Raw genomic sequence first — 57,671 nt, forward strand, 5'->3', positions numbered from 1 at the left:
AATTAGTGATTTCTAGCACAGGTAATCGATTTGAAGGTGAGGCTAATTTAGAGGCTATTTTTGAATTTGTGCAAACACCAGACAAGACTGGTAAATCGCCATTTTCACCAGGGATCACCGGCTGCTCAGGTATCAGTCTCAGCGGTAGCGGGAAAACAGACAGTTATGATTCATCATTGGGCGATTACAACGCAAGTCTTAGTGATGGTAGCCAAAATATCAGCGAACGCGCTTTTGTACAAACATTGGATGGGGATAGCACCATTATTTTATCAGGCAATGGGAAAATTTTTGGTGATGTGATCGCCTCCAATAGTATTCAACTTACTGGCTCTGCCGATATCAGCGGTAACGTACATTCAAATGGCTTTTTAAGTTTACCAAACAATAGCAAAATTGGTGGTAATGTTACGACATACCTGTATTACAGCCAACAAAGTGGCAGCGTCGCTGGCAATATTCAGGCAAATGGGGATATTACTCTAAAACAAACTTATGCCGGTGGTAATGTGACATCGGGAGCTAATATTAATGTCACAGGTAACACAATTGATGGCAAAGTACTTAGCCAAGGTGATACAACGGTTAACCAACCAACTATTTTGGGCGGCGTACAAAGCCATGGCAATTATAGTCAAACAGGTGGCACCGTCAGCGGTGGTGTCAGGGTATTAGGCGATGTTGCACTTACCCAATGGGGCAGCACAATTAGCAATGATGATTTACGTTATTTAGGTAAAGGCCGCTTTACTGGTGAAACCCCTGAGTATAACCGCGCACCTTATAAAACGTCCCCACCTCTGGTTATTGACACTATTACTCCCGTAGAGAAAATAGATTTTACTGAAGGTGACGCCACAAGCGGCACTAGCAGCTGCGACCCTTTAAACATCAACAACGCTATAAATGATTTAGATGATCCATAAAATAACTATCAAGATTTATACATCAGTGGCTCAGGCAAAGGCGATCATCTGCAACTACACACTAGCAAAGCAGTTTTTTTAGTTGGTAATGCAAGCACACCCGATGGCGATATAACCGCGCAATCAACGCGCTTTTTAGAAAAACCGACTGACATTATATATTTTGATAATATCAACATAAAAGGCCATTTATCGGTTAAAGAAAACCACCATGCCACCCTATTTGTACAAGGTGACTTTACAATGGATGGGGCAAGCTCATTGACTATTCCAGAGCAAAGCAGCTTAACTATCATAATTCAGGGTAAGTTTAACGTTGGTGGCGGTGCGCAAGTTTATACCCCCGCAAATGGTATTACAGCGCAAGGCAAACCAGTGTTTAGCATTTATAGCAATTATGCCGGTGCTGGTACTGGCGTGAGCTTTTCTGGTGGCACTGAGCAAGTTTACGCCGTTATTTACGCACCCAATAGTCATGTTGAAATAAATTCGGCAGTTGGCTTTAAAGGTTCCGTGTTAGGTAATACAGTGAATGTATCAGGGGCTGGTGGTATTCACTACGATACTGCACTAGGTAATGTAAGCACAGGTGGTAATAACGGCTCATCAGGTGCTGCGAGTCGCCTAGTTTTTAAAGGTTGGCGTTATGCAGTGCAAGAGGATCAAAGTTAGCAAAGAAATTATATTCCTCGCTAACTTTCACAATGAGTATTGCCGATCATTTATAGTCTGACAAACCAACTATTATTTCACCCGTTTGAGTTAATGTGAGCTGCTCGGATTTTTTAGACTTAAGTAATAAACCGCATCGTCTGCTTGCGGGGTCAACCGCATACACTATCTGTTTTGATGGGCTAAACTTAACCACTTGATTTGCACACCTAAGCTCAACTTGCTCCAGATTTTGAGCATTTTCTAACACAATATTAGCGCGTGATAAGGAAATATAGTCAACTTGCTGATCATGAAGTGTAATTTCTGTATTTATCACCGTTGTTTGAGCTAATAGCTCATCAACTTGCTTTGTCGTAGCGTGCTTATTTTCACTAGTAAATACTTTACCTTCAATTTTCCCAAGGGAGTTTATTGCGTTGTACGCTAGGTAAAAATCTTGCTTATAAATAAACCACTGCAACGCACTTTTTACCACAGTATAATGAAGCTCTGTTGGTAATTGCGCACGCAATAAATAGGCGACTTTTACTTGTTCATCAAAACCTTGCCACTGCTGCTGAAAATAGTAAAACTGGCTTTTTAGCCATGCAAACAAAGCTTGCTCTGCGGTATTTTTAGTATGATCAGTAAAAAGCTGTGCGAGTTCAAGTTCAGCCTCTTTAAAATTTTTCTCTTTAATTAAAGTGTTAACGTCATCATAGCCACTGATAAAGCCTCGACTCGCTTTATCATTAGCATAACCAGTAAAATATTTACCCGCTTGATAAGTAAATAAATAACCACTCTCAACAGCTTGTTCACCCTTGATTGCTGGGCTAAAAACTAAGTTATTTAAATAGCGCTGCGCTTCAGCTTGAGTATCTACAACAGCCGAGTGACTGATCACTTCAATATCATTAACTGATCCGTCTTTAGCAACCACGTAAGAGAGTAAAGCCCAACCTTCTAGCCGTGACCCACTATAACTTTTTGGAAAGCTTTCATTTTTATTCTCAATAACTTGCGCTGGTGTATACGTTTTTTCAACAACACCTTTTTCAAAAGCGCTATTCGCAGAGACTGTACTAACTGAGGCGAGAAAAGCGAAACTAATAAACGTTTTAATATAAGTGTACATAACAACTAATTATTCTATTTATAATTCCTTTAAAGGGAACTCTAGCACTTTAAAATAACGATTAAAAGCACAAGCTAACAATGCCGTTAACATGTGCTTTTATAAAGTAGCTTTAATTGTAGCGACTTAAAATTGACAAAATTTCGCGAGTATCATGCACCATATGGATAATAGTATCGTCTACTTCAATGGTAATACGACCATCACGGTCTATCGGTTTGATAACTCGACCATGACGATAGATATCGTCGTCTAATCGGTCACCTTTGTGGTATTTTTTTTGCCAACCAGGAGGCAATTGACCACCATTATCAACTTTCTTTTGCAACCCTGGTGGTAAGCTTCCTTTGCCTTTATTTTTGTCTTTGTCATGGTTATCATTTTTTGCAACAGCAGCGCCGCTGCAAAGTACTAAACCAAGCAAAGCCATCGATATCAGTGCTTTCATAATTTTACTCCCTATTTAATTCATTTAAAGAATAGCAATAGTGACTGAACATGTTATGAAAAAAAGAAAATAATCCAGCACTCAATTGTGGCTTTGTAAAAATTTAGTGACGAGTAACAATCGACAGGATCTCTCGGGTGTCATGCACTAAATGGATTAGCTGATCATCAACTTCCAATAAAATTAGACCCTTACGGTCATGGCGCTCAATCACTCGGCCACGGCGATAAATATCTCTATCAAGGCGATCGCCTCGATGATATTTTTTATACCAACCCGGCGGCAAACCATGCCCATACCCTATTTTTTTGTATAAGCCCGGCGGCAACTGTTTATAGTATGCAGACTTACGGTGTTTTTTAGAATATTTTTTATGATGCTTTTTACTGTGTTTTTTATGCTCATGATGGTGTTCATGGTAATGTTCATAACGGTCATGTTCGCGCTCGTGCTTAGCGCTTGCTGCAAACGGTAATAGGCCCAAACCAAGTACAGCCAAAGACAAGGGGATTAATTTATTCATAACGACTTCCTAGCATAATCTGTGTGAATAGCTAAAGCCTAACAAGTCTGCCTGAATGAAAGATGAAAGAAATTGTAAACTTTGTAAAGATAGTGAGCACTTACAGTTTCGTGTTTTAACAAACAATTAGTTAGCTATAGCCAATAGAAAAAATAACATGCTGTAAAACAAAAAATAATAAAAACTGGCTGACAACCCACAGCATATTCGTATATTATTAACTCACTTTCCTAATTGGAGTTTGCGCATTAATGAATAACTAACACCTGTTGAAATTCGTTTTTATTTTTTGAATTTACAGGGTTAGTGGGCGCAAAATTCGTCATATCTCTCGTTATCGATTTATCGATTCCTAGTTAATTTAATAGCTTTGCGCGCCATGCCCTGCTGACTCCAGAGGCATTATGCATACATTACACATTCACAATTTAAGCTATCAACACCCTAATGGTTATGTACAATTTAACCAGCTAAACTTTTCAATCCCCGAGAAACTCACCGCGATTATCGGTGCTAATGGCAGCGGAAAATCAATATTGGTGAGTATATTGGCAAACCAACAGCAAGCCAGTTCCGGACATGTTGAGTTTAGCGGCACTCGGTTAGTCGTATCGCAACAGCAATTAAGTGATCACTCTTTACAAGACTCAGCCAGCACTATCGCCCAATTATTGGGGATAGATAAAAAGCTGGCAGCGCTTGCACGTATTACGCACGGGAGCATTGCTGAGGCAGATTTTGCGCTAATCGGCGACGATTGGTTATGTGAGCAAAACTATCAACAACAGTTGTTGAGCCTAGCTATTGAAGCACCACTAACTACCCCAATAAGCCACTTGAGCCCTGGGCAACAGCGGTGTTTAACACTTTATTGTGCCCTGCAAGCACAGCCTGATTTACTGATTTTAGATGAACCAAGTAATCATTTAGACCAAACAGCAAAGCAATGGTTAATAACGCAATTGCATGCGTTTAAAGGGCAAGTCGTTATTGTGAGTCATGATCGTCAATTACTTGATCACTGCGACGCTATCATTGAGTTAAACAGTCTCGGTAGCCATTACGAAACCGGTAACTACCAGCATTTTTGCAAACAAAAAGCACTGCAACAAACAGCGTTAACTAAACAAATTGCTCATCTCGCAAAAGAGCAAAAAAAACACCAACAACAAACCCAACTAAACCATGAAAAAGCGCAGCAAAGAGCGGCGCAAGGCAATAAACATCGCAGCAGCGCCAGCCAACCTAAAGTGATGTTAGATTTTAAGAAAAACAGTGCCCAAGCAAGTAAAGGTGCTAGCGAGCGTTTAGCATCAGCTAAGCTAAACACCTTAGCCGAAAAACGGCAAACACTGCAACAGCAACTACCAGACAGTATTGAACGAAAGTTAAAGTTCAAGCAACCCACCAGCAATAAACGCTTACTGTTTATTGATAAACTTTGCCTGCCTTATGGTTGTAGTAAAAACCCTGTAACCTTACAAATTAACATTGGCGATAAATTACATATAGCAGGGTCTAATGGCTCAGGAAAATCAACGCTACTGAGAATGATCAGCGAATCGACAAAATCATCCACGGCAACGGCAATTCAACTAAACAGCAAGGTACTTTATATTGACCAACACTGCTCATTTTTAACCGCCACTGACAGCTTAGTTAAAGCACTAGAGGTACATTGCGAACTTGAGCTACAAACAATCCGCCACCTACTGGCAAATATTGGTTTCAAAGGCGATGATGTATACAGGCCAATAAACCAACTTAGCGGCGGCGAGAAAATGCAATTAGCCATGTTAATTGCAGCGCAAAATGCTGCGGATTATTTATTGCTACTCGATGAACCCGATAACCATTTGGACCTTGATAACAAACAACATCTTACACAAAATCTGGCTGATTTTACTGGCAGCTTTATATTAGTAAGTCACGATGAGGTGTTTGTAAAGCAATGCCAACTTACCCAACAACTCAACCTGTATTAATTGCTTCCAAGTATTAAAATTGCTACTTTATACTTGTTAAATAATTAAATTCATTAGGAAAATAATGCGTTCACTCGTTGCAATCCCATTGTTACTTATCAGTACTCATGCATTAAGTCAGCAAAAAAGTACAGCTATTGAACGTATTACTACTACCGCCTCTCGCGTTGACGTCAGCGCCGATCCGCTACCTTTAGTGATCAGCAGTATCACTAAAGCACAGTTAGATTTAATCGCACCGACCCATATCGAGCAAGTATTAAAGCAAGTCGCAGGTGCCAATGTACAACATGGTAACGGTCAAGAATATTTGCCCGCACTGCGCTCTCCGGTTCTTTCTGGCGCAGGTGCCTGTGGCGGCATATTAACAGCCGAAGATGGCATCCCCCTGCGCGCAGCAGGCTTTTGTAATATTAACGAGTTATTTGAAGCGCACACTGAAATGGCCGAACGGGTTGAAGTATTAAAAGGCCCAGGCTCTGCCCTTTACGGCTCAAATGCTGTGCACGGGGTTATTAATGTGATCACCCCAGATACCACTTATGATGAACATTTGCTCGGCGTTGATTTAGGTTCGTACGGTTACAGTCGTTTAAAACTAAGAAGCGGTAAAGACTTGGGTGATCAAGGCATTGGTATTAACGCCAGTGTCACTCGCGATAGCGGCTACCGTGATGATGAAAGCGTCGACCAAGAAAAACTCAATTTACGCCATCGCTATACAAGTGATGAGCTATCCGTCACTACAGGATTGAGCTACACCCATTTAGATCAACAAACAGCAGGTTTTATCGAAGGCTTTGAAAGCTATAAAGACGATGAAATAGCTCAGCAAAATTTTGACCCTAACGCCTTTAGAAACGCCCGCTCATTGCGGCTTTGGTCAAAGGCGCAGTGGCAAACAGCACAAGATACACTCACCATTACCCCGTATGTGCGCAATCAAAGTATGACCTTTTTTAAGCACTTTTTACCGGGCACACCACTTGAAGAAAATAGCCAAACTGGCGTTGGTATTCAATCACTTTGGCAACATGTCTACTCAAATGAACTGACTATAAACTTAGGGCTAGACGGCGAATACACTCGTGCTGACTTTCTCCAATATCAAGACGAGCCAACTCAAGGCTCGCCATTTTTAGTAGCAACTGTGCCGCAAGGTAAGCATTACGATTACGATGTAACCAGCACCCTACTCGCGCCTTTTATTAGCCTTGATTGGCAATGGCAGCAACACGCTATTAGCTTAGGCGCGCGCTTTGAGCAACTCAATTACGATTACAACAATAATATGCTCGCTGGGCGCACAAAAGAAGATGGCAGCGAATGCGCAATGGGCGGTTGTCGTTACTCTCGCCCGCCAAGTGGCGAAAATAAATTTACCAATACATCCCCTAAACTTGGCCTGAGTTATCAATTAAGTGCTGATAATTATTTATATGCAAACCTATCTCGCGGTTACCGTGCGCCGCAAGCGGCTGAGCTTTATCAGTTACAACGCGAGCAACAGGTTGCCGAGCTAGAGTCAGAAACAGCAGATAACCTTGAAATAGGCCTAAAAGGGCAATATCAACAATTGCACTACGTGTTCTCAGCGTATGCGATGAACAAACAAAACGTAATTTTTCGCGACAGCGACTTTTTTACCATTAATGACGGGCAAACTCAGCACCGTGGTATTGAACTTGAGCTTGATTATCAACTTACTCAGTCAATAAACCTTGCCCTTGCTGCAAGCCATGCGGTGCACACCTACGACTATGACCAAGTGTTATCTGGGGTAAACATTAACGGCAACGACATAGACACAGCGCCACGTAACATCGCCAATCTACAAGCGAACTGGCAAGTAAGTCATAACACCCTAGTTGCGATTGAATGGCATCATGTCAGCGACTATTTTACTGATCCTGAAAACTTACACAGCTACGCAGGTCATGATTTAATTAATTTACGCGCAGCTTGGCAGCTCACTGAGCAATTAAAACTAACCGCACGAATTAACAACCTTCTTGATGCCGCCTATGCCGAGCGTGCCGATTACACCAGTTTTACTGGCGACCGTTATTTCCCTGGGCGACCACGTAATGTGATGTTCTCAGCAAGTTATTCTTGGTAAATATTGAGTTAAGTGATTTATGCTCTTACTCAAACTTTTTCTTTTTATCATGGCGATATGATTTTGAGTTATAAGTTGTAGTCATCACTTTATCAACGCCAGCTAAAATCGACTCTTTTAAACCACTTAAGAGCAAGACTTCTTGTGAGCTTGAAACATATTCGATAATCCCTTGCGCTAATGATTCAACAATCTCTTGCGCATTCCTAATTACGATATGACCTTGATTAGCCAGCTTAATTAAGTGCTCATAGTCTGGGAACTCTTTACTCTTACAAATATTAAGTGCCATTTTATTATTGATGGTTGAATAAATTAATGTATGAGTAATATCAAAAGGTGGAGAAACAAAAATATTGCTCATATCTGGCGTGTACTGCAGCGCAAAATTTTTAAGGTGGGCGTCACCATTACCAATTAAACAACTGAAAACAATGTACTTATACATTTTTTCAACTTCGAGCATATTATTCGTGTATAAATAAGTCGCTTTCAATAAGGTTTCGTAACTTCCTCGGTACTTTTCATCAGGATCTGAAGAGCGTTTCATCAAAGTTGTAAAGTCTTCATAACCTAGCAACTGGGTGCCATTTTCACCACGGTCAAAGCGTTCAATCACAAATGTTTCAAGGTTATCAGATAAATACGTATTTGGCGGTGCGAGACCACAATATTTAGCGGCTTGCATGCACACATATTCATTAACCGTAAGCAGTTCAAACTCTTCATCAAATGATTTTACGATCAGATCTTTTTGATGAACTGTTCGCTCAACACTTGGAATACTTACTTTGGGTTGCATCCCTGACAAGGTATTTCTGAGGTAGTATTTTTCTAATAACTGGGGAAATAAAGGCTGTGTGTCAGAATACGTAAGAATATCGTTAAGTGGCACGCTATCAACTTGCGGTAATTTAAAGTCACCTTGGTAAGATAACATGCCTATGCCATCACTTCCTTGCAAAGCTAATAAGTACATGTCGTTAACTTTGGCGTAACGAGCAAGCCTTTGTGCAATGTATCTACGGTTATGCCCTTCAGGCAAATTTTGCGCAAAAATAGGATGCAATGCACCAGAGCGATAACTATCATCCATGCCTTTTTCAGTCATAGTTAATGATAGATTAAACTCATTTTGCGTTTGCTTATAATCGTGTATTGCATCATGAGTTAACACACCTAGTTCTTTGTCATCTATACACACAGTCAACTTTTGTACTTTTTCAGGTAGGTTAAAAGCCATAACTAACTATCCTCACTAAAAAGCTCACTTAGCTCATCCCAACGAGGTAACCGTGATTTAGACAAAGCTCTTGGTACTACAGCTAGCTCAAAATCTAAATAATGCGTATAACGCTCAAGGATATCCAATGACCCTGTAAATTTACCGTTCTCAATTTCAGATAGTGTGCTTTTATTAATGTTCGTCAATTTTTGCACTTCACGTTGTGTTAGTTGTTTTTCTTTGCGCGCCTGAGCAAGCACTTTTCCTATTTCTATTCTATTCATCGCAGCCACCAAAAACTCGCCATATAGCGAACATAGTAGTATAAAACTAAAAAGATAGCCATATAGCGAACCTAAGTGGATTATCTTTTATTGTAATAGCTGTTTATATTGCGCATTTAAGTGCACCTTGAGTTCGGGGTGCGCTGCTAATAATTCAGTCAGCTGTGCTTTAGCGGCTGTGATATTACCATCTGCAATAAATGTATCTATACGCCTAAATTTATTTGCTACCTCTGCGGTGATAATTTCAAGCTCTAATAACAACACACTTTTCGCTGTCATGCTTGGTGCGGCAAATTGTCTGCCAGCCATTTTTTCACTTTGTTGGCGCTGCTGGGTTTGTTTTAATTGCATCATTTGAGCTTGTTCTTGCGCTTGCTCTTGTGTTGCGCTTTGCATCATTTCAGGCGAGGCCGCAGGTGCTAAAGCAGTCTGTTCATCAGCTAAAATTTGCAGCTCATTCAATTGTGACGATTGTTGATACTGTTCGCTATTTTGCACATATAAAACAGCGACTAACACCAGTGATGCCGCAGTCGATAATTGCCCATACCAAGTTTGATAAAAGCGCTTAGGTTTATGAATTGGGGTGACTTTATTATCTGCAACCTCATCTGCTGCGTGTTTTAGTATTTGCTCATCAAGTTGTGAGCTTGGCTGCTCCGTAGCACCGCGTTTATAAAGTGAAGCAATATCATGACTGGTTAACTTATCGCTCATTGCTAGTCTCCATTTTATATCTGATACATTGCTTTAACTTGGCTTGCGCGTAACGAATGCGGCTTTTTATATTTTCAGTAGTCTCTGCCACTAATTCGGCAATTTCTTTAAGGGTAAAACCAGCTTCGTGTTTAAGTAAAAATGCTTCTTTTTGCTCTCGGGGCAATTGCGCTAAACACACTTTTAGCTGCGCGGCTTGCTGGTCTTGATCAAGTTTTTCAGCAGCTGATTGACTGTTATGATCGGCAAAATCGGCAGTTTCAAGATCTTGATTATCGTCGTCTAACCACTTACTTTGCGTACCAGTTCGGCGGTAATGATCAATTAATTCATTATGGGCAATACGATACAACCAAGTAGTAAATTTGGCGCTCGCTTGATACTGCGAACGGGCTTTTATTAGCTTGTTCCATACTTCTTGATAAAGCTCTTCAGCCACTTGCGGGCTTGCACACTGGCGTAAAAAATACCGATATAAGCTATTTTTATGGCGGGTGTACAACTGCGAAAAAGCCTGTACATCCCCTTGTCCATAACTCAACATTAATTGCTCATCAGCTAATTCTGTCATAACGTCCTTTACTTATATCACTGTGCCGCTACTTAAATCATAATGCCGCAGCATTATTTACGAGTTGCACAAACTCACTACGATAGCCAAATGTGTCACTGCCTTTGTTAGCGGTTGCCAATTTAGCACAATCTTCATACTGCCAGTCTCCGGTATATTTTGCACCTTTTAGTAACTGGGCAAACCCAGCAACTGCCGCGGCAAATTTAAAATCGGAACTTGCCTGCGATAACGGCTGTATTTTATCACTACTGATAGCTTGCGTAAGCAATTCGCTTTGCTCGCCGTCAGGCTGTTTGAAACGCACTTTTACAAAAGCGAGTTCATTGCTGGCAACCGGTTTCTCATTAGTTTTAGACTGATAACGCAGCTCATCAATTTGTTTATGCTCGGAGTTGGCTAAGGTTATTTCATATAACGCCGTTACTGTATGCCCTGCCCCTAACTCTGCGGCATCGACCTTATCGTTATTAAAATCTTCATTAGCGAGTACGCGATTTTGATAACCAATTAAACGATATTCAGCCACCTGCTGTGGATTGAATTCCACTTGAATTTTTACGTCTTTGGCAATAATTTGCATGGTACTGCTGAGTTCATCAACCAGTACTTTGCGTGCTTCGTTAATGTTATCAATATACGCATGTTGGCCGTTGCCAATATTAGCTAATTGCTCCATTAAGCCATCGTTATAATTACCTTGGCCAAAACCAAGCGTGGTTAGTGCAACGCCCGTTTTGCGCTTTGCTGCCACCAGCTCTTTGAGCTTATCAACCGATTGCATGCCTACATTAAAGTCGCCATCGGTGGCCAAAATCACCCGATTAATACCGTCTTTTTTAAAGTTCTGCTGTGCTATTTGATACGCAAGCTCAATGCCTTGCTCGCCATTTGTTGAACCGCCTGCGGCCAGCTTATCTAACGCTGCGCTGATAGCTTGTTGATCATTGCCTTTAGTTGCTGGCAATACCACGCCTGCGGCTCCGGCATACACCACAATGGCAACAGAATCATTTTCATCTAATTGTTTAGTTAACATGGTTAAACTGGTTTTTAATAAGGGTAATTTGTTGGGTGCATTCATAGAGCCAGATACATCCAGTAAAAACACTAAATTCGCCGCTTTTAAATCAGCTTTTTCAATTTCAAAACCCTTAATGCCAATTTTAAGTAATTGCCGATGCTCATTCCAAGGCGCCGTTGCAACCTCAGTATGCACCTTAAACGGTGTGCTGATAGTTTCAGGCGCACTGTAGTCATAATCAAAATAGTTAATAAAAGCTTCTTCGCGTACCGCATCACTTGGCGGCAGCTGCCCCATATTTAACATTCTACGAGTATTACTGTAACTGCCCGTGTCTACATCAATTGAGAAAGTAGATACCGGCTCAGTGACTGTTTGTTTAACTGGATTCTGCTGGGATTTTAAATAGTTTTCACGATCTTGCTCTGACACCAATACCACGTCATCAACTGGATCTGGCGGCAATATCGGGCGCTGCATAGCAACACTTGCATGCATCATCCCTTGCGGCATGGCTTCATAACTTACAGCATGTTGTCTCTGCCTTGTTTGCACTTGTAGCTCTAATTGCTGTTCATCGTTTTGTTTGCTCTTCGCCGCATTGTTTGTTTGGTTTTGTTGTTCATCAACCTCACTTTGTGAACTTTGCTCACAACCGGTTAAGCCAACTATAACCGCAAGGCTCAACACCGTTAAACGTAAATTAATTGCTTGGATGTTACTCATCTTGTTATTCATAAAGTCACCTTAGCTTTTATTAAATATGAATTACTAAACCTATAAACGGATGACTTTAAAAAGTGGGGTTAATTATTTTTGAAATGAAAATCTATTCATCCCATTTAATATCAACGCAGTGTCTCCTTAGACTATAATTGCGCTCCCTCTTTCTTATTGATGATTTTAGTTTTGAACTCGACTGCCATTAAAAGAACTGCTTTTTCTTCTGCTATTTTAATTTTAGGCATTATCTTTATTGCCGCTAACTTACGCGCACCGGTTACAGGGCTTGCTCCTGTGCTTGAGCAAATTATCTTAAGCTTTGCTTTAACCCCTTCTCAAGCCGGTATGCTCACTACTTTACCATTAATTGCCTTTGCACTGGCAAGCCCAATGGCGGCAAGCCTAGCTAAAAAACAAGGCTTGGAAATATCGTTATTTATCGCACTAATCCTAATTGGCCTAGGACTGGCGTCACGATTAATAAACTCTTCAGCTATGTTGTATTTAGGCACCGCTATCATAGGTATTGGCATCGCAATAGGTAACGTGCTGTTGCCGAGTTTAATTAAACGCGACTTCCCACATAAAGTGGCGGTAATGACCTCTACTTACGTACTAGCGATGGGTATTTTTGGTGGCAGTTATGCCGCGCTTATTATTCCGCTGGCTGAATATAAAAGTATGGGCTGGCAATTAGCCCTTGCTTGTTATGGCTTACTTACCCTAGTGAGTATTATTGTTTGGCTACCGCAGTTAAAATTGCATACTAAGCCCACCAAAGATCTGCTGGCGAGTGTTAACAGCAACAAAGTATGGCACGAAGCACTTGCGTGGCAGATTACCTTACTGCTGGGGTTAAATTCATTTTTTACCTATATTATGATTAGTTGGTTGCCGAGTATTTTGATTGAAGGTGGCCATACAGCTCAGCATGCGGGTGCGCTACAAGGTGCCTTTCAAGTAGCGTCTGCAGTGCCTGGCATTATCTTAATACCATTGTTGGCAAAGCTTAAAGATCAACGTATTTTAACCAGCTTGTTAGCACTAATAGCCGCAACAGGCTCACTTGGGCTGCTTTATTTACCTGAGTTTGCCTCACTGTGGGCGGTCACCTTAGGGTTTTGCTCAGGCGCTTGTTTTATTTTAGGTTTGTCGTTTATTAGCTTACGTACTCATGATACCCAACAAGCCACCTCCCTGTCAGGTATGGCGCAATGCTTGGGTTACTTACTTGCCGCCTCTGGGCCGATTATCGCAGGAGCATTACATAGTTACTCTGGTAATTGGACAACTACCTTGTGGTTATGCGCTTTTGCGAGTGCATTGTGCGCCGTATTTGGCTATTTAGGGGGCCGCAATATTACGCTTAAACATTCTAATTAAGCTAAATAACCTGATGTGAGCTCAGGTTAAATAATATAAATGAAGCTAGCCAAGCTAGCTTCATTTTATGTATTTTATCTAAGTATTAAACTGTTATAGTTTGACAGCTTGTCCGTACTTAGGTGAGCGAGGACCATGCAACAAACCATTATAGGCCTCAGCCGATAATAATCTTCCCGCAGCTACCTTTGATACATCATACCCTGCATCTGTCGCAGTTTCTAAAATCTGGGTTAACGCTGCCGAAACAAGCGCCCCAACTAAACCACCACCAGAGCTTGAACGTTGCTCGCTACTAGCAGCGCTGGCAGTACCTTGCCACAGCAACTCACCGGTTTTCAGATCAACGAGCTTTGCATTTAACTTCACCACAGTATCACTAGAAATGACCACATAAGACGTACCATACTCAGTAATATCTAGGTATAGGGCTGTATCAGCAGCGAATATCTCATGCAATTTTTGAGGGGCAACTGCATGAATATCTTGTGCTACTGTGAGGCCATTATTCATAAACGTGTCATACACTAAAGAAACAGGAAATACATAATAACCTGATTCAGCTAATGGCTTTGTAATTGTCGCTAACACACTATAAGGCGCGATCACCTCATTACTATTATTTAACGGAGGCAGTACTAAAACAGAGCGAGGATCACTATTTTTATAAGCCGTGTAATCATAAGGTGCAGGCTTAGCAGCACAGCCCGATAAAATGACCAACGCAATCATTAAAATAGCTAATTTTAATGCCTTCATTGCTTACCACCTTTTGCATTTTCGATTAAAAAGTTAATATACTGCTCAGACTCTGGGTACAAAGCTTTTTCTTTTTCAAGATAAGCAAAGCCAGAATCAAGTTCGCCCTGTTTTAAGTGCAGGTAACCCAAATGGGCTAAAATCCCTGGCGCAATCAACAAGCTTTTATTATCAGCCATTTGCACTGTTTCTTCGAGCTGTGAAATTTGCTCTGCCACTGAGATATCATCGGCTTTAAAATGTTGATAAAGATTAACATCATAACTACCATAATAATAAAGGGGTTGGACCGTCTTACAGCCAGTCAACACCGTCAGTAGTAGCACAGCTGTTGTTATTATTTTATTCATATTCGTTCCTAATTAAGGTTTCCAATAACCGGCTTCAATGCCTTTGACCAAATTATTTACGGCTTCCCTCATTGCCAAATCCAGTACTTTGCCATTAAGTGTTGAGTCATAGCCTGCCGTACCACCAAAACCAATAACTTCACGGTTTGATAAGCTATATTCACCAGCACCTTGAACTGAGTAGACAACTTCAGAACTTGTCACATCAATAATATTTAAATTAACTTTGGCATACGCTATTTGCGATTTGCCTTTTCCTAAAATACCAAACAGCTGACGATCGCCTTGTTCTTTTCGTCCAAACTCAGACACATCACCCGTTACCACAAAGCTTGCCCCTTTAATATTTTGCTGGGCACCAGAAAAACCTGACTCTTGCTCAATTTCAGCCATATTAGTGCGATCTAAAACGACAAAACGATTGCTTTGCTGTAAATGAGTTACCAGTATTGTTTTTGCTTGTGAGCCAAGTAAATCAGTGCCGGTATTAAAAATACCATTTTGGAAATTGGAACGGTTTTGCATTTTGCCTACCGACAACTTACTTTTCTCACCGCTGTAAGCCACTTGATAAGACGCCACTTTTGGGGCCTCAATAGTGCGTGATGACTCTGTTGCAGTACATCCCGACAATATCATCAGCACACTGCCAACAACGACAGATACTTTTATTTTTATTAACATTTAATTTACTCCATATAATTAGGTAAGTTATACCCATAATATTTAATCGCCAAGACGCAAACGCGACGATACAACAATTGCACAGCGAAATTTATAACGCAGTTACTCAATAAGTTAACCTGCTAAAACGATCAGTATTTTAGGTAAGATTGGTATTAGCTCTAAGGTAGGTAAATCTTGTTTAGATTTTAAATACATTTTTAGAAAATGAATACTTTTTTTTACAAAAATAATCAACTTAAATAACTATTTACTAAGCGCCAATGCTTTAAGCTCTGTGGGGGTTAATCCTGTCCAGCGTTTACAGGCTCGACGAAAGTTTGGCGCATCATGAAAAGCAAGCTTTTCAGCCACTACCTCGTTACTCAACCCTTGCACGGTCAGTAAATGAAATGCCTGCTGCATATTGACCCGATCTTGTAGTTGCGAAAAGCTTAAATTATGCTCTTTTAAGCGCCGTTTCAGTGTTGCCGTACTCATATTTAAATGCTCACTGACTTGTTGCAAGTTAGCTTGGCGATGGCGGTGCAGGTAGTTGCTGATCAGCTCAATAAAGGTCTGTTTAAGCATTTTTTTACTGACTTGTTGCATCGCCAATTTACGACGTAATTGACTCGCTTGCAGCAAAGGGTGTGTAAGCCATTGCTGCGCAAATTTAACCGTCAGAGAGGGTCGGTCAAAGGCAAGTCTAAGCCCTAAATGTTCTTCATATTCGTAAATATGACGCGGGCGTGGAAAGGGAAATTCAAAACAAAAAGGGATACGCTCACCCAGCAAATGTCGACTCGCCGAGACCAATAAGCAACAGTAAAGCTCAACCACAAATTGATATTGTTGCTCATCCATACCCACCGCATCATTAAGCTGTAAATAACTATAACCATTATGCTGATAATGATAGGCAAATAATAACGGCGCTAACTGTAGCCTAAAACAACTCAATAAGCGCAGCACCTGAGTGAGGTTTTGACTATATAAAATAGCGCTTGTTTCAGCGTTAGGAGAAGGAAATAGTCGATGCCCTAGTTGAAAAGCGGCATCTCGCCCTGGCATTAAACGGTGAAACTGTTTTAGCAATCGTAATAGTTGCGATAAGCTCAGGTAAAACTCAGGACGAAGCAAATCTTCAGCAAAAATGCCCGTTCCACGTAATAATTTAACCTGAGCTTCGGATAAGAAATTACTAATTTAAAGGAACTAAATGCTCGTTCCATGATCCGATCATTCGACCAAGAGTGATTAGAACAAAAAGGAACGAGCATGAACAAGTTAGTTGAAACGTACTGTGATGTCGATGATTTTTCAAAGTTATTTTTCCCAACCTGGCAGCGTATATTGCTCGAAAATGGTGAAATTAAGCGTCGAAGAGCATGCCGCTTATCTCCGTCAGAGGTGATGACTATTATCATCCATTTTCACCAGTCACATTACAGAGATTTCAAAAACTACTATCTTCACTATGTTTGCCGTCAACTTAAAGCTTATTTTCCAGAGTTGCTGGGTTACACAAGGTTTCTCGCGCTTATGCCTAGTGTGGTGGTTCCGATGTGCAGTTACCTCACATCAAAACTTGGCAAGCCCACAGGTATACAATTTGTTGACTCCACTAAAATAGAAGTGTGTCACATCATCAGAGCTAAAAGAAATAAAGTGTTTGAAGGCGTTGCTCATCATGGAAAAGGCACTATGGGTTGGTCATATGGATTCAAACTACACTTAATAATTAATCATTTAGGTGAGATTGTGGCGCTAAAGCTCACAACGGGCAATGTGGATGATCGAGAGCCTGTTTCTGATATGGCGGACTCTATCTTCGGAAAACTCTATGGCGACAAAGGTTATATCAGCAAAGCGCTCTCTGGTGAGTTACTAGAAAAAGGTGTCGAGTTAATCACGACGGTTCGAAAGAATATGAAGAAAAAATTTATTTCATTGTGGGACAGGGCTTTATTGAAAAAACGATTTATAATCGAAACGGTGAATGATCAATTGAAAAACATTTCTTACATTGAACACTCTAGACACCGCAGTATGCATGGCTTTATGCTAAATTTACTTGGTGGATTAATTGCCTATTGCCTAAAAGAGGAAAAGCCGTCATTAGATTTAACATCGCAAGAACTTGAAATTTTAGAGAGTAATAATCTAATGTTGGCTTAACCAGATCTCAGGTTAAATATTGAGTTAGATAACGACGTTAAAACCTTAACTTAGCTTGAGGTCAATTAGTAATTTGTACCTTGATATTAAGAAGCTTGATAGCGATTTGCTTGTTTGATGCTCGCAAAATCATTAAAGCGCACACCGTGTTTTTTCATCACGGCAAGGATCTTTTTACTGATCATTTGCCGTAAATAAAATGGCTGATTCGGCACAAAGTGGTGAATAGTGTGAGTTCGACCAAAATCAAAGCAAAACAAATGAAACGGCATAAATAATCGGCTAGTTAATACGTGAGTTTGCTCCAGCATATTGTTAACGCCGCCGTAGTAATGCATTGATGAAGTAACAAAATTTAATGAACTTGACCGCACAATATTAGGCACAATCAACACCACCATTAAAAACTCAAACAGCGCCATAATGTCCAGCAGCAACGCCGGCGAATTAGCCGCAAGTGGAGTAAATAAATTAACTAAATGAAACACAATTACACTGTATAAAATAGCAAAGTACACTGTGGTAACCGGAAACCCGGCGTTAAATACCTTAAAAAAGCTAAAGCCTTTGATTTCTTTACTAAAACGTTTAGCGTTAATCAATAAGCCCAGTAAGCCATCAACAATTACTAACGCCCGTAACCATGGTTTTTTAATGCCATTACCCACTAAGCGCTCTTCTAAGTCTTGCTCAGTGCCCGACACTTTATGATGGTGCAAGTGCATTTTACGACGATACCACGGACTAATCGTGTTGGGTCGCATCAGCCACACCGTGAGCATCATAAAATTATGCAGAAAAGGTTGATTACTAAAGTACTGTTTATGAATAAGATCGTGTTCAAGCTCGTGGGAAATTGACGCTGCAATGGCCGCTAAAATAATACACAACCACGCGGGGATAATAGCAAAGTAATAAAGTACACCAACCCCAATTAACGCACTGAATGATAATAATAAAATAGCCATCCCGAGTGTATTTTGATGAGCTAATAACGGATGCTTTTGACGAAGCTTGGCTTCTTCCGCTTTAATCGCCTTAACAATGGCTTGAATATTTTCCTTAGCACTTAACGTAGTCATAAATAGCAACTGATAATCAAAGTTGCCGCAAATGATACCCGAATAAATAAAAAGCTGCTAGAGCGAGAACAACGAGCAACGAGCAACGAGCAACGAGCAACGAGCAACGAGCAACGAGCAACGAGCAACGAGCAACGAGCAACGAGCAACGAGCAACGAAAAAATAAAAGTGCGGTTAGTTTAAGTCAAGCATGTTTTTTTAATATAACTACAGTTGGGTAAGTTAGTCGTAGCTAAATCGACTTAAATTAAAATAGCAGTCTTTTGACCTGTAAGAATTATTACTGGAAACAAAGGGGTTAGACAAGACCTGTCCCTAGCGGTTTTCACATACCAATTTTAGCCTTCAAGTTCATCCTCATTTACTTCTCATTCTCTTCTCTTTGTGCAAAAGATCTTTAATTGAATTATTCACAAAGGGTTAAGAGCCGCTGCGCTTTAGAGTAATACAGATGCTAGCTCCATGAAGTGTTTACGCGGTTGGGTATACTATTACCTTATAGCCAATGCTTATAAGCTAGCGGTGGCTTTAGATCTCTGGATCAGTCGTAGGATAAGTATGTGCTACTGGCGGCAATGGCGCTATTTATAAGAAATAACACGCACTAAAATACGCGGTTTATGAAACTGGGTGTTAGCGAACGACTCGCCATAGCCTGTGGTATCACCAGTACCCAAAGTAGATGCTTGGAAGCGAAGGCCCTTGTCGAAGCTCAAAAACAAAAGGAATTAACATTCCGCTAGGCAATGACTATCTAGCGTCACAAGGTTTAGCGTCATTGAGAGATATTTGGATCAATATTCATTACGGGAGATGAACCGCCCATGCTTTGCATTATCTTTTTGTTTAACTCTTGGAACGAGCGAACCAAATCATCACACACCTTCTTTGAAGCTCCGCAACGCACCGACATATCAATATAAATAGCGCCGTTACGCTCAATCACATCCCTTTTTACATAGGCGGGATAAGCTGGATGACTGGAAGGCGTAAAGCTATACATTACTCCCTCATTCGAACTAGCAATAGTCCAACCATCGTGATCGTAAACACTGAATGATTTGTCTTTTATCAGACGAGCTAATGTTTCCTCTACGGTTTCGCCTTCTTTGTTAAAGCCAGAGTATCCCAAGTCCTCGCCAAATGAACTAGAGCAGAAAAAACACAAAATAAAATATAAAAATACGTACTTCATGAAAGTTACTCGTCTATTACAACGCCCCAAGCAAGGGATTTTGTGAGCGTTTTTCAGCGAGTAAAATTCCCGCTGGCTTGGCTTGTTATATTGCAATTTCACTAACTAACAATTGTAAAAAAAATACCAAAAACCCCGGCGAACACAAATGCACCTCCAAGTTTGTTATAAAACCTACGCGCATTTTTTAAGCCATCGTCTTCATTTTTTTCTACTTTGTAAAACATTTTTCCTGCGCCATAATCATTTCGCAAAAGTGTCTTAGTGGGCGTGAATATCACAACCAGACCACCAACTAAAAATCCAATTGCCACAATCAAATTCACGGCTCACCTCCAACGCCGAAGCTCAGTTGCCGCTGTAGAGCGAAGCGGAACAGCGGTCAATTGCAGCGACTTGTTAGCTTTGTTTGCCAAGGTATTCTTTAGCGTACAGGCCAACTAAACTACGCCCAGGATTTTGACCGTTAATCCATTCATCAACGGAGAATAGCTCAAACAATCCAACTTTAATCAAGGTCGGTACTGCGATCTTCAGCTGCTCTTCTACCTCGCCACGCTCACCTGCGTTGTATAAAGCGACGTTGCGGAGCATCGTGGCAACCGTACCTGTTTGTACCTTACTTCCATCTTTAAGGGTGACTGCGGGAAGCTCTTCTCCTTCGGCCACGATCTTTTTATTGATCGAACCAAGTTGCTCGATATTTTCTGGTGAACCTTCGGACATCTCGATCTCCTTCAATAATTTTCGTAATCGCTAACGCCTCAATAAAAGGCGAGCGTTAGCGAGTCCAGCCCACGTTTTTTGTGGGCGTTTTTCATTGCCTTGTTAGGTGCTTTAATACTTTTTATACCCATCAAGTGGCAGCCCTTTCTCGCCAGATATTTTAAGAATATTGCATACAATTTCAAAGTATTGCGGCTGTATGCCTTCTATTTCCTTATGTTCACCATGATCATTTAAAGAGCGAATAGTTTTAAAGTTATCCCACCTTCCACTTTGAGCTATGATTTCGTTAACCTCATGATGCTTTGTGCAATTATACTCACGGAATATCTTTATGTATTCATTAATTTCCTTGGACTCATTTTCAGAAAGAGGCTTACCTCTAATAACTGACTCTGAAACTTGCTGCTTACTAGAATACTCTCGGTAGATAAATACCATTTTACTGAATCTATCCGAACCAGCGGATACTAGTAATTGAAGGTCTTGCCATGAGAGCTTTGTAATATTAGTGATATGGATAGTGCTTCTTCTTCCCTTTCTATTCGATACCTGCACTACTTCATTTACACTAAAGTTTGCAATTTTTTTATATAGATTCACGTCATAGTCAATTTTCAAAACAACCTCTATCTTTCACGTGACTGACACCTAACAATTTTATAGTGCGCGAAGGGCGGATCTTTCTGCTCCGACCACACTCATTTTTTACTTTATATAGTTTTAACAAATTAGCTAATATATTACTATCACTAAGTTTTCTATTATCTTTAAGCAAAGCTAAATAGAACAATATACGCGCGTCGCTTATATCCTTGAATATGTGCGCAATCAACGTTTGGCCGCTCAATTAGCTGTTATACTTTGTCAATATCAAAATTTACCCTACAGCTACCGAAAAGCATCATTAGCATGACACGAGCAGGTTAACAGGCATTAAAAAAACACATAACTAAATATGCCAATAATTGCAGCATAAATCAGCATCGGCAGCACTGTTTTTTTGATCACCACGCCTTCTTGGTTATTTAAACCAACAATACTTGCCACCGCGATAATATTACTTATACAGACCATATTACCCATTGCTGCACCAACGGACTGTAGTGCAAGTATTAATGTAGTCGGTAAGCCAACCTGCTGCGCTATGCTGTATTGAATACCAGCAAAAGTTAGATTAGAGACCGTTGCTGAGCCGGAAAAAAATGTTCCTAAAGCACCGAGGAAAGCCGCAAACAAGGTCCAATTCTCGCCACTCAGTTGCGCAAACGATTGTGCCATATAAAAAATTGGTGCGTTGTGTTCACCTAGCATCATAAAGTTAACCATGATCAATGCGCCCAGTAACGAAACACAAGGTAAAGCGATTCGTTGCGCTGTTTCGTTGCACATTTGTTTAACTTGTTTAGCATTCATTTTTAATAACGGCAAACACACCGCCACCACGAGTACAAACGGAATAATGGCAGGTACATATAGCGTTTTATACGACCAGCTAACCCCGGTGGCAAAAATATCTTGCAGTGAGATTATTAAGGCTGCACTAAGTTGAACTTGCGCAAAACTCAAATCGGCCGCTAACCAGGCACTGTCGTTATTTAACCAGTCTTTAATGCCTAACTGCTGAATTCGCGTAAGCAACAAAACAATCATCAGTAACAATAATGGCGATAACGCAATAAGCAGTGTTTTGCACGAAATGTTCACGCTGTGCGTTATCTGTTTGTCTGCGGTGCTTAAACCAATATTAAATTTAGCAAACACAACGCTCAGCACTAGGCCGATAGCGCCACCAAGTAAAGAGGGAAATTCGTAATTCCATTGCGCTATCCACCAATAAGGTAACACGCAGGAAAAAATGCTTAAGTAAATATAGATCCCATTGCGACGGATCACCTCTGCAGATAACACAAACCGCAAGGCAATGGGCACAATGACCATTGCCGCAACAACATGACATAACGCAGTCCATTGTGATATAGCCAGTATTTGCTCTGGTACTAAATTTAAACTCGAAAAACCAAACCATGTGGGAGTACCCACAGCACCAAACGACACAGGCACAGAGTTTAATATCAACGTAAACACCACGACTTTAAGCGGCGCAAAACCTAGACCAACTAATAAAGGAGCAGCAATTGCAGCTGGTGTGCCAAATCCAGAGGCACCTTCAATCATAAAGGCAAACGCCCAACCGATGATCATTAGTTGCGCAACAGGATTACTGCTTATTGATTCTAACCAGCTTTTAATCGTTGCTTCAGCACCAGAAATAGCTAACAGCCTATTGAGCAAAATAGCGCCGGCAATAATAGAAATAGGCGTAGCAACCGATAAACCACCAGCAAGCGAATTGGCGGCGACTAATTGCCAATCAGCACGAAAATAAACTAGCTGTAAAAACCCAGTTAATAACGCCATGGCTGGCAGCGCAATATATGAAGGAAGCGGATCACGCTTAGTCATTAACCAAATTAAAATAATAATCGGCAAAGCGGCTATCACGGTACTCATCAACACATCCTTAGTGATATCGAGCTATTTACTGTCAGCAATTAATCAGCTCTAAGCAAAAATTAAACAGTTTAAAGCGCAGTTCATGAATAGCGAATAAGACCAGCGTACACCAATTTCAGAACCAGAGCCGTTTTTTACTGGCATCTTAATAAAAATATGCCATTAAGGCTAAGTTGGCACTGCCAATTAAAAATAATTTTATTATTTAGATTATCCCTCATTTACTTCTCATTCATTGCTCTTTGCGCAAAAAGTTTAAGTGCATTATTCACCAAGAGGTTCTGAGACGCTGCGCTTAAGAGAAATACATTAAGACCAGCTAACAACAAAGTATTTTTTGCTTATCCCTTTACGCCACTTGCATAGACTGTGCGTGCCAGAGGTGTGTGTAATGCCCACCAAGCGATAGCAAGCAACGGTGACTGCCCGACTCCACTACTTTACCTTGCTCAAGTACAATGATGTTGTCAGCGTCCACAATACTCGAAAGGCGATGGGCAATAGTGATCACAGTACGGTTTTGTAAAAGGTTATTCATTGCGCTCACAACCTCAGCTTGGGTGATTGGATCAAGAGATGCTGTAGCTTCATCGAGCAACACGATGGGCGCATCTTTTAACAACGCTCTGGCAATAGCAATACGCTGTCTTTGGCCACCGGATAGCAGTAGGCCACTGTCACCCACTCGGGTATTTATCCCCTCTGGCAGCTTGTCGATAAATTCTAAACAGCTAGATAATCGGCACGCTTGCATCACTTCTTCATCGCTGGCGCCAGCTCGACCAATGCGAATGTTTTCAACAATGCTGGCATCTATCAACTGAATATCTTGAAACACCATACTGATCACTTGATGTATACCTTTGGAGCCAATCTCTTTAAGGTCAAGGCCCCCTATTTTCACGCAGCCTGAGTTTGGGTCAAAAAATCGCGCACACAAATTTAATAACGTTGATTTGCCACTTCCAGACGCACCCACGATTGCCGTTGAAGTGCCTTGTTTCACACAAAAACTCACGCTATCTATCACCCTTTTATCCTCGTGATTAAACGCTACGCACTCCAGCTCTATGTCAAAGCTTGTTGGTATTTTCGGCTTAACAGGCTCTGCCAGCACTGGCTCGTTTAAAATAGACTCTAGCTTGTGCTCAGACTGCACAGCAATGCGCAAAACGGTGAGATACTCACCCACTTCGTAAAGTGGTTCGAGCAATTTTACCAACAACAACGCGAACAATATGGTCGTAAAATCTATACCTATAAAACGATGCTCGGGCAAGTTCATTGCCAACATAATTACAAATACAGTGAGCGCCATATTAAGCACAACTCGATAAGTTAAAACCGGACCGGCCCCCCACATCTCAACTTGCAGACTATGCTGTTTTGTTTGCTCTAATTGCGTGGCTACGCGGGCTAACCATGTCTGTGTTTGACCATATAGTTTGAGGGTTTTTAACGCTTCAACATAATCAGTGATCATACTGCCAGTTTGGCGATATGAATGCTGCTTGGCTCTGGCGACTTGAACAAACTTTTGTTTGGAGACTTGCATCACCCAAAATGCTAAAGGCAATAGTAGCAAAGTACCAAGCGCATATAAGGGGTTAATAAAAAGCAACACCAGCATACCAATTACAGGTGCTACCAAAGTCGAAATCAAATCAGGCGTAATATGCGAGAATATGCTCTCAATCTTTTTGATATCCTCGGTGAGCATTTCTAAAAACTCGCCACTGTGGGTACGTTGCATGCGGCCAAGGGGCAGCTGCCTAACATGGTTAATCAATTTAATCCGATAACCATGAACTATACGATAACTTCCTACAAAACTCTGATATTGACCAATATAAGCGCACCCTAATTGCACTAAAAAACAGCCACCTAAAACTAATAAATAATCCATTGGGGTTGATAGCCAAGACAAGAATGATAAAGACGTTAGAAACTGCTGCTGTAGCCAGTAAAAACATAACAGCAACGGCACAATCGCCACGCAGCGCTCCAACACACGAAAAGCAACGCCCGTATAAAAGCTCCATTTGCCGGCGCTGGCATGGCCTATCACACGGCCAATACTTGATAATGCTTGTCTGTTCATTTAAATCTCGTAGTTAATCGGTTGGAGAGCTGGCGGATCTTTCACGGTGCTTCGCTGCTCACCATCATTTTGTTGTAATCGCCAACTGTGAAGGTAATATTCACAACGCGCCAGCAGTACGTCATGAGTTCCTTGTGAGGCAATTTGACCATCTTTTAAGACAAAGATCTGACCGGTATTTTCGAGGCCTAAATACTTATGAGTAATCACTAAGAAAGTGGTATTTGGATAGTGATCTTGTATAGCCTGATAGAACTTAGCCTGAGTCACATTGTCCATTGCCGCTGCGGCTTCATCCAAAATTACTAAGCGGGTTCCGCTCACCAGCGCACGAGCGATGGCTATACGCTGTTTTTCTCCCCCTGATAAGTTTTGTCCACGCGCTTGCAGCTGTGTTTCAAGTCCATCGGGCAATTGCGTGATCCAAAGTTTAAGCTGAGCAGCGGCAATAGCATCGTCAAGGGCTGCGGAGCTAATACCACAACGGCCAAACAAGATGTTGTCACGCAATGTGCCTTCAAACAAATAACACTCTTGTGTAACCACACTCATAAACTGAGTACGCGCACTATCAGTTAATAAAGACACATCTTGTCCGTATAACTGCACTCTACCCGACGATGGCGACAACAAACCACACGCCAGCATTGCCAGTGTGGATTTGCCATTGCCAGACGCTCCCACTACCACATTCAATGAATTGGGTACCAATTTAAAGTGTACGCCCTTAAGAACTTTATGGCTTTGATAAGCAAAATTCACACTACAGAACTGCATCAGTGGATGCTTTGTATCAACTTGTATCTGGCTGTTATTTAATTTGGGCTGTTGCGCTAAATAGATAGGTGTAATGCGCTTTACACCGGCTAACAGCTCATTGGCTTCCATAAAAAAGCGACTGACTTTTATGATTGGACTAAGCATGCCCACCGCCAGCAAAATGCTCAAAATCACCTGCTCAGTGCTAACGGCCTGAGCACTGTGCAAACCAATCGCTGCAGGTAACAAGCATACGAAAGAAGCGCCAAGCAATGCAGTGTAGAGCGTCCAACCTGGCACGGTTTGACTGGTAAGCTCCAGCACCAGTTGGTGGTATCGATCCAATTTTCGATTTAAAACAGCAAAGCGTTTGCTATCTAGATTATAAAGCTTCATCAACGGCATGTTTTTAACGTAGTCGCTCAATGTGGAGGTTAAATCCTCAGATACTTGGCTAAAACGTTCGTACTGACCCGCCGTTTTATGCATAAATAAACCACTGGCTAAAAATGCTAAAGGCACTACTGCCACGGCGCAAAGTGCAAGCCGCCAGTCAATAAAGGCAAGCACCGTAAATACCACCAAAGGTGTAAGTACTGCATTGAACAGCTCTACACTTTGATGCGCTATAAAGTTCTCGATGTGCTCCACATCTTGCAAAATATTTTGTTTTAACACGGCAGGGTTTTGCGCGCTGAGCCAAGTCAACGGAAGGTTTGCCAGCTGAGTCACGAGCTTCATTCTTACTTCGGTCAGCGCTTTAAAAGCTACTTGATGGCTGAAGTAATAAGCACCTATAGAAAGCCCAGATTTTAATACAATCGCGCCACCTATGCCCGCAGCTATCCACAGTAATTGCTCGGCGGAGGCTGATAAAGGGTTCAATAACTCTTGTATCGAAAGAAATAATAAATACACCGGCACTAGCTCAAAGATGGTGACAAACACCATTAAGCTCAAAGCCATAAACATCTTGCCCTTATAAGGTCTACAGATCGCAAAGATGATAGACCAAGGACTATGATTCTCCTTGGTTTCATGCGACTCAACACGCATATGCCTACTCCTTTAAATGCGCTTAAAAATCGGCCTAATAAAGCAATCCAAATAGTGATTAATATCGCCCTGCCAAGTAAATATGACCTTACCGATAACCTCGCTTTTTAAATATCATGGTTTTATACCAAATAAACGTGCCAACTTTACCACACTGTGATTTATCTAATCCCAGTTAAAAATAGTGCTAAGCCTACTGTAGCAAACCTAATAGATCTCCCCGTATCCGTTAACTAACCCCCAAATCGGAAATAAGTGTGGAAACCCCAAAAATACACAAAAATTTATACGAAAAATTACCGATAGGGGCATACAACTCCTTTTAAGGGTGGGAACAAATTGCGCAAACACATATACATTAGAGCCGTGAAAACGTCATAAAAAATAACACTCGCAATTGTCGCAACTCAGAAAACAAACGCGATCGTGCCTCATAATCGGAGAACTATTGTGAAAACAACACCAGATACCCCCGTCCGGCCAAGGGCAGAGCAAGAACTTTATATCGAAAATAACTATTGGCAACAACAGTCTCTCGGCTCCCTCGTTTCAGTTTGGCGTACTCAATTTTCAAATAATGTCGCTTTGATAGAGGCAGGCACTGCACTTACTTATGCCCAATTTGAACAGCGCGTGCTAGCACACAGTGCAGGATTTCAGCAACTTGGTTTAAAAACCGGTGATCACGTCATGATACAACTGCCAAATAATCTCGATTTTGTGATCAGTTGTTTCGCAATGTTTCATTTGGGTGTCATTCCGATTTTAGCAATGCCCGCACAGCGTGAGTCTGATATTGCCGCTCTGTGTGACCTAAGTAACCCAGTGGCATACATCGTGCCCAACAACTATTTAGGCCACGATTATATTGCCATGGCAGAGCGTATCGTGTCAGCGTGTCCAAGTATTGAGCATGTATTGGTATCAGGTAATGCACCAGCAACAGCTCCGTTTACACCCCTGTCTCAATTAGCCAGTACAACCCCCGTGGTAGCACCAAGCATTGACCCTTCCTCTACAGCGTTAATGTTGCTTTCTGGTGGCACCACTGGCACACCCAAACTGATCCCACGCAGTCACAACGACTACCACTACAATGCCAAAGCCTCAGCTGAGCTGTGTCAACTTAACCAACACACGACCTACTTAGCTGTATTGCCGGTTGCACACAACTTCCCGCTTGCTTGTCCTGGGATCATCGGTACTTTATCTCAAGGCGGTAAAGTCGTGCTTTGCCCAGCGCCCGGACCAGACGAAGCATTTCCACTAATTGAACAACATAAAGTCACCCACACAGCACTAGTACCAGCCCTCGCAAAACTGTGGCTTGAGGCAAAACAGTGGGATGACACCGACATCAGTAGCTTACAACTGTTACAAGTAGGCGGCGCAAAATTTGCCACCGAGCAAGCTCTGCAAGTGCCCGAAGTGCTTGGCTGCAAGCTACAACAAGTGTTTGGTATGGCTGAGGGTCTGCTGTGCTTCACCCGGCTAGATGACCCACAAAGTGAAGTGGCACATACCCAAGGTCGTCCACTGTGCGACCTTGACCAAATTCGCATTGTTGACGAACAAGATAATCCCGTAGCCCAAGGTGAAGTTGGAGAACTTCAAACCAAAGGGCCATACACCATTGCGGGCTATTACAAAGCACCAGCGCAAAATCAAACTGCCTTTACCTCGGATGGCTTTTACCGCACAGGTGACTTAGTGCGTATGAACCAGTCAGGTAACCTGATTGTTGAAGGGCGAATAAAAGAACAAATTAACCGCGCTGGCGAAAAAATCTCCGTCGCCGAAATTGAGCAGCGCCTACTTACACACCCATACATTGACGAAGCTACATTAGTACCGGTACCAGACGCGCACTTAGGCGAGCGCAGTTGTGCATGTATTATTTCCAGCCAGCCTGTTTCGCTAAACGATGTGCATCAACTATTAAAAGAACAACAAATTGCACGTTTTAAGTACCCAGACCAAATTATTTCACTGAGCTTTTGGCCGCTCACCGCTGTAGGGAAAATCAATAAAACAGCACTGGCAAAACGTGCTGAGGAAGAATATATAGAGACCTCTATAAATCAGTCACAATCAACAACCTATTTTGAAAAAATTATCTCAGTTCAATCTGCAGCCGCGCAGTTAGCGCCCTGGATTTCTGAGCTAAGTACTAATCCATTTAAAGCGGTTTACGAAAGCAAATCTGCTTGGTCTATCGGCATTGGCAAAGTGGTTGAGCTTTACTCAAATGGCTGCGAAATCACACTGCAGCAAGGTGAGAAAATAGCACAGTTTAGCGGTGAGTCATTTGCCGAACTGATGGCACAAGCGCTGCAGAGTCTTGAATTCGACAATTGGCGTTTGTACGGCGTGGCTAAATTTGAACTGGCCAGTGTCTTTCACGGTATTCAAACACATACTGAACATAACAAGTCTCTACAATTGTTTTTGCCTGAACAAGAAGTGCGCCTTGCAGAAAGCCAAGCCACGCTGCGTGCATTGAATGAAGCAGAACTAGATGCACTTGAAGCCTTGGTTCAAAAAGCAGATAAAACGTGCGCACAAGCAGCAAGCATTGCCGCGCTAACGCCTCTACAAACGCCGCAAATCAACACCCAATATAAAGACGAGTACAAAGCATCGGTAGCCAAAGCCGTTGTAGAGATCTGTAACAAACAATATCAAAAGGTGATCTTATCTCGCCGCATTCAAGTGCCAAATAGTGTCTGCTTGAATAAGAGCTTTCGCTTTGGCCGCTTAAACAACTCGCCAGCGCGCTCATTTTTGTATCAACTAAACGACTTTTCAGTTGCAGGATTCAGCCCAGAAACATTGCTTGAGGCCAGCCGTGAAGGTTACATCAGCACTCAGCCACTGGCAGGCACCCGTGCCCTTGGGAACTCGCCTCAAGAAGAACAGCAATTGCGTGAAGAGCTACTTAATGATACCAAAGAAATCGCCGAACACGCCGTATCTGTAAAACTTGCACAAGAAGAACTGGCACAGATCTGTGAACCTAGTTCGATTTCTATCAGTGAGTTTATGACCATCCGTCGCCGTGGCAGTGTACAACATCTTGCCTCACGTGTTTGTGGTCAACTCAGTGACAACAAAAACCCGTGGCATGCATTTCAAGCCCTGTTCCCAGCTGTAACGGCTTCTGGGATCCCAAAACGCGAAGCCATTGAGGCCATACTGCGACTTGAGCCAAACCGCAGAGAGTGCTACAGCGGCTGTGTAATGATTGTAGACAGTGATGGATTTATGGATTCAGCCTTGGTGCTACGTTCAATTTACCGCGCCGATAACTGCACTTGGTTACAAGCAGGTGCTGGCGTGATTGACCAGTCAAAACCCGAGCGCGAGCTGACCGAAACCATCGAAAAACTGACCTGTATCGCCAATTACCTAATTGATGAAAAAACGCTTGCAGAGGCGGAGAGCTAACACATGACACAATTAATGAACGCACCGCTAAATAAGGAACAACTGTTAGAACATGTACAAGCATTTGTACAAACGCCAGTTGATGACAAGTTAGATGCAAACCTCATTGAGCTTGGCTTAGACTCAATGCACATGATGCGCTTAGTGAACCAATGGCGTAAACAAGGTGCCAAAGTGACTTTTTCCAAACTGATTGAGCGGCCTGTACTCAATCACTGGATCACACTTTTATGCGCACAAACTGAACCCGACTCTGAAATACCTCAAGCACCTGAGCTACCAAATATAGATCCCTATGCGGAGTTTGCATTAACTGATGTGCAATATGCCTACTGGATTGGTCGTCAGGACGAGCAAGAACTTGGCGGCGTTGGTTGTCACGCATATCTAGAAGTGGACAATCAAGACATCGATCCACTCAAGCTAGAGCAAGCTTGGCATGCACTTTACCAATACCACCCGATGCTACGCGCACAGTTTACAGAATCTGGCAGTCAGCAAGTTTATTCACCATTGCCGACTCCTGGACTCGCAATCAATGACTTTAGCTCACTTTCACAAGCAGAGGCGACACAAGCGGTAGAGCAAGTGCGCAGCCGCCTGTCACACCGTAAGCTTGGTATTGAGCATGGTCAAACCATAGGTCTGGAACTGAGTCTACTGCCTGAAAGTAAATGCCGTATCCATTTTGATGTAGACCTGCTGATCGCCGATGTACAAAGCTTAAATATCTTATTAAAAGACTTAGCGGTGCTATACCATGGTGGCACGCTAGGCACAGATCCAAACTGGAGCTTTGCAAAATACTTAGCCTATGAACAGACGCAAAACCAAGACAAGCTTAAAGCCGATAAAGCCTACTGGCAAACGCGTTTAGCTACACTGCCGCCTGGTCCGCAACTACCACTGAATTGCGACCCACAAACAGTGACAAAGCCAGAGTTTTCTCGCCGCTTGCACACACTGACAGCAACTCAATGGCAAACACTTAAAAATACGGCGCAGCAACACCAAGTAACACCGGCAATGTTACTCGTCACAAGTTATGCTTATGTACTTGCCAAATACAGTGCCGAGCAAAAATTCACGCTCAACTTGCCCCTGTTTGACCGAAAAACTCAGCACCCGGGCATTGAGAATGTGGTTGCCGACTTCACTAATTTATTGCTTTTGGATTGCGATTTTAGTGACGCTAAAGAATTTATTGAACATGCTAAGGCGGTACAAAGCCAATTTCACCAAAACGTTGCGCACAGTGATTATTCCGCAGTCCAGATCCAACGCGACTTAGTAAAACACGGTTATGCTCAGGGCGTCAGTGCGCCGGTAGTATTTGCCTGTAATTTAGGCACCCCACTGTTATCGCAAAAAGATACCGTACTTGGACAATTTAACTACATGATCTCGCAAACCCCGCAAGTTTGGTTAGATCACCAAGTGTACGAAGTTGACAGAGGCTTGATGCTGGCGTGGGATGCGGTCGATGAGATCTTCCCTGAAGCGTTGCTCGATACCATGTTCGCAAGCTATGTAGAACTGCTAGAAAAACTGGCAGCAAACAATGATGCATGGCAAGCACTACACTTACTTGAATTGCCACCATACCAGCAGCAGCAAAGAGAAAGGGTGAATAATACCACCGCCCCTTACACACCGCATACATTGCATGAAGCATTTTTTAACTGTGCTAAAACGCATCCAAATAAAACGGCCTTGGTATTCAACGGCGAACAACTGAGCTACCGCACTGTCGCTGAACAAGCGCTGCGCGTAGCTGCACACTTAAAACAGCAAGGGCTAGGTGATTCAGAACCGGTGGCCGTGACTTTACCTCGAGGATATCAGCAGATCATCGCAGTGCTGGGGGTGCTGGCAGCTGGCGGCTGTTATGTACCAATTGGCACCCATCAACCTCAATCTCGACGAACTAAGATCCACAACACCGCAAAAATCAAGTTGGTACTAGCCCATCAAGACGATCCTGAACATGATCCAGCAGTCCAGCTCATTAATATTCAAGCAGCACTGCAAAGTGCACCGCTCGGATCAGCAATAATTGCAAGCCCAGCGAGCCCGGCCTATATCATTTTCACCTCTGGCTCCACAGGTGAGCCGAAAGGGGTTGAAATGAGCCATCAGGCCACTGCCAATACTATTTATCAGCTTAACAAAGACTATCAAATCGGCCATAACAGCTGTGCTCTTGCGGTGTCGGCATTGGACTTTGATTTATCTGTGTATGATATTTTTGGTCTGCTGAGCGTAGGTGGCCAGCTTGTCCTAGTTGATGAGCAACAGCGCCGTGATGCACAAACATGGTTGGAACTAGTGCATCAACATAAGGTCACTATTTGGAATACCGTGCCGGTGTTACTAGACATGCTTTTAACCGCGGCCGAGCAAGACAGCCGCCAATTAAAATTTGAGCAAGTGATGCTGTCTGGCGACTGGATCGGCTTAGATTTACCACCCCGGCTACAGCACATTAGCGCAACTAACCCACCGATCATTGCGATGGGTGGCGCAACCGAAGCGGCGATTTGGTCAAATCGCTGTGAAGTACGTGCCCCACTACCTCTGGACTGGCATTCAATCCCTTACGGTAAACCATTACCAAACCAGAAGTACCGTGTTGTTGACCAGCATGGTCTTGATTGCCCTGATTGGGTCCCTGGTGAATTGTGGATTGGCGGTATTGGCCTTGCGACTTGTTATCGCGGCGACAGTGCGCAAACAGCTGCGCGCTTTGTAGAGCAAAATGGTGAACGCTGGTATCGCACAGGCGACCAAGGTCGCTATTGGCCTGATGGTAACCTTGAGTTTTTAGGGCGAATTGACCACCAAGTAAAAGTGCGCGGACACCGTATTGAACTAGGTGAAATTGATACCGCCCTTACTAACATCGACGGTATTCAACGCGCCGTGACGGTCACCATTGGCGAGCCAAAAAGCCTTGCTAGCGTAGTTGTATTGACTGCCCATAGTGAACTTAATAGCACAGCTATTCAACGTCAACTGCACAAGCTTCTGCCGGATTATATGGTGCCAAGTCATATTAAGTTTGCTATACAAATACCACTTAGTGCCAACGGCAAGGTAGATCGAAAAGCGCTGATCAAGCAACTAACAGCCACACAGCAGTATTCAACGGCTAGCCTCACTAAGCCACAAACAGACAACGAAAAACGCCTAGCCAAAATTTGGCAGTCTTTACTGGGTATTGAACAAATAGGCCAGCAGAGCCATTTCTTCGAACTAGGTGGAGACAGCTTAATTGCCACACAACTTATCGCAAAGCTTAAGCAACTGGGTTTGGCATCACCAAAACCACTATCCGATTTATTCTCAGCACCGCAGCTAAGTGCCTATGCAGCACGTTTAGAAAGCGTTGTGTCTGTGCCAAAACTTGCAGTCGTGCCCGACCTAAACAACCGCTTTGCCCCATTCCCGCTCACAGAAGTTCAGCGCGCCTACTGGATGGGTCAAACACCGGGTTTACCACTTAACTGCAGCACTTTGTATTTGCTTGAATTAGAAGGTGAAAACGTTGACCTACAGCGTATGGCGAAGGCTTGGGATAGACTCGTTGAGCATCATGAAATGCTACGCGCTGTGATCACACCAGATGGCCAGCAACAGCTGCTATCGCACTTGCCAACTATGTCCATAGCCGAGGTTAGCCTAAAATCGGAGACAGAAAATCACGCAAGTGCAGCGCGCGACCACCTGCACCAGTTCTGGAGTAAGATCTGTAAAAAAGCACTGCAGAGTCATAATCAGAGCGACTCTGTAACCCTGTCTAATCACCGTATTTGCGCCGTGCATTATGGTGATAACAAAACCCGCTTGGGGATCATTTTTGATTACTTAACCTTGGATGGGTTCAGCATTAAGTTATTGTTGGATCAACTTGCCAGCCTGTACAACGATCCGACTTATCACTTAGCCAAAATCGACATTTCATTCCGGGACTATGTGATCCAAGTGCAACACCATGATGCAGAACGCGCAGCCGCAGAAGCATACTGGCGCGAGCAGATAGACACATTGCCACCAGCGCCACAACTACCGCTAAGACAAGACCCACAAAGTATTACCAAGCCTGAGTTTGTACGCCGTGAGGCACAGCTAAACGCAGATACATGGCAAGCACTTAAAAACCAAGCGAGATCACACGGGATCACGCCATCGGTGTTACTACTAACGGTATACAGTAATGTATTAAGACGTTGGAGCGAAGGCGACCACACCTTAAACTTAACCTTGTTCGATCGCCAAGACGTACATCAAGACATTAACAAAGTACTTGGTGACTTTACTACCTTGGCACCCATTGCATTTCGTGCAAACACTGAAAACTCTCTACTAGAGCAAGCTAAAAAAGCACAACTGCAAATTGCTCAGGCCATTGAACACAAAGCAATTTCATCTATATGGATGCAACGTGAACAGGCACGTCATGGCACATTGACCTCTGCTGCACTGCCAGTGGTATTTACCAGTACCTTGGGCCTTGGTGGTGGTTTGTTTGAAAATTCCAGCGGTAACTTTCCGCAGATTGTACCGGGTGGTTTATCTCAAACACCGCAGGTTTGGCTTGACCATCAATTGTATGAATTTGATGGGGCGCTTATCTTATCTTGGGATGCGGTAGATGCACTTTTCCCGCAAGGTATGATTGACGACATGTTTACCAGCTATATTGACGCACTCGAAGAGCTGTGCCACAGCAGTTGGGAACAAACTATGTCGCTACCTTTACCAGATGCGCAAGCGCATACACGCATAGCGGTTAATCACACCGAAAGCCCACAAACGCCGCGTACTTTGCACAATGCTATTTTTGAGTATGCAGAACAAAATCCAGACGACACTGCCCTTGTATTTGAAAACAGGGTTGTCAGTTATGCAGAGCTAAGCAAGCAAGCGCTGAGCATTGCAGCACTGTTACAACAACACCAGCTTGAGCCGACAGAACCTGTCGCGGTCACTCTACCGCGCGGTATTGAACAAATAGCTGCCGTATTGGGTATTATGGCTGCGGGTGGCTGCTATGTGCCAATTGGTGTGCATCAGCCAGCTAGTCGTCAAGCAAAAATCCATCGCACAGCGGGGATCCGATTAGTCCTCACAGACAGTGCTCACCTTGACACCGAATCAATCGACTCAGTCACGAGGTTAGATGTGGCTACTGTAAGAAATCCGCTTGCAGCAATCGTGAATAGTTCGCCAGCACAGCCTGCCTATATTATTTTCACCTCAGGATCTACAGGTGAACCAAAAGGTGTCGAAATGTGCCATCAAGCCACAGCAAACACCATAGATCAACTTAATAAAGCCTACAACATAGATAAGAACAGCAGTGTGTTGGCCGTTTCCGCCTTGGACTTCGACTTGTCTGTATATGACATCTTTGGCTTGCTAGGCGTGGGCGGTAAGGTTGTCTTGTTAAGCGATGAAAATCGCCGCGATGCTCACCAGTGGCTGCAACTTGTGCACCAACATGATGTTAATATCTGGAACTCAGTACCAGTTCTACTCGATATGTTGCTGGTTGTTGCAGAGCAAGACGACAGACAACTGCCATTCAATCAAGTAATGCTATCTGGGGATTGGATTGGCCTTGATATCCCACCGCGTTTGCAGGCAAAAAGCAAAGCCGATATACCACTTATTGCTATGGGTGGTGCAACAGAAGCGGCGATTTGGTCAAACGTCTGCGAAGTGAGAGGTGATATCCCTGTTCAGTGGCATTCAATTCCTTACGGCAAACCATTACCAAACCAAACTTATCGCGTCGTCGATGCGCAAGGTCGTGACTGCCCAGATTGGGTGGCTGGAGAGCTATGGATAGGTGGTGCAGGCCTAGCAACCACATACCGAGGCGATAAAAAACTCACAGCTGATCGTTTCGTCAACCATGAAGGCAAACGCTGGTATCGCACCGGCGATAGAGGTCGTTATTGGCCTGATGGTAATCTAGAATTTTTAGGTCGTATAGACCAGCAGGTAAAAGTACGCGGTCATCGTATAGAGCTGGGTGAGATTGATACTGCTCTGAGTCGTATTGCAGGCATTACCCGTGGTGTCGCGCTCACTATCGGCGAGCCAAAAATGTTAGTGGCCGCGCTGGTAATGGACGAAAACATCACACTTAATAGCAAAGCTGTTAACGCTGAACTTGCACTTCTACTGCCTGATTACATGGTGCCCAATTATTTATTAGCTGTAGATGTACTGCCACTCAGTGCCAACGGTAAGGTTGATAGAAAACAACTTGCTGCACAATTTGACGGTCAATTTACTGCGCTTGAAGTGGAGCTGACGCCGCCACAAACAGACAACGAAATTCAATTAGCTAAACTTTGGAAAAGCTTATTGGGTGTTGCCGATATAGGCCTTCAAAGCAGCTTTTTTGCGCTAGGTGGTGATTCACTTTTAGCTACCCAGTTGCTTACTCAACTTGCCCAACAAGGGCTATCGACCAAGCAGCCGCTACGCACTTTATTTGCGAATCCAACCCTTGGTGCGTTTGCTGCAACGCTAGTGACACAGCAAGCCACACAAAGCCAACAAATCGTTGCTAAACCTGAGCTGCAATTTGAACCATTTGCACTGACTGAGGTACAAAGTGCTTATTGGTTAGGTCAAACAGCGGGTTTTCCTCTCAATTGTGGTACCCACTACTTGCTAGAGCTAGATAGCTTAACACTAAATATTGAGCGTATGACTCAAGCTTGGCAAACCTTATACGCACGTCATAATATGCTGCGTGCCAAGGTTAGCAATGATAATCAGCAGATTGTATTGCAAGACACTTGTGCACCAATGCTGGACATCGAGCAACAGGTTTACGCGAATTTAGACCTAGCTAGGTGTCAAATCAACACTTGGTGGCAAGCACAAAACAGTGCGCATCTACATGACGCTGTGGCGATTAAAATCGTGCGCTATCAAGCGGATGGAGATGAACGTACCCGCCTTGCCTTGATGTTTAATTACATGACCCTTGATGGTTATAGCATCATGCTGCTATTGCGCGAGTTTGCCACCTTGTATCAAGCACCACAAACCAAACTTACGCCACTGACATTAACTTTTAGAGACTATGTCACGCAGCTACAAAACAGTCAGCAGGCGATAGATGAAGCGCAAGCCTACTGGCGTAAGCGTTTAGCAACTCTGCCAGAGGCTGCAACACTGCCGCTGGCGCAAAACCCACTGCAAATTGAACACAGCGAATTCTCACGCCGTAGCGCAAGGCTGCCCGCATCTAAATGGCAAGCCATTAAACAAGCGGCCAAAGAGCAAGGTGTTACTCCAAGTATTTTAGTACTTACCGCCTATGCAGAAGTGCTCAGTCAATACAGTGGTGGTCATGCTCATACTTTGAACTTAACGCTCTTTGACCGTCAAAACGTGCACCCAGAAGTGGGCAGTATCGTTGGTGACTTTACCTCACTGGCACCACTTGATTACCATCCTGACGAGCAAGTCTCCATTGCCCATCATGCGCAGCAACTGCAAAACCAACTTGCCGATGTGCTGGAGCATCGCGCCGTTTCATCCGTTTGGGTGCAAAGGGAGCGTAGCCGAACGATGGGGCATACTGCGGCCGCATTGCCAATCGTCTTTACCAGTACTTTAGGAATGGCTGATGATTTATTGGCAGACTCCTTCAATGAAGGTTTACCACAGTTTACCGATGGCGGATTGTCGGCAACACCGCAAGTTTGGCTAGATCATCAAATGTATGAATTCAGAGGCGAGCTGATTTTATCCTGGGACGCTGTCGACGCTCTGTTCCCTGCAAATTTGTTAGACAACATGTTTGCACGCTTCTTGACGCTTCTTGATGAATTGGCTGATTCAGCAGACTCGCCATTTAGTTATGTGCTACCTGAAACCCAACAAGCGGTACGTCACAGCGTGAACAATACTTTCGCCGAGCAACCCCCCCGAACCCTACATCAAGCTATGTTTGACTATGCCCGCCAGCACCCAGATACAACCGCACTGATCGCTGATGCGCAAACGGTGACCTATGGCGAGTTGGCAGACAAAGCACTGCGTATCGCCAACTTACTCGATACCCAAGGTTTGGCTGCGGGCGAACCTGTAGCCGTGAGCTTGCCAAGAGGTATAGCACAGGTGGCCGCCGTATTTGGCATTATGGCGGCAGGTGGCTGCTATGTGCCAATCGGAGTGCATCAACCAACAAGTCGCCAAGCGAAGATTCACCGTACCGCGGGAATTCGCTGGGTACTGACAGACGAACAGCATATAAAACAAGAGGTAGAAGTAGGCGTAACGCGCCTCAATGTGGCGGATGCAACTCGCTTCGCACCACTGGCAACGCCCTTGCCAGTGGCAACAGATGCTCCAGCGTATGTGATCTTTACCTCGGGCTCTACAGGCGAGCCAAAAGGGGTAGAAATGTGTCATCAAGCGACAGCAAATACTATTGACCAGCTCAATCAGCATTATGCTATCGATAGTAACAGCCGCGTGCTCGCGGTCTCTGCATTAGATTTTGACCTCAGTGTTTACGACCTATTTAGTCTACTAAGTGTCGGTGGCAGCGTGGTATTGCTAAATGAAAATAATCGCCGTGATGCTGCAACTTGGCTTGAACTTGTACATCAACATCAAGTCAATGTCTGGAACTCAGTGCCAATACTGCTAGACATGTTACTCGTGGTTGCTGAAAACGACGCCCGCTCACTGCCATTTGCTCAAGTAATGTTATCTGGCGATTGGATTGGCCTAGATTTACCTCCACGCTTGCAGGCTAAAACCCATCACACTATGCCACTAATTGCTATGGGTGGTGCTACCGAAGCGGCTATTTGGTCAAACAGTTGTGAAATCAAAGGAGAGCTGCCAGCCCATTGGACATCTATCCCCTATGGCAAGCCACTACCTAACCAAACCTACCGTGTGGTGGATCCATTTGGTCGCGACTGCCCTGATTGGGTTGCCGGTGAACTTTGGATTGGCGGTGTCGGTCTTGCCACTGCATACCGTGGTGATGAAAAACTCACTGCTGAGCGATTTGTCATAGCAAATGATAATCGCTGGTACCGCACAGGCGATCGTGGTCGCTATTGGCCTGATGGTAATCTCGAATTCTTGGGCCGAATAGACCACCAAGTTAAAGTGCGCGGTCACCGTATAGAGCTCGGTGAAATTGACGCTGCTTTTGCACGTATTGAGGGCCTCAGCCGCGGTGTGACATTGACCATTGGGGAGCCGAAGAAGCTCGTTGCTGCCTAGTTAAAGAAGCAAAAGCCACGCTGGATGCACATGCTATCACCGCACAACTTCAGCAACAGCTACCTGAATACATGGTGCCAAGCCACTTATTGGAGCTAGAGACATTACCGCTAAGTGCCAACGGTAAAATTGACCGCAAGCAACTGAGCAATGAATTCATGGCACTGGATTTAGAGCAAACAGAGTTTGAAGCGCCAGAAAGTGAGCTTGAACAGCAACTTGCCGACATTTGGCAACAGCTACTTAAACGCGCACAGATCTCGCGTCATGATGATTTTTTTGCCATTGGCGGTGATAGCTTAAGCGCCACTCAGCTGATCCAAACACTTCAACAACAACACATTATTCCTGCATCGTTGTCACTGACAACGCTATTTAGTGCGCCAAGTATTGCCAGCTTGGCCACTGCCATTAATCAAGCGTGGCGCGATTTAAGCGGTAACACCAGTGACACAGCTGAACTATTTGAAGAGGGGACAATATGACCATCGCCAGTATAATCGCTGATTTTGAAAGCCGTGGAGTTTACCTTTGGGCCGATCAGGGTAACTTAAAATTTAAAGCGCCTGCTGGCGTGATGACAGCAGCACTTAAAACCCAATTAAAAGACAACAAAGCAGCATTTATCGATTATTTAAGTGACCCTGTGATGGCGGCTATTGAACCAAATCACGCCGACCGCTATCAGCCCTTTGCGTTAACGGATCTGCAGGTTGCCTATTTGGTTGGTCGTAACAACGCCGTGGAATATGGTGGTGTGGGGTGTCACAGTTATATCGAATTGAACCTTCCCAATATTGATGCCAAACACCTGCAAACGGCTTGGCATAAGCTGATCGAACGCCATGACATGCTGCGTGCTATCGTCAATCTTGATGGCACACAGCAAATTATTGCCGATGTCACAGCAAAGGCCATTCGCGTTCACGAGTTTGCAGATTTTGATGAGCAAACTCGTCAAGATAAGCTGCTAGAGCTGCGTGAACAGCTAGCTCATCGCCACTATCAACCAGACAAGTGGCCACAGTATGACGTGCATTTAAGCCAAACAGGCAAAGGCTCCATACTGCATTTTTCTATCGATTTGCTCATCGCTGACTTTGCCAGCATTCAAATTCTGCTTGCAGAGCTTGGCGAGTTATACAATCACCCAGAGCGCGAACTTGCGCCTCTGAAGGTATCTTACCGTGACATTGTTATTGCACGAAAAGCCCTGTTAGACCACCCAAAAACGGCGCAACGTTATGAACAACACAAAGCCTATTGGTTAGACCGCATTAAAACGCTACCTGCACCGCCTGAGCTGCCACGTGCAAAAAGCACAGGCAATGATGAAAATGTTGAGTTTTCTCGCTTACACTTTAACTTAGAGCCAGCCCTTTGGCAGCGCCTCAGTGAGCGAGCGAAAGGCCACCAACTAACGCCTTCCAGCTTAGTGTTGGCAGCATTTACGGAAGTCATTGGACGTTGGTCACGTCGCCCTGAATTTTGTTTGAACTTAACCATGCTCAATCGCGCCAATGTACACCCTGATGTACGTGGTGTGGTTGGCGACTTTATCGCGGTAAACGTATTAGCCGTGTCGCCCAACCCTCAAGCGGGCTTTGCTGAGCGTGCTAGCCAGTTGCAACAACAGCTATGGCGCGACTTAGAGCACAGCGACTTTACGGGGGTTGAAGTGCTACGTGCCATGAATCAAGACCAACAAAGCAACACCATAGTACCGATTGTTTTCACCAGTACCCTTGGCTTGTCTGCAGATGAGCTAGACAGCAACCAATTTATGCACGACGCACAGCTACGCTACGGCATCACTCAAACGCCACAGGTGTGGCTGGACTGTCAAGCAACTGAACGCGGCGGTGAGCTGATTGTAGATTGGGATATCCGCCAAGGGATTTTCCAAGCGGGTGTAATTGAACAAGCCCATCAGGCATTTTGTACCCTGCTGCGCTCACTAGCTGAAAATGATGCACTATGGCAATCCATCAGTCCTGTGAGCTTACCTGAACAAACGCAAGCGCACATCGCAAAACTGAACAACACCAAAACAGAACCAGTTAAAGGGTATTTGCACTCAGGCTTTGCACAGCATGCATTAACAACGCCCAATCAAGTCGCGGTGCTCGACCAACACGGTGAAATGAGCTATCAACAACTCGCCGAGCTTGCTCTGCAAATCAGGCAAACCTTTGTGGGCTCTGTCAAACCGGGGGACCATATCGCCATTGTGTCTGACAAAAGCGCGCAGCAAATTGCGGCAGTCTTGGCGGTATTATTTGCCGATTGCGTGTATGTGCCCATTGAGGCGCAACACCCACTTGCACGCCAGCGATCCATTATTGCCAACTCAGGTGCCAAAATTGTACTGACAGAGTCACTGTATGCGGGCGAAGATTATGGTTCAGATATGACTGTTATCTCATTTGATCAAGTGCTACCTGTCATTCTAAAGCAAGACTATCAACATCTACTCGATGCATTCAACCAACGTCGACAACAGCAAACTTTTGTCGACTCAGCGGCTTATGTGATCTATACCTCAGGCACCACAGGTCAGCCAAAAGGTGTACAGCTCTCACATGGTGCCGCACTTAACACCGTGCTTGAGATCAATCGCTTGTACGATGTCTCCCCACAAGACAAAACCTTAGGGCTGGTAAGTTATGGCTTTGACTTGTCAATTTGGGACATCTTTGGCACGCTTTCGGCGGGTGCTACATTGGTGTTGCCGGATCAAGCTTTACGAGCTGATCCAAACCATTGGCATCAAGTGATTGCCAAGCACAAGGTGAGTCTCTGGAACTCGGTGCCAGCACAAATGCAAATGTTGATGACCAGCCGACCGTGGGCAGAAGATCTAAACCTCAGTACGCTCAGACTAGCTATGCTTTCTGGTGATTGGATCCCAGTTCAACTTGCCCAGGAAATGCTCCAACAACTACCACACATCAGTTTAATTAGCCAAGGAGGCCCCACTGAAACAGCAATTTGGTGTGTGCATCACCAAGTGACAGATATTGCCTCGGATGCCATATCAGTCCCCTATGGAAGACCGTTAGCAAACCATCAAATCCATATTTTAAATGACCGACTAGAGCCCTGCCCAACCTGGGTAACTGGTGAAATGTATATTGCTGGCGATGGCTTAGCACTGGGTTACTTAAACGATGCGCAAAAAACCGCTGAGCTGTTTATTGAACACCCACTCACGGGTGAAAGGCTTTATCGTTCCGGCGATCTCGGCTGTATTATGGATGATGGTATAATTGCCATTCAAGGGCGCGAAGATGGCCAAATCAAAATCAATGGCCATCGCATAGAGCTTGGCGAAATTGAGTCAACCATTGCTAAACATCCAGCGATTAAACATGTTGCGGTGAGCAATCTATCCAGTGATGGTAATTTGGCTGCTGCCCTTGTGCTGCAAGCAGGTGTCGACACTGAAATGGCAATCAGTGAGTTGGCTAACTTACTGGCTGATAAACTACCTAAATACATGCTACCAGCGCACTATTTTGCCTTAGACACACTCCCCCTTAGTCAAAATAGTAAGCTAGATAGAAAACAACTTAAAGTGCAACTCACGCACATGCAGCAACAACTTACAACGCAATTTGAAGCGCCGCTCGACAATCATGTTGAACAGACGGTTGCGCAAATCTGGCGTGACTTATTGGGGGTTACTGAAATATCTCGTCACGATGACTTTTTCCAGCTAGGCGGTACCAGCTTAAATGCGATCAACCTTTTAAGTGCATTTTTAGCTGCGGACTTTGATGCTGACATTGACCTAATTTTCAACAATGCGGTGTTCAGTGATATGTGCGACACGCTAGAGCAAGCAAATCAAGCGAAACAAGCGTGGCTGGATAGCATCGACTTGGGCGATATGGCAGCTAAGGCACTAACCGGGCTTGCTGACGCCCTGCCATACGACCCAAGCTCACCAGCAAACACTGTGCTATTGACTGGTAGCACCGGGTATTTGGGCAGTTATGTACTGAGGGAGATGCTAGATAACACCGACTATCAGATTGTCTGTTTGATGCGCTGTGATGACATTCAACATGGATTCTCACGCTTGGAGCAAGCCGCTGCAGAAAAAGGATTGCCCGCGAAAATTTCGCACGAGCGCATTCAGGTAGTCAGCGGCAGTATGTCTGAAAGCAACTTTGGGCTAAGTGACGCAGACTATCAAGCACTCAATGCGCAAGTTGATGTGATCATCCACAATGCATCGATCATTAATCTGATGGATCCGCTTTCATCGCTATATCCTAGCAACGTGGAAGGTGCCCGAGAAATCATCCGATTGGCAAGCTCGCATCACGTGAAACCGATACATTATATTTCCACCATTGGCGTACACCATGCGCTGCCTGTAGATACACCGCAGCCAGTGCTTGAGCAGACCCAGGTGGTGCCATGGCGTGAGGTGGATTTAACTTATGAGCAGTCAAAGATCATGGCTGAAACCTTATTCACAGAAGCAAGGCGTCACGGTGTACCGGTAAATATTCTGCGTCCAGGTACCATCACATGGGCTACCACAAAGACACCGTTTATTAACAACGATGCGTTCTTAAAGTTTTATCGTGCCTGTTTGCATATTCATGCTTACCCTGCGTCAGAACTGGCGGTAAATATAGTCCCCGTGGACTACGTGGCAAGGTGTATCACCGCCATCTTAAAAGGTGCAACGGGTCAAAATAGTAACTTCCACTTAGTGTCGGATCAAAGTACTGAAGTGGCTCAGGTCTACACGTGGTTTAACGAACTTGGCTGTGATATTCAGCCACTTGATTTTATTACATGGAAAGACACCCTTAATGACAATTTTGTGCGCAGCTTTGTTGAGCTTTATTTTAAACAAGGAATGGACGCAGGGGGTCACCACCAGTATGCCACCGACAACCTTAAAGCCATTTTAGCCAAGTTCGACCTAGCCAACTTTGCCGTCGACCGCGATTACCTGAAACCACTTACACAGAAGTACAACAATGCTTAATGCCACACAAACCAACAATGACGCGTGTTACCGTATTTTCAAAGCACGCCCAAATGCTTCTAAGCGCTTGATAATATTGCCTCATGCGGGCGGATCTGCAAGCTACTTTCGCCAGTGGGCCGATATCAGCGAGCCAGACTTAGAAATTGTGGTAGTGCAGTATCCTGGCCGTGAAAGCCGTATGGCGGAGCCTTTAGTGTCGGATATGAATCGCTTGGTTAGCACTTTGGCCACAGGCCTTAAGTCTCTGTTGAATAAACCTTATATTTTGTTTGGTCATAGCATGGGCGGCGGCATCGCCTACGAACTTGCCATGCGCATTCAAGCCTATCGCTATCCGCCTCCCATTCAATTGATAGTCTCAGCGGTTGAAGGGCCAAGTTGCCATCATGCAACTAAAGTGCACAAAGCCAGTGACGAGGCCATGCTTAATGAGCTAAAGCGCTTAAATGGCACAGGTGTTGATCTCAACGCCTACCCAGAGCTTCTAGATATGATGATGCCCTTACTGCGTAATGACTATAAGTTGATTGAAACTTATCAGCCAGACCTCAACGCAGCTAAATTACAGCACCCACTTACAGTGATGCTCGGTTCAACCGATACCGAGCTCAGCTATGAGGAAGCAGAGGCTTGGCAGCAAGTTTGCACTCAGCCTATCAATATTGAGACCTACGAGGGCGGCCATTTTTACTTAGCCGATCATATTGATGCCATTCTCTCGCACTTGAGTTTGCTGTTCCCCGCGCAAAAAACTTGGTTATGCACCCCCTAACCAGCTAGGGAGCTGCAGTGGCAGCTCCTGCTTTAGCAAACGCCCATAAAATTATCGCTTTTGGGGATAAGCAACCCGATATGGGTAGTACTCAATTATTAACCTCTGCAAAATGAAGCAATTTAATTAAGTCAATTTTTCGCAAGGAAACGCTAATGCGCCGCTATAACTTGTTGTTTTGTGTATTTCTATCCGCATTACTGTCTCACAACGCTTACGCCCAGTTCCCCGTTACGGTGAAAGATGACCGTAATAAGCTGGTCACCATTAATTCAGCGCCAAATAAGGTCGCTGCGGTCTCTGTATTTGGGGCAGACTTACTCTATGCTCTTGGCATGCAGGCTGCGGGGATCTCAACATTAAACCACCAGTTGTCACCTTATCTTGGTGAGCAAACCAAACAGATGGTGGACCTTGGAGAAATTCACGAAACTAATTTAGAGGAATTAACAGCTTTAAAACCTGATCTCACCATCGGGTTGCGTACCTATACCGAGCCTTTTGCGACCAAATTTGAAGAGATAGGCCACTTTTTGGCCTACGATTTAGTCACCAAAGCCGACTCAGATCGGGCGATCACATCCGCCGCTAAAGCGCTGGGTAAATCAACGCAAGGCGTTGAACTAAACCGCGTATTTAACACCCAACTAGAACGCTTTGCATCGCAACCACTCAAACCGCAATCAGTGGTGTTTTTGTGGCATTGGTCGGATGTACCTTATGCATTTTTTGATCATCATTTTACCGTTGCAATGATGACGGCCCTAAAAGCGAAAAATAGTGTGGGCACCTCGCCACAGCCAAACTTAAAGAAGTTTGATTCAGCACCAATTTCGATGGAGTCTTTATTACAGCTCAACCCTGATGTGATCATCTCCTTTAAGGGTGAACCTGGGCCTTTTAACTATCATCCAGTTTGGAAACAACTCAAAGCGGTTAAAAATGGCCGTGCCTATCGCGTTGCAGATCATTACGTCATGCCGCATGGGCCCATAGCAAGAAGTTTAATTTTGCAGGAATTGGCATATTTACTTCATCCAGATAAGTTTTCTCCGCCGAGCAGCTTAGCCAAAGAAGCACAGGCCACCCAGATGCAGTTTGTTAATTTATAACCCTTAATTTAGACACACTATGATGAATTCAGTTGTACTTCGCTTTACTGTATCACCGGTTGGCTTATGTCTAGTAGGCTTGTGCATGTTAATACTCAGCCTACTGCTGTCTATATCTATCGGCGACTATCAAATCTCGCTAAAAGAGCTTTGCTCGGTGCTTGTCTCACCGTCAGAATCACTGGCTAGCTTCGTCGTTTGGGAGCTGAGAATGCCCCGCCTCGTTTTAGCTATGATTGCCGGCGCTGCGCTTGGGATGGCAGGTGCGATTACCCAAGCGGTCACGCAAAATGAACTCGCATCTCCGAGTCTAGTCGGTGTATCAGCGGGAGCCGCATTGGCTATTGTCTTGCTCCTCGTATTCACCAGTTTGACTACTCACTATCACTTCATTGCTGGTATTTTTGGAGGCACTATAGCGATGTCTGTCACGCTATGGCTATCTTGGCAACAAAAGCTAGAGCCTGTGAATCTCATTTTGTCTGGTTTGTGTATCTCTTTATTTTGTGCAGCCGCAACGACTTTGTTATTGATCTCAGTAAGCACAGACACACGGGGCTTGTTTTATTGGCTGCTAGGCAGTGTGGCAAACCGTACTTGGCAACATGTATCATTATTAGCTCCCATCACATTGCTTGGCCTAGTTGTATGCGTGTTTTTAGCCCGTCCCCTCACTGTGTTACAGCTTGATAGCGAAATAGCAAAAAGTATCGGCGGACAGGTAAAGCGATGGCGTATTCAAGCGCTAGCACTTGCCGTTGTACTCACCTCTGCCACGGTGTCTGTCACAGGCCCAATCGCTTTTGTGGGCTTGGTTGCCCCGCACCTTTGCCGAACTTTGCTACCCAAGCACTTAGCATATGAGTATCGCTATGTTTTATTTGGTAGCGCACTAAGTGGTGCTGTGTTAGTCAGTGTTTCCGACTTACTGGCAAATTATCAGGAGATCCCTGTGGGCATTTTATGTGTGCTGTTTGGCGGGCCAAGTCTAGTTTGGTTAATACATACCCGATATAAGCAGGCCTCCATATGAACCCAACTATTGCGACACATTCTGCCATCGCCACGCCAACTTGGCCTTTTTATGGGCTGTTAATCTCGCTCATTGCACTGCTTGTTGGTTTATTTTTTGCCGCGCTGTGTATGGGGTCAGTACCGCTTTCTTTGCAATCTGTTTGGCATGCACTTATTGCCTCGACACCGCTAGAGAGCGAGTCGAATATACTCTGGCAGCTGCGTTTACCACGCTCACTGTTGGCTATGCTGGTTGGCATCCACTTTGCTTTGGCGGGGCTGATTTTGCAGGCTGTGATCCGCAACCCGCTGGCAGATCCAAGTATTTTAGGGGTAAACGGTGGCGCAAGCTTAGCCATCGTACTTTGTTTACTTGTGGTTGATTACATTCAACTGCAAGTGCTCAATTTAAGTGACGCAACCTTTGACTTTGTCTGGTTGCCGGCGGTGGCGTTACTTGGCGGAGTTTTGGCCACTGGGTTGGTTTTGAAACTGAGCTGGCGACAGCAACTACAACCCAATCAACTAGCACTCAATGGCGTGGCGATAGGTGCGGTACTGAATGCGTTGGTGATGTGGGCTATTTTGGCATGGGGTGGAAACCGTACTGAGACCAGTTTGATATGGTTAGCTGGCAGCCTGTATGGCAGGGACTTTAGTCAATTGTATTTACTTCTCCCTTGGACATTTGTCGGTGTAGTTGGTTGCTTTTTACTCTTAAAGCACCTCTCTATACTGCAACTAGACAGCGAAGTTGCCCAAACGTTGGGACTCAATGTAAAACGCTGGCGCTTAATCAGTTTGTTTATTGCAGTGGCTCTTGCGGCCAGCGCAACTGCAGTCACAGGTCCACTGGGATTTGTTGGTTTGATCGTGCCTCATTTTGCAAAAGTGCTACTAAACCGTTTTGGTTTAGGGGCTAGCCTGTTACATCTCATGGTTGTCTGTATTTTATCTGGAGCCACGTTAACACTGGCAGCAGATATTGCTAGTCGCACACTTATCTCGCCTTTAGAGATCCCAACAGGCACGCTAACTACTTTGCTGGGTATTCCCATCTTGCTCCTGTTGATCCGCCGTCAAAGTTAGGATATGTCATGTTAAACGCAAACCAAATCGCCTTACATTATCAACATAAGCCCGTGATACAAAACTTATCAGTCTCAATTGCACGCCATCAGATCACCGCGATTGTCGGTCCAAATGGCTGTGGTAAATCCACCCTACTTAAATTGCTTGGAGGACTTACCAAACCTAGTGAGGGCACTATCTCTTTGGAGCAAAAGCCACTGCATAAATGGCGCCCTAAAGCGTTAGCAAAAAAGCTAGCATTACTCGGGCAAAACCCGCAAGCACCGGGTGGAATGCTCGTAAAGCAACTCGTAGGACATGGCCGGTTTCCCTACTTAGGATTGTTTAACACATTATCGCAACACGATCAGCATGCAATCACGTGGGCATTGAAAAAGACCCAATTAGAAGAATTACAACATAAACCACTGGAACATTTATCGGGTGGAGAACGCCAGAGAGCGTGGCTGGCCATGGCTTTAGCCCAACAGTCTGAGATTTTACTCTTAGACGAACCCACCACTTATCTCGACTTAGGTCACCAGTTTCAGCTTTTAGACCTGCTCAAGCAGTTGCAAATTCATGAGCGCAAAACCATTGTGATGGTACTGCACGATATCAATCAAGCTAGTCAATTCAGTGACCGAATTATCGCCCTTAAAAAAGGCGCAATAGTGGCAGATGGTACACCGCAACAAGTAGTCACCAAGCAAATCATTAACCAACTGTTCAATATTGATGTTTCAGTCGTGCCTCAGCGCTATGGCAAAGTCATAAAACCGCTGTGCTTACCACTTGAAACTCAAAACCAGTTGACCTCAAACTCAGCGGTGCCATTGCGCAGCGCGGCAACCTAAAATCAACAATAGAAGCTAATGAGATGGAATTAGAAATTCGCGATGTATCAAAAACATATGCAAATGGTGTACATGCACTTAAAGCTATCAACTTAACCATAGGAAAAGGCATGTTTGGCCTACTTGGTCCCAATGGTGCTGGAAAAAGCAGTATTATGCGCACCATTGCCACACTGCAAACGCCCGATAGCGGCGAAATACACTTTGATGGACAAAGCATCTTTGCAAACCCCACTGAGTTTCGTCGTCAGTTAGGCTACTTGCCACAGGACTTTGGTGTCTACGCCAATGCATCCGCCACTGATATGTTAGATTATTTCGCCCGTTTAAAAGGCATTCAAAACGCCAAGCAGCGGAAAAGCAAAATTGACCAATTATTGCAGCTCGTTAATCTCACTGAGCATTGTCACAAAGCGGTAGATACTTACTCAGGAGGCATGCGTCAGCGCTTTGGTATCGCCCAAGTTTTATTGAACAACCCAAAAGTCATCATTGTCGATGAACCAACAGCGGGGCTAGATCCTGCCGAGCGTAACCGCTTTTACAGTATTTTGCATCAGCTTACTGACAGCGCCATTGTGATCCTTTCCACACATATTGTGGGAGATGTGACAAACCTATGTGGCGATATGGGTATCCTCAACCGGGGCACAATACTTGCGCGTGGCAAGCCAGATGAACTCGTCGCATCCATTGCTCAGCAGATTTGGCATAAGTCGGTATCTCGAGAAGAATTAAAGCAACTGCGAAGCAACCACAAAGTGATTTCAACACGCATTGTTAAAGGCGAGATACAAGCCACAATTCAAAGCGACACTGCACCTGCTCACTTTACGCAAAGCGCTGCGGACCTTGAAGACTTCTACTTCAGCTACGTCCCAGAACTTGCAGTTTAAGGAGCTCGCATGTTTGTAACCAGTTTTTTATTTGAGCTTAAATATCGATTGCGCTCCACAGCCACTTGGGGTTGCTTGATTGCCATGATCATTATGGGCTATCGAGAAATGCTAGGCGGTGAATGGGATATGCTGATGCAAAGTGGCAGGGTCGCTCGCAATTCTCCATACGCTATTTATTACCTGTTTATGTACTACACGTTTTGGGCGGCCACCGTAGGCAGCGCACTAGTGATCCCCACATTACTTAGGGATCTTAATTCGAAAACGGCAGATTATTTGTATAGTTTTGATATTAATAGTAAACACTATTTTATAGGTAAATACTTAGCTTGTTTAGTTATTGTAATGTTGGTGATGAGCTCGGTTATCATCGCCATGGTTACTCTGCCTATGGTATCAAATCTGTTTGGGCTCTACCCTGCCAGTGATTTTATGGCCACCTCATGGCCACATATTTTACATGCGATGCTAATTTGGGTGCTGCCTGCTTGTATTGTTTATACTGCCATTCCTTTTGCGCTCACCGCACTCACGGGCCGCGCTACACCAGCTTATGCCGCCATGATGATAGCAGTAGGATCGTTTGTCTTGATCACCGCCTTATTTGGTGATGGAGCACCACAAGCGCCTTGGTTGCGAATTGTCGATCCACTGGGCAAAGTCACGGTTGAAGGGCAAATTTTTTACTGGACGGCAGAACAAAGAATGAGCCAGTTTTTAAGCTTAGACAGCACCTTACTGTATAACCGCCTCCTCTATTTGAGCTCGGCACTTACTCTGCTCGCATTTGCTTGGTGGCGCTTTGATTTAACAACATTCAGAACCAGCAACAGTCAAAAGTCGGCCGCCAAGCAGGTAACTAAAGGCCAACAACAACACCGCTCAGGTAAGTTAAACATGGCTCCATTGGCACTCGTAACCAATGATGCGATAGCCTATTGGCTCAAATTCAGCGCCCATGCTGGGTATTTACAAGCACGGCAAATCATTACTAATCGAGCATTTTACCTTTCAATGTTGACCTTGGCGTTAATGTTACTTATCGCCGGATTGAGTTACCGCTTACCGGGAATTGAGGGCAGTGCAGCCATCTTGCCAAAAACCCACACGCTCCTGCCCGTTTTAATTTACCCAAGCTTAATTTTCACTATGCTCGCTGCCGCATTCTTCGTCGTTGATCAATGCCACAAAGACCACCAACTCAATACTGCGCAGCTTGTTGCTGTGTGCCCTGCACCCGACTGGCAAGCGCCGCTTAGCCACATCATCGGTGCGGTCATTGTTGCAGTTGTTTTGATGCTGGTTCCGGTTACAGGTTTATTGGCCACTCAATTAGTACAAGGCTACATCGACCCTGATTGGCAGAGTTTGTTGCATTTAAGTTTTATCGTATTACTGCCATTAATGCTGGCTTATGTGTTCATTGCAATCATCAGTTATGGACTTTTACAGTCCAAAATTGCAGCGCAAGTGCTCGCTGTGATGCTGTGTATTTCCCCAGCGATATTCAATGAAACAAACGCTGTAGAAAATTTTATGTTTTTGTGGGCATGGCCATCCATCGCGCAGCTGTCTGAGCTTGCATCTATGGAGCAGTTTATCGTCAGAGATATCAATATTATGCTCTACTGGCTCAGCTTTTATTGCGTATTGCTGATGCTGGTCAGCTGGTTCTGGCCAAGGGGCATAATTGCACCATTTAAAGAAAGGTTAATGGTATTGCCACGCAAAGTCGCACCACGTTCACTTGCCTTTATGCTGTTAGCGGTTACGATTTTTGTCTATCAAGCGCATTCAATCCATCAAGATATGATTATCAATGGTCAGTTTCAAACTCAAGCTGATGGCTATGCAAAGCAAGTTGATTATGAACAGCAATATCGTCAATTTGATACCCAGCCGCATCCTAAAATTAACCATGCTGAAATTGCCATATCGCTTCACCCAAATAAGCGTTCGCTTGGTTATACGGCCAATTTTACACTTCTTAACCCACATCACACGAGCATAGAACAACTGCTAATTAACACTGACGATTTTACTTCTATCGATGAAGTCAGTATGAAGGGACAAGCACTTTCGCCTGTTATTAGCGACGATACGCATCAAGTCTCGGGATGGGCTTTTAATACTCCACTGTCTTTTCAACAACAAAGTCAGCTTAGTATGACTGCCTCAGTGCAATACCAAGGCTATAGCAATCGTGCAACCGACTACCTCGGCAATGTGACAAAAAGTGCGAGCTATATCAATGCGGATTTTTGGCCCACAATCGGGTTTGAAAGAGACAAGATAATCAAAGACAATGCTCTGCGAGAGCAACATAAACTCGACCCGTTAGCGTCAGACTTTTTTAGTCAATCTACCACATCCGATGTTTATCAACACAATGATGCAGACTTAATAACCTATAAGTTGAAAATAGACGTGCCCAGCAACCAAGTTGTTGTCGCACCAGGAGAACTGATTAATCACCAAGTTCTTGGCCATCGCCATAGCTATGAATATAGCACAACCACGCCCAGTCACTGGAAGCCAGCCATTGTGAGCGCAAAGTATCAGACACGCCAAGCGAAGTGGATAAGCCCTAAGACGGCGCAAGAAGTATCTATCGATCTGTTTTATGTCAATGCTGATGAAATCATCATTAATACGATGTTGCAGCGCGCAATGCATGCCCTTGAACAAGGTGAAGCGGTGTTCGTCGCCTACCCTTATAACAGCTTAAAAATTGCCGCACTGCCACAGGGGATGGGGGAACAAACGGTGAGTGCAAATCTAGTGCTGATCCCTGAAATGTCGGCTTGGCAGCATAATTACCAACAGCCGCCCAGTATTGATTGGCTAGGATATACATTGCATCGCGCTATAGCACAAGTGTGGTGGCAGAACATTGCAGTCGCTAACACCGCGGGTTATCCCTTGCTGTCTGAGGGGATCCCTACCTGGTTTGCGCTGACCAAGTCAGGGCTTAGCAGCGAAGCAAGACAACAATTACTGACAACCCTCACCGATGAATATCTACTAACACGGACCAAAGAGTCAGGTGTGGAGAAAAATGCGCTAGCATTGACACTGCAACCTTATGCCAATAACAAGTCACAACTTGCAGTCTATGCTGCATCGCAACTTATTGGCGATAAACAATTTAGCAGCGTGGTTAAGGACACGGTAGTTAACTACCGTGCACAACAAGGGCGACATTTTGTGTCTGCACAACATTTATATCAACAGCTTACGCAGATCGTACACGCTCAGTACAAAAAGCAGCTACACACTTTATTTCAACAGGTAGTGTTACATGACTTTACAGTACAAAACCTACAGCTGGAAAAACTCAATAACAATCACTACAGCCTTGTTGCGAACTTAAAAGCCGTTAGTATTGAACAACAAAACGACAACGCCTTGCGAGCGCCCTATTCAGGCACATCCTCTGTTACTATTTACTTTGAACAAGCTGGGATCTCCAAAAGCCACGACCAAGAAGTATATTTTAACGAAGGCAAAGCGGAGTTAAGAATGTACTTACCTCAACCTCCCAGTAAGCTCTTCATTAATGAAAATGGCGCTTTTATTGATATCGCATACAGTGACAATGTCCGACAGTTATAAACATCTAATTAAGGCGCGATATGCACGCGCCTTAATCATTTTAATCCTTCGCTATATCCCGCTTTAAAAAAACCCGCAGAGAGGGGTAATTACCGTTTTCGGGTAGTACCTAAATCCCCCTACTCACACAATAACGAACAATAAAAAATAGGGCCGACCACATGGCCGCTGCTGAACAGAAATCAGCCTAAAAGCGAGTTTCTTACACAGCAATACTTTAGTACCCAACTACTCTACTCGTTGTTATTAGGAGCTTACTTAATATGTATCGTTACAAGCTGACACCTGCAGCCAATTCTAGTCACTCGCTTTCAAAACTTAGCCGTCACGTTACGCGCGCATTATTTGCCCTTAGCTTAGGCGCTGTTTCTTCAGCTGTTTATGCTGACGAACAAGCTAAAAAAATAGATTTAGAGCGTATTGAGGTCACCTCCGAAAAACGGGCCGCCAATATCATGGAAGTGGCGTCCAGCGTAACCGCAATTTTTGGACAAGAACTGATCGACTCAGAAACCTATTCCATCACCGAACTTGGGCACGCAATCCCGAGTTTACACGTTTATAGCTGGGGCGGTCGAAGAGACAGCAACGTCTTTATTCGTGGTATAGGTCCTGGTTTATTTACCGAGCCAACCATTGGTTTTTACGTCGATGGCGTTAATTACAGCAATAATAGTATTTTCGATTTGGACCTTGTCGATATCGAACGTGTTGAAGTACTTCGTGGCCCTCAAGGTACGCTGTACGGTGGTAACTCTCTTGCGGGTGTTATCAATATCACCACCAAGCAACCAGATGAAGTACAAGAGTTTAAGGGAACGTTTTCGGCTGACAACTTTGGCTCAAAAAGAGCTCGATTAGGCGTCAATACGCCTATTAATAACGATGACCTGTTCCTTGGCTTGTCTGTATCAGTACACAATTCCGATGGCTATCTTGAAAACACTTACCTCAATAAAGACTTTGGCGCACGGGATGATATCAGTGCGAGAACAAAACTAAGATGGGTTGCCTCGGACAATCTCGAAGCCAATTTCATTGTCGATTATGAACATTTTCGTGGCGATTCATATGCAATAGGTCCACTTGAGAACATCAAAGCAAACCCAGATCAAGTAGAGCATGACTTTGAAGGGGTCGATGATCGTGATGCGCTCGGTGCCTCGATAACACTCGATTATACCGGTGACAATGTAGATTTTATCTCAATCACAAGCTGGCGTGATTGGGACAACTTTAACACCGCCGATCAAGACACCGGCCATGATCCGAGTTACCAATACCACAGTCACTCGACTGAAAAATTTGACCAGCTTTCTCATGAAATGCGTTGGAGCTCAAAAAATACCGATAATTACCACTGGCTAGCTGGCGTCTATGCCTATAAAGCCAATGCTCATTACACGGCAAGACATGACTTAAATTTTTCTGCGCTGTATCCAGGTAGCGGGCCTATGGTTGATCGCTCTGTCATCAGCAAAGACGACCAAGCTTGGGCTGCATTTGGACAAATTGACTATGCAATCAACGAAAACATTACTGTGATTGCTGGGCTACGTTATCACCAAGAGCAACGAGCAGCTGACATCAATATTAACTCCCAGTCTACCGCCGTTACTTCGCAATATGATGGAGAGAAAAAATTCAGCGAAGTGCTGCCCAAATTGGCCCTCTCGTATCAAACAAGTAATGACGACCTAATTTATGCTTCTTGGAGTAAGGGCTATCGAGCTGGTGGATTTGATACTGTGTATCCTAACTTAAGCAAGCCCAGCTTTGAGCCAGAGTACAGTAATAACTATGAAATAGCATATAAGGCATTAGCTTTAGATAACCAGCTGAGCTTCTCAATCACTGCTTTTTATGTATCTTTAGACGACCAACAAGTTCAGCAAATGTTAGAAAATACCACCATTATTACTGACAATGCTGGTAACAGTACCAGCAGAGGTATCGAATTTGAATCGCGTTATCACCCCCACCCAGACTGGACTGTTGGATTCTCTAGTAGCTATGTGGATGCGACCTATAGCGAGTACGAGAGTGTAAATTTAGCAACTGGCGTAGTAGAGGATTACTCAGATAATCGCCTGCCGAATACGCCAAAGCTCAGCGCAAACTTATCCATTAGCAATCGCACTGAGTTAAACAGCGACTACATATTATTCACACAGCTAGAAAACATTTACACGGGTGAACATTACTTTGATGCGGGTAACAAAATGAGACAGTCAGCATATCATCTCTTGAATGCCAAAGTGGGCCTTGAAACCGAAAACTGGTATGCGCACTTATGGGTGAAAAATACGCTCGATGAATATTATTCAAAAGTTGCATTTAACTTTGGTTTTGGTGTAACAGCAGAAGCAGGTAACCCAAGGACTATTGGCCTCACGGTCGGCACCAATTTCTAAACCGATAAATAGGGAAAGGTGGCACTAACTTACTTTGCGCCACTTTTACTTTATACAACACAATATCAATGCGTTGAAACGCTTAATAAGGGAGTTATCATGCAAGCTCAATCCGTATTATTGCTCGGTAGCACAGGTCAAGTAGGCTTAAAAGTAGCGCAGTACTTGCTCCAACATACCGACGCAACGCTCACATTTGCCTCGCGCAGAACAGCCTCATTGCCCAGTGCAATATTGCAATTCCAAGACCGTATAAGCACGGTTCAACTGGATGCCCAAAATCCTGACGACTTGCAAGCTCATTTAAAGGAGATCGAGCTAGTCGTCGCATGTGTTGGTCCTTCAGGCATTATCGGTGACCAAATAGTCTTAGCATGTAAAAAATTAAACGTGCCCATTATAGATGCCGGTGGTTACGACCCCGTTTACGCATCACTCCATGAGCATGAAAAGCACAACAAGAGCAAAGTGCCACTTATCATTAACGTAGGTTTGTTACCCGGCCTCTCAGGTGTGTTCCCTAACTATCTTATGCAACAACGCAGCAATGGCAAAACTGTAAAGTCCATAAAAGTGCAATATGTTGGCCGAGACGCTTGGAGCTATAACTCGGCGTGGGACATTATTCATGGACTCGGTGATTTTGGGCACGAGCGTGGGTTTTGCTATTTAGAAAACAAACAAATTAAGTCAGAAAAGTTCTCCAAAGCAGGCACAAAGGCACATTTTCCAGCTCCCATTGGTACGACATCAACCATGCTGATTTATGCAGAAGAAATTGTACAGCTTGCCAACAAGCAAGGCATAAAAACAGCTAAGGTTTATGGTGCCAACTTGGGCCCTCGCGCTATGTTTGTTTGCATGATCGCAAAGATATTTAAGATGTATAAAAATCATAAAAATATCGCTCGTGCTGCTCGCTGGTTATGTAAGGCTTCGGCTAAAGATATGCGTAAGCTCCCACCCGTTTATGGTATTGATGCCGAAATCGAGTGTGCTGATGGCAGCATACAGCGCGGCCAGATCATTCTTGAAGACACCTATCAGGCGACGGGCTTTATTATAGG

At 44.1% G+C, this 57,671-nt stretch carries 40 protein-coding genes (2 of these 40 running past the window's edge); 20 read left to right on the forward strand and 20 right to left on the reverse strand.

Annotated features, from left to right (window positions below; translation table 11 throughout):
* Positions 1-926 carry the 3' portion of a PilX N-terminal domain-containing pilus assembly protein gene (locus tag NDQ71_RS07865; RefSeq protein WP_301562538.1) on the forward strand. Its footprint begins 313 nt before the window's first position, so only the last 926 of its 1,239 coding nucleotides appear in the window; the start codon falls outside the window, past its left edge; the stop codon is at positions 924-926.
* Between the two features lie 243 nt (positions 927-1,169).
* Positions 1,170-1,598 (forward strand): hypothetical protein, encoded by a 429-nt coding sequence (locus NDQ71_RS07870; RefSeq protein WP_301562539.1) that lies wholly within the window; start codon positions 1,170-1,172, stop codon positions 1,596-1,598.
* Between the two features lie 46 nt (positions 1,599-1,644).
* On the opposite strand, the gene NDQ71_RS07875 is transcribed toward NDQ71_RS07870, so the two are convergent.
* The 3 genes from NDQ71_RS07875 to NDQ71_RS07885 all read right to left on the reverse strand — a co-directional run bounded on the left by NDQ71_RS07875 (position 1,645) and on the right by NDQ71_RS07885 (position 3,689).
* Positions 1,645-2,718, reverse strand: a complete 1,074-nt coding sequence (locus NDQ71_RS07875; protein ID WP_301562540.1) for an energy transducer TonB — start codon at positions 2,716-2,718, stop codon at positions 1,645-1,647.
* A gap of 112 nt (positions 2,719-2,830) precedes the next feature.
* A complete protein-coding gene (locus NDQ71_RS07880) occupies positions 2,831-3,166 on the reverse strand; it encodes a hypothetical protein (RefSeq protein WP_064667236.1) in 336 nt (111 codons plus the stop codon).
* A gap of 103 nt (positions 3,167-3,269) precedes the next feature.
* Positions 3,270-3,689, reverse strand: coding sequence for a hypothetical protein (locus NDQ71_RS07885; RefSeq protein ID WP_192542021.1), 420 nt, complete (start codon positions 3,687-3,689; stop codon positions 3,270-3,272).
* Positions 3,690-4,093: 404 nt separating this feature from the next.
* Between NDQ71_RS07885 and NDQ71_RS07890 the strand changes: the two genes are divergently transcribed.
* On the forward strand, positions 4,094-5,674 hold the full coding sequence (locus tag NDQ71_RS07890) for an ATP-binding cassette domain-containing protein (protein WP_192542020.1): 1,581 nt from the start codon (positions 4,094-4,096) through the stop codon (positions 5,672-5,674).
* Between the two features lie 64 nt (positions 5,675-5,738).
* Positions 5,739-7,793, forward strand: coding sequence for a TonB-dependent receptor (locus NDQ71_RS07895; RefSeq protein WP_192542019.1), 2,055 nt, complete (start codon positions 5,739-5,741; stop codon positions 7,791-7,793).
* A 25-nt stretch (positions 7,794-7,818) separates the two neighbouring features.
* Here NDQ71_RS07895 and NDQ71_RS07900 read toward each other — a convergent pair whose 3' ends face one another.
* From NDQ71_RS07900 to NDQ71_RS07920, 5 genes are all read right to left on the reverse strand, one after another.
* Positions 7,819-9,036 (reverse strand): type II toxin-antitoxin system HipA family toxin, encoded by a 1,218-nt coding sequence (locus tag NDQ71_RS07900; protein ID WP_192542018.1) that lies wholly within the window; start codon positions 9,034-9,036, stop codon positions 7,819-7,821.
* 2 nt (positions 9,037-9,038) lie between these two features.
* Positions 9,039-9,302 (reverse strand): helix-turn-helix domain-containing protein, encoded by a 264-nt coding sequence (locus tag NDQ71_RS07905; protein WP_192542017.1) that lies wholly within the window; start codon positions 9,300-9,302, stop codon positions 9,039-9,041.
* A gap of 87 nt (positions 9,303-9,389) precedes the next feature.
* The gene (locus tag NDQ71_RS07910; RefSeq protein ID WP_192542016.1) at positions 9,390-10,022 is read right to left on the reverse strand and encodes a hypothetical protein; all 633 of its coding nucleotides are present in this window, start codon (positions 10,020-10,022) and stop codon (positions 9,390-9,392) included.
* On the reverse strand, positions 10,012-10,593 hold the full coding sequence (locus tag NDQ71_RS07915; RefSeq protein WP_192542015.1) for a sigma-70 family RNA polymerase sigma factor: 582 nt from the start codon (positions 10,591-10,593) through the stop codon (positions 10,012-10,014). Before NDQ71_RS07915 ends, NDQ71_RS07910 begins: the two co-directional genes overlap by 11 nt.
* Before the next feature lie 37 nt (positions 10,594-10,630).
* Complete coding sequence (locus NDQ71_RS07920) at positions 10,631-12,355, reverse strand: VWA domain-containing protein (RefSeq protein ID WP_064667229.1); 1,725 nt, start codon at positions 12,353-12,355, stop codon at positions 10,631-10,633.
* A 159-nt stretch (positions 12,356-12,514) separates the two neighbouring features.
* Here NDQ71_RS07920 and NDQ71_RS07925 point away from each other — a divergent pair, with 159 nt between their 5' ends.
* Complete coding sequence (locus NDQ71_RS07925) at positions 12,515-13,723, forward strand: MFS transporter (RefSeq protein WP_192542014.1); 1,209 nt, start codon at positions 12,515-12,517, stop codon at positions 13,721-13,723.
* A gap of 93 nt (positions 13,724-13,816) precedes the next feature.
* On the opposite strand, the gene NDQ71_RS07930 is transcribed toward NDQ71_RS07925, so the two are convergent.
* The 4 genes from NDQ71_RS07930 to NDQ71_RS07945 all read right to left on the reverse strand — a co-directional run bounded on the left by NDQ71_RS07930 (position 13,817) and on the right by NDQ71_RS07945 (position 16,704).
* A complete protein-coding gene (locus NDQ71_RS07930) occupies positions 13,817-14,482 on the reverse strand; it encodes a DUF799 domain-containing protein (protein WP_192542013.1) in 666 nt (221 codons plus the stop codon).
* Positions 14,479-14,832: a DUF4810 domain-containing protein gene (locus NDQ71_RS07935; protein ID WP_192542012.1), complete on the reverse strand. Its 354-nt coding sequence runs from the start codon at positions 14,830-14,832 to the stop codon at positions 14,479-14,481. Before NDQ71_RS07935 ends, NDQ71_RS07930 begins: the two co-directional genes overlap by 4 nt.
* 12 nt (positions 14,833-14,844) lie before the next feature.
* A complete protein-coding gene (locus NDQ71_RS07940; RefSeq protein ID WP_192542011.1) occupies positions 14,845-15,516 on the reverse strand; it encodes a CsgG/HfaB family protein in 672 nt (223 codons plus the stop codon).
* 246 nt (positions 15,517-15,762) lie between these two features.
* Positions 15,763-16,704, reverse strand: a complete 942-nt coding sequence (locus NDQ71_RS07945; RefSeq protein ID WP_301562663.1) for an AraC family transcriptional regulator — start codon at positions 16,702-16,704, stop codon at positions 15,763-15,765.
* A 72-nt stretch (positions 16,705-16,776) separates the two neighbouring features.
* Here NDQ71_RS07945 and NDQ71_RS07950 point away from each other — a divergent pair, with 72 nt between their 5' ends.
* On the forward strand, positions 16,777-17,676 hold the full coding sequence (locus NDQ71_RS07950; protein ID WP_301562541.1) for an IS982 family transposase: 900 nt from the start codon (positions 16,777-16,779) through the stop codon (positions 17,674-17,676).
* A gap of 86 nt (positions 17,677-17,762) precedes the next feature.
* Here the strand turns inward: NDQ71_RS07950 and NDQ71_RS07955 are convergent, their stop codons facing one another.
* The gene (locus NDQ71_RS07955) at positions 17,763-18,758 is read right to left on the reverse strand and encodes a fatty acid desaturase (RefSeq protein ID WP_192543252.1); all 996 of its coding nucleotides are present in this window, start codon (positions 18,756-18,758) and stop codon (positions 17,763-17,765) included.
* A 463-nt stretch (positions 18,759-19,221) separates the two neighbouring features.
* Here NDQ71_RS07955 and NDQ71_RS07960 point away from each other — a divergent pair, with 463 nt between their 5' ends.
* Positions 19,222-19,350, forward strand: a complete 129-nt coding sequence (locus NDQ71_RS07960; RefSeq protein WP_225736795.1) for a group II intron maturase-specific domain-containing protein — start codon at positions 19,222-19,224, stop codon at positions 19,348-19,350.
* A gap of 184 nt (positions 19,351-19,534) precedes the next feature.
* On the opposite strand, the gene NDQ71_RS07965 is transcribed toward NDQ71_RS07960, so the two are convergent.
* The 7 genes from NDQ71_RS07965 to NDQ71_RS07995 form a co-directional block, all read right to left on the reverse strand.
* A complete protein-coding gene (locus tag NDQ71_RS07965; RefSeq protein ID WP_192543247.1) occupies positions 19,535-19,954 on the reverse strand; it encodes a molecular chaperone DnaJ in 420 nt (139 codons plus the stop codon).
* A gap of 101 nt (positions 19,955-20,055) precedes the next feature.
* Positions 20,056-20,280, reverse strand: a complete 225-nt coding sequence (locus tag NDQ71_RS07970; protein ID WP_192543246.1) for a hypothetical protein — start codon at positions 20,278-20,280, stop codon at positions 20,056-20,058.
* A 73-nt stretch (positions 20,281-20,353) separates the two neighbouring features.
* A complete protein-coding gene (locus NDQ71_RS07975; RefSeq protein WP_192532262.1) occupies positions 20,354-20,680 on the reverse strand; it encodes a hypothetical protein in 327 nt (108 codons plus the stop codon).
* 111 nt (positions 20,681-20,791) lie between these two features.
* Positions 20,792-21,301 carry a hypothetical protein gene (locus NDQ71_RS07980; protein ID WP_192542167.1) on the reverse strand — a complete coding sequence of 170 codons (510 nt, stop codon included), beginning with the start codon at positions 21,299-21,301 and terminating at the stop codon, positions 20,792-20,794.
* A 315-nt stretch (positions 21,302-21,616) separates the two neighbouring features.
* Positions 21,617-23,194 carry an L-lactate permease gene (locus NDQ71_RS07985; RefSeq protein ID WP_225736665.1) on the reverse strand — a complete coding sequence of 526 codons (1,578 nt, stop codon included), beginning with the start codon at positions 23,192-23,194 and terminating at the stop codon, positions 21,617-21,619.
* Between the two features lie 352 nt (positions 23,195-23,546).
* On the reverse strand, positions 23,547-25,298 hold the full coding sequence (locus NDQ71_RS07990; protein ID WP_192542165.1) for an ABC transporter ATP-binding protein: 1,752 nt from the start codon (positions 25,296-25,298) through the stop codon (positions 23,547-23,549).
* Positions 25,299-27,113, reverse strand: coding sequence for an ABC transporter ATP-binding protein (locus tag NDQ71_RS07995; protein ID WP_192542164.1), 1,815 nt, complete (start codon positions 27,111-27,113; stop codon positions 25,299-25,301).
* Between the two features lie 450 nt (positions 27,114-27,563).
* On the opposite strand from NDQ71_RS07995, the gene NDQ71_RS08000 reads away from it, so the two are divergent.
* The 13 genes from NDQ71_RS08000 to NDQ71_RS08060 all read left to right on the forward strand — a co-directional run.
* A complete protein-coding gene (locus NDQ71_RS08000; RefSeq protein ID WP_192542163.1) occupies positions 27,564-30,560 on the forward strand; it encodes a salicylate synthase in 2,997 nt (998 codons plus the stop codon).
* A 3-nt stretch (positions 30,561-30,563) separates the two neighbouring features.
* On the forward strand, positions 30,564-39,836 hold the full coding sequence (locus NDQ71_RS08005) for a non-ribosomal peptide synthetase (protein ID WP_301562542.1): 9,273 nt from the start codon (positions 30,564-30,566) through the stop codon (positions 39,834-39,836).
* A gap of 71 nt (positions 39,837-39,907) precedes the next feature.
* Positions 39,908-40,321, forward strand: coding sequence for a phosphopantetheine-binding protein (locus tag NDQ71_RS08010; RefSeq protein WP_301562543.1), 414 nt, complete (start codon positions 39,908-39,910; stop codon positions 40,319-40,321).
* Positions 40,318-44,847: a non-ribosomal peptide synthetase gene (locus NDQ71_RS08015; RefSeq protein WP_192542161.1), complete on the forward strand. Its 4,530-nt coding sequence runs from the start codon at positions 40,318-40,320 to the stop codon at positions 44,845-44,847. Before NDQ71_RS08010 ends, NDQ71_RS08015 begins: the two co-directional genes overlap by 4 nt.
* Positions 44,840-45,622 (forward strand): thioesterase II family protein, encoded by a 783-nt coding sequence (locus tag NDQ71_RS08020; RefSeq protein ID WP_192542160.1) that lies wholly within the window; start codon positions 44,840-44,842, stop codon positions 45,620-45,622. The genes NDQ71_RS08015 and NDQ71_RS08020 overlap by 8 nt, the downstream gene beginning before the upstream one ends.
* Positions 45,623-45,777: 155 nt before the next feature.
* Complete coding sequence (locus NDQ71_RS08025) at positions 45,778-46,734, forward strand: ABC transporter substrate-binding protein (protein ID WP_192542159.1); 957 nt, start codon at positions 45,778-45,780, stop codon at positions 46,732-46,734.
* Positions 46,735-46,753: 19 nt separating this feature from the next.
* The gene (locus tag NDQ71_RS08030; RefSeq protein ID WP_301562544.1) at positions 46,754-47,767 is read left to right on the forward strand and encodes an iron ABC transporter permease; all 1,014 of its coding nucleotides are present in this window, start codon (positions 46,754-46,756) and stop codon (positions 47,765-47,767) included.
* Positions 47,764-48,837 carry an iron ABC transporter permease gene (locus tag NDQ71_RS08035; protein WP_192542157.1) on the forward strand — a complete coding sequence of 358 codons (1,074 nt, stop codon included), beginning with the start codon at positions 47,764-47,766 and terminating at the stop codon, positions 48,835-48,837. Before NDQ71_RS08030 ends, NDQ71_RS08035 begins: the two co-directional genes overlap by 4 nt.
* 8 nt (positions 48,838-48,845) lie before the next feature.
* Positions 48,846-49,676 carry an ABC transporter ATP-binding protein gene (locus NDQ71_RS08040; RefSeq protein WP_192542156.1) on the forward strand — a complete coding sequence of 277 codons (831 nt, stop codon included), beginning with the start codon at positions 48,846-48,848 and terminating at the stop codon, positions 49,674-49,676.
* Positions 49,677-49,699: 23 nt separating this feature from the next.
* Positions 49,700-50,572, forward strand: coding sequence for an ABC transporter ATP-binding protein (locus tag NDQ71_RS08045; RefSeq protein ID WP_192542155.1), 873 nt, complete (start codon positions 49,700-49,702; stop codon positions 50,570-50,572).
* A gap of 9 nt (positions 50,573-50,581) precedes the next feature.
* A complete protein-coding gene (locus NDQ71_RS08050) occupies positions 50,582-54,190 on the forward strand; it encodes a hypothetical protein (RefSeq protein WP_301562545.1) in 3,609 nt (1,202 codons plus the stop codon).
* A gap of 263 nt (positions 54,191-54,453) precedes the next feature.
* A complete protein-coding gene (locus tag NDQ71_RS08055) occupies positions 54,454-56,604 on the forward strand; it encodes a TonB-dependent receptor (RefSeq protein ID WP_301562546.1) in 2,151 nt (716 codons plus the stop codon).
* 99 nt (positions 56,605-56,703) lie between these two features.
* Positions 56,704-57,671 carry the 5' portion of a saccharopine dehydrogenase NADP-binding domain-containing protein gene (locus NDQ71_RS08060; protein ID WP_192542152.1) on the forward strand. 169 nt of this gene lie beyond the right edge of the window, so the window shows 968 of its 1,137 coding nt (coding positions 1-968); it begins with the start codon at positions 56,704-56,706; its stop codon lies off the right edge, out of view.

It is taken from the genome of Pseudoalteromonas sp. KG3, from assembly GCF_030436385.1.
In the GTDB taxonomy this organism is placed as follows: domain Bacteria; phylum Pseudomonadota; class Gammaproteobacteria; order Enterobacterales; family Alteromonadaceae; genus Pseudoalteromonas; species Pseudoalteromonas prydzensis.

What these genes read in the sequence shown, in the direction of transcription:
- NDQ71_RS07870 (WP_301562539.1), top strand. Translation starts at nt 1,170, where the DNA reads ATGGATGGGGCAAGCTCATTGACTATTCCAGAGCAAAGCAGCTTAACT.
- NDQ71_RS07935 (WP_192542012.1), bottom strand. Translation starts at nt 14,832, where the DNA reads ATGAATAAAATAATAACAACAGCTGTGCTACTACTGACGGTGTTGACT.
- NDQ71_RS07985 (WP_225736665.1), bottom strand. Translation starts at nt 23,194, where the DNA reads ATGAGTACCGTGATAGCCGCTTTGCCGATTATTATTTTAATTTGGTTA.
- NDQ71_RS07965 (WP_192543247.1), bottom strand. Translation starts at nt 19,954, where the DNA reads ATGAAGTACGTATTTTTATATTTTATTTTGTGTTTTTTCTGCTCTAGT.
- NDQ71_RS07925 (WP_192542014.1), top strand. Translation starts at nt 12,515, where the DNA reads ATGATTTTAGTTTTGAACTCGACTGCCATTAAAAGAACTGCTTTTTCT.
- NDQ71_RS08020 (WP_192542160.1), top strand. Translation starts at nt 44,840, where the DNA reads ATGCTTAATGCCACACAAACCAACAATGACGCGTGTTACCGTATTTTC.
- NDQ71_RS08050 (WP_301562545.1), top strand. Translation starts at nt 50,582, where the DNA reads ATGTTTGTAACCAGTTTTTTATTTGAGCTTAAATATCGATTGCGCTCC.
- NDQ71_RS07990 (WP_192542165.1), bottom strand. Translation starts at nt 25,298, where the DNA reads ATGAACAGACAAGCATTATCAAGTATTGGCCGTGTGATAGGCCATGCC.
- NDQ71_RS07890 (WP_192542020.1), top strand. Translation starts at nt 4,094, where the DNA reads ATGCATACATTACACATTCACAATTTAAGCTATCAACACCCTAATGGT.
- NDQ71_RS08010 (WP_301562543.1), top strand. Translation starts at nt 39,908, where the DNA reads ATGGTGCCAAGCCACTTATTGGAGCTAGAGACATTACCGCTAAGTGCC.
- NDQ71_RS07895 (WP_192542019.1), top strand. Translation starts at nt 5,739, where the DNA reads ATGCGTTCACTCGTTGCAATCCCATTGTTACTTATCAGTACTCATGCA.
- NDQ71_RS07900 (WP_192542018.1), bottom strand. Translation starts at nt 9,036, where the DNA reads ATGGCTTTTAACCTACCTGAAAAAGTACAAAAGTTGACTGTGTGTATA.
- NDQ71_RS08035 (WP_192542157.1), top strand. Translation starts at nt 47,764, where the DNA reads ATGAACCCAACTATTGCGACACATTCTGCCATCGCCACGCCAACTTGG.
- NDQ71_RS08045 (WP_192542155.1), top strand. Translation starts at nt 49,700, where the DNA reads ATGGAATTAGAAATTCGCGATGTATCAAAAACATATGCAAATGGTGTA.
- NDQ71_RS07910 (WP_192542016.1), bottom strand. Translation starts at nt 10,022, where the DNA reads ATGAGCGATAAGTTAACCAGTCATGATATTGCTTCACTTTATAAACGC.
- NDQ71_RS07940 (WP_192542011.1), bottom strand. Translation starts at nt 15,516, where the DNA reads ATGTTAATAAAAATAAAAGTATCTGTCGTTGTTGGCAGTGTGCTGATG.
- NDQ71_RS08015 (WP_192542161.1), top strand. Translation starts at nt 40,318, where the DNA reads ATGACCATCGCCAGTATAATCGCTGATTTTGAAAGCCGTGGAGTTTAC.
- NDQ71_RS07875 (WP_301562540.1), bottom strand. Translation starts at nt 2,718, where the DNA reads ATGTACACTTATATTAAAACGTTTATTAGTTTCGCTTTTCTCGCCTCA.
- NDQ71_RS07880 (WP_064667236.1), bottom strand. Translation starts at nt 3,166, where the DNA reads ATGAAAGCACTGATATCGATGGCTTTGCTTGGTTTAGTACTTTGCAGC.
- NDQ71_RS08040 (WP_192542156.1), top strand. Translation starts at nt 48,846, where the DNA reads ATGTTAAACGCAAACCAAATCGCCTTACATTATCAACATAAGCCCGTG.
- NDQ71_RS08025 (WP_192542159.1), top strand. Translation starts at nt 45,778, where the DNA reads ATGCGCCGCTATAACTTGTTGTTTTGTGTATTTCTATCCGCATTACTG.
- NDQ71_RS07905 (WP_192542017.1), bottom strand. Translation starts at nt 9,302, where the DNA reads ATGAATAGAATAGAAATAGGAAAAGTGCTTGCTCAGGCGCGCAAAGAA.
- NDQ71_RS07885 (WP_192542021.1), bottom strand. Translation starts at nt 3,689, where the DNA reads ATGAATAAATTAATCCCCTTGTCTTTGGCTGTACTTGGTTTGGGCCTA.
- NDQ71_RS07930 (WP_192542013.1), bottom strand. Translation starts at nt 14,482, where the DNA reads ATGAAGGCATTAAAATTAGCTATTTTAATGATTGCGTTGGTCATTTTA.
- NDQ71_RS07995 (WP_192542164.1), bottom strand. Translation starts at nt 27,113, where the DNA reads ATGCGTGTTGAGTCGCATGAAACCAAGGAGAATCATAGTCCTTGGTCT.
- NDQ71_RS08030 (WP_301562544.1), top strand. Translation starts at nt 46,754, where the DNA reads ATGATGAATTCAGTTGTACTTCGCTTTACTGTATCACCGGTTGGCTTA.
- NDQ71_RS07920 (WP_064667229.1), bottom strand. Translation starts at nt 12,355, where the DNA reads ATGAATAACAAGATGAGTAACATCCAAGCAATTAATTTACGTTTAACG.
- NDQ71_RS08005 (WP_301562542.1), top strand. Translation starts at nt 30,564, where the DNA reads ATGACACAATTAATGAACGCACCGCTAAATAAGGAACAACTGTTAGAA.
- NDQ71_RS07915 (WP_192542015.1), bottom strand. Translation starts at nt 10,593, where the DNA reads ATGACAGAATTAGCTGATGAGCAATTAATGTTGAGTTATGGACAAGGG.
- NDQ71_RS07950 (WP_301562541.1), top strand. Translation starts at nt 16,777, where the DNA reads ATGAACAAGTTAGTTGAAACGTACTGTGATGTCGATGATTTTTCAAAG.
- NDQ71_RS07975 (WP_192532262.1), bottom strand. Translation starts at nt 20,680, where the DNA reads ATGTCCGAAGGTTCACCAGAAAATATCGAGCAACTTGGTTCGATCAAT.
- NDQ71_RS08055 (WP_301562546.1), top strand. Translation starts at nt 54,454, where the DNA reads ATGTATCGTTACAAGCTGACACCTGCAGCCAATTCTAGTCACTCGCTT.
- NDQ71_RS07960 (WP_225736795.1), top strand. Translation starts at nt 19,222, where the DNA reads ATGAAGTGTTTACGCGGTTGGGTATACTATTACCTTATAGCCAATGCT.
- NDQ71_RS07955 (WP_192543252.1), bottom strand. Translation starts at nt 18,758, where the DNA reads ATGACTACGTTAAGTGCTAAGGAAAATATTCAAGCCATTGTTAAGGCG.